The organism is Pseudomonas spelaei (assembly GCF_009724245.1).
Lineage (GTDB): Bacteria > Pseudomonadota > Gammaproteobacteria > Pseudomonadales > Pseudomonadaceae > Aquipseudomonas > Aquipseudomonas spelaei.
Genome location: NZ_WNNK01000011.1, coordinates 1 through 57,671, shown reverse-complemented (window position 1 = coordinate 57,671; position 57,671 = coordinate 1). Strand labels below are relative to the sequence as shown.

Here is a 57,671-nt window from a genome sequence, read left to right as displayed (position 1 = left end):
CTCCCCGCTTACAATCGACCCCTTTGAGGGGAACGTAGTCCCCGTTCAGTCGTTATCGAGGAAGGAAATGGACGCCGCAGACATACTGGTGCTGCAAGCCAGCTACAGCAATCCTGTACACGCCGAGGCCCTTGGCCTGTTGCTCAATCATTACGCACAAGATGCAATGGGTGGTGGTCACGAGCTGCCCGCCGACCGTCTGCTGCAACTGCCTGACGAGTTGGCCAAGCGCCCTCATGCGTTCAGTGTGCTGGCGTTTGTCAACGGAGAACCGGCTGGGCTGATCAACTGTTTCGAAGGCTTCTCGACCTTCGCCTGTCGGCCACTGGTCAATGTCCACGACGTGGTGGTCATGGACAAATTCCGCGGCCTGGGGCTGAGTCAGAAAATGCTGCAAAAGGTCGAGGAAATCGCCCGTCAGCGTGGCTGCTGCAAGATCACCCTGGAAGTGCTTGAAGGCAATGAGGTGGCTCAGGCGTCATACCGCAAGTTCGGTTTCGACGATTCGATCTTCGATCCCGCCTATGGGCGTATGTTGTTCTGGAGCAAGGCGCTATAGGGGGGCAGGGTTGGGAAACACTAACCGGAACAGGGTATAGCTGCCTTGCAGGCTGCTGACTTCAGTCTGGCCCTGATGCAAGTTCATGATCGAGCGCACAATAGCCAGCCCCAGGCCTGTCCCGCCTTCCGCCCGGGTACGGCTGCTGTCGACGCGGTAGAAGCGTTCGAACAAGTGCGGCAAGTGTTGCGCAGCAATCCCTGCACCGGGATTACCCACTGACAGCGACACGTTGTCGGCATGGTTTTCTACCAACAATGAAATGCTCGCTGCCCGAGGGCTATGGCGGATGGCGTTGGACAGCAGGTTGGAGATCGCCCGCTGGATCATCAACCGATCTCCATGCACCGAGCCCTCGCCGGAGAGGCTCAGGGTCAGGTGCTTGTCCTCGGCACTCAAGGCAAACAGATCCATGACCCGTCGTGCCTCCTGCTCCAGGGATACTTGTTCAAAGGCCACTCGCGCCGCCGGGTGACTGACCTGGGCGAGAAACAACATGTCGCTGACGATCCGTGTCAAACGCTCCAGCTCTTCGGTGCTCGACTCCAGTACAGCTTTGTATTCCGCAGGCGGCCGCTCCCGGGACAACGTTACCTGGGCCTTGCCCATCAGGTTGGTGATGGGCGAGCGCAGTTCATGGGCCAGGTCGTCGGAGAACTGCGACAGCTGCTGCACGCCGCCATCCAGGCGATGCAGCATGAAGTTGATGCCCTGGGCCAGTTCGCCGAGCTCCCTGGGCAGGTTGTCCACGGACAAGCGATGAGTCAGGTCCTGGGTGGTGACTTTGGCCGCAATGCGACTGAATTGTTGCAACGGTGCCAGGCCGCGTTGCACTACCCACCAAGCGCCGATGCCGATCAACATCAGCAGCAAGGGCAGGGCAATCACCGTGGAGCGCAGGTAGGCACTAAGCAGGGCCTGATCATCGGAGCGATCCAGGGACAACAGCACTCGCACGTTCTCGCCGTTGCGCAAGCGCATCAGGCTGGAAGCGCTGAGGATCTGATTGCCGGTGCTGTCGGTCCAGTTCAGGTAGCCGAGGCTTTCTCTGTCGGTAAAGTCAGTCAGCAACGGCACTTGCGACCGGGCACCGACACTGAGTAGCGGGGCGGCAGTGGGGTCGGTGCCAGTGATGGTCAGGTAAAAATTGTCATGCCCCATCACCAGGTCCAGCACTGAATGAGGGGCGGCGGCGATGTCGCTGGACTTCAGGTCTTGGGTCAGGCTGTGCTGCAGTTGCTCCATCTTGCTTTCCAGGCCCTTGCGCGCCAGGTTTTCCAGCTCATGGCTGAGCGCCAGGTAGGCGAGGGTTGCCAACAACAACACCAGGCCTGCGCCCATCAGGCTGACCGTCAGCCCAAGGCGCATCGACAGGCTGGAGGACTTCACTGACGGACCTCCAGCACATAACCGACGCCGCGGATGGTGTGGATCAGCTTGACGTCGCTCAGGTCGTCAATCTTGGCCCGCAAGCGGCTGATTGAAACTTCAACCACATTGGTGTCGCAATCAAAGTTCATGTCCCATACGAGTGAAATAATCTGGGTGCGGGTCATTACTTCGCCACTCTGGCGCATCAGTACTTGCAGAAGTGCAAACTCCTTGGTGGTTAAATCAATGCGTCGTGTACCGCGATAAGCTCGGTGCCGGCGCGGATCAAGTTCAAGATCAGCCACTCGGAATACCTCCGGCAAGGGAATATGCTCACTACGGCGCAACAGGGTACGGACGCGTGCCAGCAGTTCGGGGAACTCAAAGGGCTTGACCAAATAGTCATCGGCGCCCATATCCAGGCCCTTGATTTTATCTGCCAGTCGACCACGAGCGGTTAGCATCATCACACGGGTCGTGGTGTTCTGGCGTAGTTCTTCAAGGACTTGCCAGCCATCTTTTGTCGGAAGATTGACGTCAAGAAGTACCAGTTCATAGGGTTGTTGATCCGTCAGATGCAGTGCATCTACGCCGTTGGCGGCACAGTCGACGACATAGCCACTTTCAGTCAGGCCCTGATGTAAATAGTCGGCTGTTTTTGGCTCGTCCTCGACGACAAGAATACGCATGAAAGTTCACCTCTAAAACATGAAGAAATAATAAAATTTACGAAGTATGTAGTCCCGAAAGTAGGAAAATTCTAGACCTTGAAGTAGCTATAGGGTCAAGCGATAAAGGCCTCTAATGCGGGGTTTTTGTGGGGGTGCGACGATCGGTCGCTAAGGTGCGTGGCGTGATTTCACACGGCATTTGGTCCTACAAGGAAAAGGGGATGAAAGGCCGCGATAATTCATTCTGAATGTTTCTTCGCTAATCCCCAAGGTGCCCTGATCATTAACGGGATATTAATACCGAACAGCTATTTAAGGTGATGAATGGCTTATTTGTAATGTTGCCGAAAGCTTATTGAAAAAAGCAGGCATAAAAAAAGCGCCCATTGATGGGCGCCAAGTTAACCTTCGCTATCGGAGCGCAATAGCGCAGGGTGTTGCGGGAAATCAGCTGTTGGGTTGTTGCATGGTGTCATTTTTCTCGACGACGTCCGAATTGACTTTCTTGGCCTGTGCGGAGGCAGTCTGTTCGGTAGTGCCGTGATTTTTTTCCTGCATGAACGTGAAGTTATTGTAGAACTCCTTCGAACGTTCAGAACCACCTTCTGCAAAAGCGGCAGCGGAAGTTAAGGTCATCAGGCCAGCAAGCATCAAAGTCGAGAGTTTCATCGTGTGTGTTCCCATTAAGTGTGATTGGTGTCTGCCTCGTCCGTGATCAGCGTCATGGGCGAAGTGTGGGTCAATTGTATTAAGTGGGAGTTAACGTGACGGTGGCCCGAAGTTAACGATTTCGTTAACTTCGGGCCCGGTGATCGACAAGGTGATTTAGAGCTTCCAGTCCAGGCTCAGGGCCACGGTGCGCGGGTCGCCCCAGTAGACGCCGTTATAGAAGCCGACGTTGTTGTAGTATTTTTTGTCGAACAGGTTGTTGACGTTCAGCGACGCAGAAAGATTTTTGTCGAACTCGTAGCGGGACATGAGGTTGACCAGGCCGTAGGCTTCTTGGTGGATCTCGGTCCTCTGGGTGATGATTTTCCCAGTGGCGTCACGTCCGACCGGACGGTTACCAAAGCCATAGATGTCGCTCTGCCAACTCAGTCCTGCACCGACCGTCAGGGCTTTCCAGGCGCCCGGCAGGCGATAGGTGGTGGACGCTCGGAGCAAGTTCAGCGGCTGCTGGGTGTTGTTGCGCTGCTTTTCCCCATTGACCGAATGGGTGTAGGTGTAGCCTGCCGTCAGGTTCCAGTCGGGCAACACTTCGCCTGCGGCCTCCAACTCAAACCCTTGCACCTTGTTGCCCTTGCCGCCGGACTTGTAGTAAGCCTCGCCCTTGGGGCCAGGTGGTACGGAGTCGTCGACTTCTGCCACGTTGTCCTGGCTTGTCCAGAAGACTGCGCTGGACAGGTTGAGACGGTCATTGAACAGGCTACCCTTAAGGCCCAGTTCGTAGTTCTTGCCGACAATCGGCTCAAGGTACTTGTCGCCTACGTCCTTTTGCGTCTGCGGTTTGAAGATGTCGGTGTAGCTGACGTACGCCGTGAAGTCCTGATTGATGTCGTAAAGCAGCCCGGCGTAGGGCGTCCAGACGTCGTTATGGGTCTGGCGGCTGGTTTGGCTGGAGATCATTCGGCGATTGCCATCGTATTTGTAAGTCGAGCTGCTGGTCTTCCAACTGCCGTAACGGCTACCCAGCACCGCATGCCAGTCGTCGCTCAGGCTCAGGCGTGTCGCCACGTAGCCGGCTTTTTGATAGGTGCTGCTGTTATTGGCATCCAGGTCGGTGGTTTCATCCGCAAACTCGGGAACCTTGATCGGGTGCTTCCAGTCGGCAATCTTGTCGTAGTCACCCGGTACGCCGCCGTCAATGATGTAGGGCTCGTTGTCGCGATGACGGGCCTGGCCATAACCGATCATGGCTTCATGCTCGCGACCCAATAGTGAATAGGGGCCTGCGATATTGAAGTCCACTGCATCCATCTTGTCTTCGCCGGCCCAATGGCTGCGATAGGCAATGATCCCGCTGCGATCGGCATTCGGGTAGCCGCGGCCACCGTAGTAAACCTTGCCGTCGGTTTCACTCTCCCGATGGGTGTAGGCGGCCTTGAGATGCCAATCGTTGGCCAGTCTCTGGTCCAGCGTAGCGAAGGTTGTACGGTCGGTCAGCGGCCAATTGCTCCAGGATTGGGTGATGTTGTTGTGGCGTGGCAGATTGGCCTTGCCCCCCGAAGAGTTCCAATAGGGCAGGCTGCCCCAGGTCGCGCCCTCGGCCTGTTTGTCCTGATAGTCGTAACCCACCGCCAGTACTGTGTCGTCAGTCAGGTCCGCTTCGAGAATGCCGTAGCCGACCTTGCGTTCAACGGCATAGCGATCGCGGAACGATTGGCTGTCGCGGTAGGCCAGCACCGTGCGCCCGCGCAAACGTCCATCGAAGCCCAATGGGCCTCCGACGTCGAGGTAACTGTAGTAATTGTCATAGCTGCCAGCGCTGACGCCGACCTTGCTCGTCCATTCATGGGTAGGGCGTTTGCGCACCATATTGATGGTGCCCGACGGGTCGCCAGCGCCCGTGGTCAGGCCTGTTGCGCCACGTACCACTTCGATACGGTCATAGATGATCGTGTCGGAGTCCGACTTCAAACCGGAGAACGTGTTGAGCATCCCGTCGATCTGGAAGTTCTGGATGCTGTAGCCGCGAGAATAGAAGTTGAAGCGTTCGGAGTCCGTGCGCTGTACCACCACGCCCGTGGTCTGGTTCATCACCTCGGTCAACGTGCCCAGCTTGAAGTCGTCCATTTGCTGGCGGGTGATCACCGAGACGGACTGCGGGGTTTCCTTGATCGACAGGTTGAGCCGCGTCGCGGTGCTCATGGCGCCGGTGGTGTAGGAACCGGTGTCTTCGGTGTTGGAGCCGAGGCTGTCGGCGGTGATGTTGGTACTGGCCAGTTCCAGGGTTGTTGCAGGTTCTTCGGCTTCTTGCCGAACCTCGGTTTCAGCCAGCAAGTCCGGGCTCATGGCCAGGCTCAGCAGGCCTACGGTCAGGGTCATGGAACGAGTGATGGGCGCGAACATCGCAGCGAACTCCTTGTCGTCTTTGAAAAAATGCCATTGGCTCAAAGACGAAGGGAGGCGGGGATCTTTAGCTTTAAACGAGAATTATTATTATCTTCGCGTGTAAAAGACATCGGGTTTCACCGCATTGCGCAGGTGAAACCCGTGAGTGTGGGCTACTTGACGACGACGTTGGCCGGGTCAGGTTTCTTCGGTGCCAACAGGCTGAAATCAATCAAGGGCTTTTGCTGGCGGGCGTAAGGATCACCAATCATCAGCGGCCGGGCCTTGAAGCTGTCGCTGATCAGGCTCTTGCTGTGGTCCAGCTCATCAAACGTGATGCCTGCCATGTCGGCCCAGGTATGAATCAGCTGCGAGCTCTTGTAGGGGCGCTGCAAGTCACCGGCAAAATTCCAGTCATGGCTTTCGCGCCACTTCGGCGAAGCCCAGGCCATGAACGGAATGGTGTACATCGGCGCCGTTGGCTTGCCTTCGTTGCGGCCCAGAGTGTTGTGGCCCGCAGAGTCGTAGACGTCTTCACCGTGGTCGGAGAGGTACAGCAAGAAGCCGTTGGGGTCGGTCTTGGCGTAGTCCTTGATCAGGCTTGCGACCACGAAGTCGTTGTACAGCACCGCATTGTCGTAGCTGTTGTAGGTCGGCAACTGATCGTCGCTGACACCGGCCGGCACGCCCTGGCGATCGGTGAATTTGTCGAAGGTCGGCGGATAGCGATACTGGTAGCTCATGTGAGTGCCCAGCAGGTGCACGACGATGAACTTGCGCTCGGCAGTGTCGGCCATGGCCTTGGCAAACGGCTCCAGCACGTCGCCGTCGTACTGGCGGGCGTTCTGGTTGCGGTTGTTGTTCAGGTACACCTGCTCGTCGGCCTGTTCGGAGAAGGTCGTGAGCATGGTGTTGCGCTTGGTCATGGTCTGCTGGTTGGTGATCCAGAAAGTCTTGTAGCCGGCCTGCTTCATCACACTGACCAGGGACGGTGTCTTGAGGTACAGGTCCGGGCTCTCTTCGTCGGCGAAGGTCAGTACCTGTTGCAGTGCCTCGATGGTGTAGGGGCGCGGGGTGATGACGTTATCGAACACCGCCAGTTGGTCGCGCAACTTGTCCAGCTCCGGCGTGGTGTTGCGCGGGTAACCGTACAGGCTCATACGCTGGCGGTTGGTGGACTCGCCGATGACCAGTACCAGGGTCGACGGTTGGCCGGCCATGCTGTCTTTGAGGTTGGTCAGCGGTGGAATCTTGCTGACGCTGTCCAGCATGCCTTGCATGTTGTCCAGTTGCTCGGTGTAGCGGCGGTAGGCAACGATCATCTGCCATGGCACTGCCGGCTCGATCCGGGTTTCGAAACGGTCGATGGCCAGTTCCATGGAGTCGGTCCTGGCGATCTGCTTGACCAGCGGGTAGCCAATGATGGCAATCACGATGGCTGCGGCGGCCAGCATGGCCTGACCCCGTGGCAGGTAGACCGGGTGCACCCGGGTCCACAGGAAAATCGCCATCGCGGTGTGGGCGAGGAAGGCCAGGACGATCCACCAGGCGAAGTATTGGGTCGCGTATTCGCCCGCTTCAGAGATGTTCGACTCGAACATGATGAAGATGACGCTCTGGGAGAATTCCTGCTGGTAAATGAAGAAGTAACCCAGGCTGGCCATGGAGCAGGCCCACAGCACTACGCCGATCAGTGCTGCAATCAGCCGCGCACGCCGTGGGAACAACAACATGGGTGCCAGCCACAGCGCACTCATGAAGAACGCCTGGCGGAAACCGCTGAAGCCGGAAGTGCCGGTCAGTTGGATCAGTAGTTGGGTAATACCCGAGAAGTACCAGAAAAACAGGAACATCCAGCCAAGACCGGACCAATCGAACCCTTTCGCAGACGTAGTGCTGCGTTTAAACATCGCCATCCAGCGCTCCACCCGTTCATTTTTCACCATTGCCGCACACGAATAGGTGCATGGCAGGAGGGCTTCCGCGCATGGCGGCGCCCCTTTAGCGCGGGATTATCGAGAAAAGCGTGTGAAAACTTTGTGAGTTAAATCTGACACAATTGCGCTGGCTACGATCTGCAGGGGCGTTTAGGGCGCGCTGTGTACCCTTTCGCAGCCTCGTGCCTCAGCGGCGGCTACAGAGGCGCGCAGGCGCAGGACTTCTTGTTGCAGTTGATCGCGCTCATCTTTCAGTTGGCGCAGTTCATCGCGACGAATAGTGACGTAGAGGGTTTGGGGCGGGCGTGTCATCTGTGTTGCGCTCATTGCTTACCTCGCAAATGGCCAGTGCATCGCGGTGCTCGGACACTTACGGGAAGCGTCGAGCAACAGTCGGCGCCAATTCTGATTTCTTTTTTTACTCAATGGAACTTTTTTATTTTTCATGGTCGCTGTGACTTTTGCCGCAGTAGAGGCGAAAGAATGGCCACTATTTGTCATGAAACTATGCCAATCCGCTCTGGACTAACCCTCATTAGCCTCATTGCGCTATAAACTATGTCACACATTTTTTTGTATTTATGAGTAGTAGGAGCATCAGCACATGCAACTGGGGATTATCGGACTAGGCCGCATGGGCGGCAATATTGCGCGGCGCCTGATGCTCAATGGGCATACCACCGTGGTCTACGACCGCAATGAGGCGTTCGTCAAAGGCCTGAGCGAAGAGGGCGCCACTGGCGTTGCCGATTTGCCTGCGCTGGTCGCCGGGCTGCAAAAGCCACGGGCTGTCTGGGTCATGCTGCCGGCAGGCGCACCGACTGAAGACACCATTGAAACCCTGAGCCAACTGCTTGAAGACGGTGATGTGATCATCGATGGTGGCAACACTTTCTATAAGGATGACATCCGTCGGGCCAAAACCCTGTCGGAAAAGGGTCTGCATTACATCGACGTCGGTACCTCCGGCGGCGTCTGGGGCCTGGAACGCGGTTACTGCATGATGATCGGCGGTGATGCCGAGACGGTCAAACGACTGGACCCGATCTTCGAAAGCCTGGCGCCGGGCCTGGGCAACATCCCGCGCACCAAGGACCGGACTTCCACCGACGACCGTGCCGAGCGTGGCTATATCCACGCCGGCCCTGCCGGTTCCGGGCACTTCGTCAAGATGATCCACAATGGTATCGAGTACGGGATGATGCAGGCCTTCGCCGAAGGCTTTGACATCCTCAAGACCAAGTCCTCGGAAAACCTGCCGGTAGACCAGCGTTTTGACCTCAACGTGGCAGACATCGCCGAAGTCTGGCGTCGCGGCAGCGTAGTTTCCTCCTGGTTGCTGGACCTGACCGCCGATGCGTTGGCTGTCGATCCCAAGCTTGACGGTTATTCCGGCTCCGTTGCCGACAGTGGCGAAGGGCGCTGGACCATCGAAGCGGCGATGGAGCAATCGGTGCCGGTCCCGGTACTGTCCAACTCGCTGTTCGCGCGCTTCCGTTCCCGTCAGCAGAGCACCTACGGTGACAAGATGCTGTCCGCCATGCGTTTCGGCTTTGGCGGCCATGTGGAGACTTCCAAAAAATGACCGCCAACGGCAAGAAACCCAAGGCCGAACCCGCTCCACCGACCACACTGTTTCTGTTTGGCGCCCATGGTGACCTGGTCAAGCGCCTGCTGATGCCGGCGCTGTACAACCTCAACCGCGATGGCTTGCTGGGTGATGGTTTGCGTATTGTGGGCGTTGATCACAACGCCATCAGCGACGCCGACTTCGCCAAAAAACTCGAAGACTTCATTCGCACCGAGGCCGCCAGCAAGGTCAAGGGCAATGCCGAAAACGCCTTGGACCCCGAGTTGTGGGCCCAGTTGGCCAAGGGTATCAGCTACGTCCAGGGCGACTTCCTCGACGACAGCACCTACAGCGACCTGGCGGCGAAAATCGCCGCCAGCGGCACCGGCAACGCGGTGTTCTACCTGGCCACTGCACCACGCTTCTTCAGTGAAGTGGTGCAGCGCCTGGGGCGTGCAGGGCTGCTGGAAGAAACCCCCGAGGCTTTCCGCAGGGTGGTGATTGAAAAACCGTTCGGCTCCGACCTGGCCACTGCCGAGGCGTTGAACGCCTGCCTGCTCAAGGTCATGAGCGAAAAGCAGATCTATCGCATCGACCATTACCTGGGCAAGGAAACGGTCCAGAACATCCTGATCAGCCGTTTTTCCAACGTGCTGTTCGAGGCGTTCTGGAACAACCATTACATCGACCATGTGCAAATCACCGCCGCCGAAACCGTTGGCGTGGAAACCCGTGGCAGTTTCTTCGAACATACCGGCACGTTGCGGGACATGGTGCCCAATCACCTGTTCCAGTTACTGGCGATGGTCGCCATGGAACCGCCGGCCGCCTTTGGTGCCGATGCGGTGCGTGGGGAGAAGGCCAAGGTGATTGGTGCGATACGCCCTTGGTCCCTGGAAGACGCTCGGGCGAATTCAGTTCGCGGCCAGTACACCGCTGGCATGGTCGGCGACAAGCCACTGCCCGGTTACCGCGAAGAGGCGAACGTCGCCCCTGATAGCAGCACGGAGACCTTCGTCGCCCTCAAGGTGATGATCGACAATTGGCGTTGGGTGGGTGTGCCGTTCTACCTGCGCACCGGCAAGCGCATGAGCATTCGCGATACCGAGATCGTTATCTGTTTCAAGCCGGCGCCTTATGCACAGTTCCGCGACACTGAGGTTGATGAGCTGAAGGCCACGTACTTGAAGATCCAGATCCAGCCCAACGAAGGCATGTGGTTCGACCTGCTGGCGAAAAAGCCCGGGCCGACCCTGGACATGGCCAACATCGAGCTGGGCTTTGCCTACAAGGACTTCTTCGAGATGCAGCCGTCGACGGGTTACGAGACCCTGATCTACGACTGCATGACCGGAGACCAGACCCTGTTCCAGCGCGCGGACAACATCGAGAACGGCTGGCGAGCGGTGCAGCCATTCCTGGATGCCTGGAAGCTGGATGACGGTATCCAGGCTTACAAAGCGGGTGAGGATGGCCCGGCGGCGGCCGATGAGTTGCTGGCCCGTGATGGCCGCACCTGGCACAGCCTCGGATGAGTGACGCGCCGAGTCATCCCATCCGGTTTGTCCTGAGTGACATGGACGGCACGTTGCTGCACCCGGATCACAGCCTCAGTCAATACACCATTGATACGGTCCGCGCACTGCGCGAGGCCGGGGTGTTTTTCAGCCTGGCCAGCGGGCGTCCGCCCAGGGCCATGTTGCAGCAGGCTGAGGCGTTGGGCGTCGATGTACCGATAGCGGGCTTTAATGGCGGTACGCTGGTCAATCCCGACGGCAGTGTGTTGGTTTCCCATCACCTGCCGGCCGAGGCCGCGCTGATTGCCCTGGCCTTGTTCTCTGAACAGCCTGACGTTGAAGTCTGGCTGTTTGCCGACGGTGACTGGCTGCGCCGGGAACCTGGCGGGCCGATGGCGGTTCGTGAGGAGCACGGTTTGGGTTATGGGCCGATTGTGGTCGAGCGTTTCGAGCCGTATCTGGACCGGGTTAACAAGATCGTCGCCGCCAGTACCAACACTCAACTGCTGATCGAGTTGGAAGCGCAGCTGTTGCCCAAGGTCGAAGGGCTGGCCCAGGTCTCCCGTTCACAGCCGGTGTTCCTGGACGTGACGGCGATGAAAGCCAACAAGGGCGAGGCTCTGAAAACCCTGGCGGCTCACCTGGGTGTCCCGTTGGCGCAGACAGCGGCCATCGGTGATGGCGGCAATGACCCCGCCATGTTTCATGTGGCCGGGTTATCGATAGCCATGGGCCAGGCCGAAGAAGCGGTCAAGCAGCAAGCCACGGTGGTCACCGGCAGTAATGTCGAGGACGGCGCGGCAGAAGCGATCGAGCGGTTTATTCTTTCAGCCCGATGATAACGAGGCTGCTATTGCAGCCTCGTTTTTCTCGCCTTTACAACCAGCCCTTTCAAGGCCTTTGAGCACGCAGCCAAATATGGTTGAAACATCCAGCTCGGGGCAGTGAAGATCAACTGTGGGAGTTGTCGAGCTTTAGCGAGGCTGCGATGACGTCGGCACAGCCAACATTGAGGGTGCCTGACCCGCCGCTATCGCAGCCTCGCTAAAGCTCGACAGCTCCCACAAGGGTTTACATCGCCAGTTAAATCTTCATCCCTGGCCTGATGCGACTGACTGTTCAAAGACCTTGAAAGGCATGCTCTTTACAGCCAGTAACTCACCGCGTACCAGCCCAGTAGTCCCATCACCACCGTATACGGCAGCGCCATCCACACCATTCGCCCATACGACAGGCGAATCAACGGTGCAATCGCCGACGTCAGCAAAAACAGAAATGCCGCCTGGCCATTGGGTGTCGCGACGCTCGGCAGGTTGGTGCCGGTGTTGATGGCAATCGCCAGGGTTTCGAAATGCTCTCGGCTCATGTGCCCGGAAACAAATGCCTGTTTGACCTCGGTGATGTAGATCGTCGCCACGAAGACGTTATCGCTGATGGCTGACAACAACCCGTTGGCAATAAACAGCATCCCCGGTTGCTGATCGGCGGGCAGCGCCAGCACCCACTGGATCAACGGGGTGAACAGCTGTTGATCATGAATCACCGCTACCACCGCGAAAAACACTACCAGCAACGCGGTAAAGGGCAGGGCGTCCTTGAACGCGTTGCCGATGCGATGCTCTTCGGTGATGCCGGTGAAGGCGGTGATCAATACGATGACCAGCAAGCCGATCAGGCCCACCTCGGCGATGTGAAACGCCAGTCCGGCAATCAGAATCAACGCTGCCAGGCCCTGGACGATCAAGGCGGCGCGTTGGCGCGGGGTCCGCTCGGCGTTATCTTCTTGGGCGTAGTTGGCCAGCACTTGGCGCACATTGTCCGGCAGCAGCGTGCCGTAACCGAACCAGCGCAGTTTCTCCAACAACACACAGGTGATCAGGCCGGCAGCCAGCACTGGTAAAGACACGGGGGCGACTCGGCTAAAGAACTGGCTGAAATTCCAGCCCATCTCATGGCCGATCAACAGGTTCTGCGGTTCGCCCACCAGGGTGCACACGCCGCCCAGGGCCGTACCCACCGCGCCGTGCATCAGCAGGCTACGCAGGAAGGCCCGGAACTGTTCCAGGTCAGCGTGGTGCAAGGCTGGCAGGTGTTGGTCATCGCTGAATTCACTGTCCTGGCGCGGGTCATTGCCGGACGCGACACGGTGATACACCGAATAGAAGCCCACGGCCGCACTGATAATCACGGCGGTCACGGTCAATGCATCGAGAAAGGCCGAGAGAAACGCCGACAGAAAGCAAAACATCAGCCCCAGCAGCGCCTTGGACCGTACCCCCAGCAGCAATCGCGAAAACAGAAACAGCAGCAAGTCCTTCATGAAATAGATCCCGGCGACCATGAACATCAGCAGCAGGATCACCGGGAAGTTGTGCAGCAACTCGTCGTATAGCGCTTCGGGTGTTGTCATCCGTAGCAGCAACGCTTCGACCATCAACAGGCCGCCGGGCATCAACGGATAGCACTGCAGCGCCATGGCCAGGGTGAAAATAAATTCAGCCACCAACAACCAGCCGGCAGCCACGGGACCGAATACCCAGAGCACCAATGGGTTGAGGACCAGGAACGCAAGGACGCAGGTCTTGTACCAACGGGGCGAATGGCCGAGGAAGTTATGGGTGAAGGCCTTGGCCATTGATTCGGGCATGAGGTGCTCCTTTGGGCAGAAGCGCGCAACGTGCCGCAGCGAGGAGAGAAGATCAAGTCGTCGTGGGGATTTTTCGACGTTAATCAGCAAGTAGCAGGGAAGGTATTGGTTAACGAGGTACTCATCGTTAGAGCGCCAAGTCGAGTGACGGAACATGTTCCGTCACTCGATAGCATCGGGTGTTACTTGGGCATGACCCAGGATTGCAACGCGTGGCCTTCTTTACTCAGTTCAGAACGCGCTTGGATAAGCAGGTCTTCCAACTGTGCGGGGTCTGAGTAAGTACTGGATGACACCTGTTTACGGCCAATACGAGTATTGGTCCGGTCGATGACGGTCAGGCTGAGTTCGCCGTTGCCGTCGGCCCAAGCCACACACTGAAAGGGTTTGAAGGCGCGGTCTGCAATCAAGAGTGCTTCGTTGATACGGAGCGGGGCGTTCATAGGGTCTTCTCTCTAAATGCCCAATCAAATGATCTGCCGTCGGTTGGGCTTACCGTTCGGCTTGTACTAGTACTGATGCACGATGGCAGGGTGCGGGTCACATGTTAGAACAACAATTTTCAACTTTCCGTGATTAGGGTCATGTAAGGCGTGGTTTTGAAAGTTTGGTGAAAGATTGGACCCACTTCCCGCCTCACCAGAAAATTGGTTTTTTTTGACAGCTTTATAGCCAGCCCTTTCAAGGTCTGAGCTTTATAGCCAAACGATACAAGGCGGCGTCAAGGTCTTGCCATGGCAACTCTGCTGGCTCAGAGAGGGTGAGCGTTTCCAGAATGGACACGTTGAAGCGCATGGGGCTTCGGCGGCTATTGTTGGCAATCAACCCTTGGGCGTATTTTGCGGTATCGAATTGAGCACAGGATTGCCGTCCTGGTTCAGGGTCAAGTAGACCGGCAGGACCTTGGGCAAGGAGGGGACGAGGTTGCTGACTTCGTTGAGGTTGTAGATCCCACCGATACGAATGGCACCCGTGCCGGCGTCGGCCAGCATTACCGGTTTATTCAGGTAGCGGTTGATCAGCGGCAGGGCATCGGCCAGGGCCAGGTTGTCGAGGATCAGTTTGCCATCGCGCCAGGCCAGGGCAGTGTCGTCAGGGCCGATCGGCTTGACCTGGGGGTTGGTATCGCCGCGGTTGTAACTGGCTTGCATGCCGGGTGACAGCCGCGCACCACTATGGGTCTCGTCACTGGCGATTTGCACAGAACCTTCCAGCAACATGACCCGTACTTGATCTTCGTATTTCCAGACGTTGAACTGGGTGCCCGTTACGCGGATACGTCCTTCGCCGGCTCGGACCACGAAGGGATGTCCTGCGTCATGGCTGACCTTGAAAAAGGCTTCGCCCTTGCGCAGGGTCACGCGGCGTTCGTCTTTGTAATGGCTGTAGACCAGTTCGGTGCCCAGGTTCAATTCCACCTGGCTGCCATCGTTCAACGTGACCTGGCGCAGGCCACCCTCGGCTTCAATGTGCTGATAGGAACTGGGCAACCAACCGGCTTCCCAACCGGTAAAGGCGGCCAGAGGTAAGGCAACCAGGCAGACAGCTGCGGCTACCGCATAGGTGCGTAACCGGCTACGCGACTTGAACGGGACCACAACGACCGGAGTCGGCGTGGTTTCAACGCGGGGCAAGTGATCGGCGACATCCCAGATTTCCAGCATCGCCGCATATTCGAAGGCATGCAGCGGATGGGCGTCGTGCCATTGTGCAAAGGCTTGACGTTCGGCAGTCGTGCAATCAAAGGCATGCATACGCATACACCAGTGCGCGGCGGCATCGGTGATAGCGTCATATTCGACTTCTGAAAGGGACTGTTCGGTCATTGATCCATCCTGATTTCCTACATTCTAACCTTCGCGACCCCGTGACGAGAACAGCAGTCATGGCAATTGCCCATCAATTGGGACTATTTCTTAAACACTGCACGCTAAAACACAGGAGCGGCGTTTATCTTCTGTCTGCGCCTTCAGGGCGTGGGCGGGCGACTGGCGGGCCTGGGGTCAAGTTGGCGCCCCAGATGGGTGATGAGGTAAGCCACCGAATCAGCATTATCCAGGATGGTGTCGACACGCTTGGCCAGGTTGGTCATGAAAATGCTCCGGGCGTTTCTCAAGTCGACGCCGCCGGTGGTTCTGAGAATTTGCGCCTTGATATATCGGGTTTCGGGAGTCGTGCCAAAATCGCTCCATAGGGTGCCGGTGATATCCGGGAATTTGAAGAGCTGGTCGATAGGTGTTTGTAGCGAATAGCCTTGGGTCTGGCGGTCTTGTTGAAACTTGCGCAAGTCGCGCCCCTCTTGGGTCACGGTCTCGATCAAATCGGAAAACGGCATGATCGCGTTCACATAGGCTGCGTCGGTGGTCGTATGGGTCAGATGGCTTAGCTCATGAATCAATACGGCCGCCCGAGCATGGGCATCTCGATCAAAATAAGTGATCAGACGGTTTTCATATTCACCTAATGGAGGGGTGAAGAAGTTCTCGCTCAAATAAATTCGACGTTCAGGATCGTTGTCGATGGTGAACGCCCAACTGCGCTCTTCAGCCCGCTGGGCGCCGGTTACGAAGCGCATCGAGTCAAGGGAGTAGAGCGTCGGGTCCAATATTGCTCCCAGCATGCCGTCGACGAGACGGTGCAGTTTCTGCACCAGGGCTGGGTCTAACTCTCGGGGCCCCCGATCAGGGTTGATTTCAATGCCGAAGAATTGCTGAACGAAACGGTGGATGCGTGTGACGGGGGCCACCCCTGGCTCCAGCAAAGCCAGGTTCAGTTTGCAGTTTTGTAGATAAAACGTGGCCAGGTCCAGCGCCTCTACGATCATTCTGGCCCTGTCAGGGTAGAAGCGACGGATTGCACTCATGCCCACGGCTTCAATATTCAGCGCCTGGCGCGCCGAGTGCCTGGCCGCCGATCGGTCTTGCAGGCGCCCAAAAGCCTGGCCGTAACGTGCAATGTGTTTACGGGTGTCGATCACCCACTGCCCTGCAGCATTACGGCAAACGAACGGGCCTGTTTGATTCTCAGAGGTAATACGCCAGAAGTCCCCCACGGATTGGACCGGATACACTTTCCCGGCCAAGGGAATGTAGCTGTGTCCTTTGTGTTGGTACACACCACGGGTTGCACCGAGCGTCATGTCCACCAGCGCCACATCGTTCACCTCACTGGGTTGCAGCAAGGTGCGTTCCGGTGCCGTGATATCCAGTGCGGACCAGGAAACCGATTGCTGCCAATCAGCGACAGGCTGTTCAGCTGTCAAGGACGAAATGAATTTCTCTGTTTCCTGTAGCGCCTCGCCAATCAGCGCCATCTCTGCCACGCCCTCGATGAACGCCCGTAATGCCTCGCGCCAGTGGTGATCCTGCAGCGCCTGGGCTGACTCCATAAACAGCTGAATACTGCGCCAGATGATCCAGGGTAACGCCAGCTTGCCTGGTAAGAAGTCCATGAGACGCACGATGTTATCGCTGAACACCTGCTTGACCGTTTCCCATTCGGTTTCTGCGTCGGGTAGCGATTGGCGACCGAGTAGTTGCAGCAACAGCAGCCTGTTGTCGTTGAACAGTTGCTCGAACACGTTGCCCTGGATCGGATTGAAGCCGAGGGTGATTTCTGACGTTGCGCCCAGGGTGGCGTGCAGAAGATTGCGATAGATGGCGTCTTGCGGTGCGGGCAGACGCTTGAGGACCCACTCTTGCAATGCACCTGGCCTATTCAGTCGCGCCAGTAAGTCAGCCTCACTTGCAAATTCGGTAAAGCTCAGCTCCTGGTGATAGGGGGCATACAGTACCTGCGGCCCCTCACGACCGGAACTGATGAGATACACGCCCAGGGCGTTGACGACAGATGCCCCTGGCGTGGCAACCAGCTCAAGTGGGCGAACTCGCGCGGTGGCTCCTGCGACACTGGCGCGCGCGATCGCATCCGGCATGTCAAAGGCTTGTTGAATCAGGTCGAATCCTTGAGTCGAGAGCCGCTCCTGGAGCTTGAGAGCGTGAGCGTGTTGCAGCAACTGCCAGGGCAGTTGTCTGCTGAAGTCGTGCAGCCGCTGTTCCACCCCTGGCTTGCCTGGGGTGAGTCGCTCATTCACGTACGTGTGATAGTCGTCACCTATCTTCAGCTGGGACAGCATTTGTCGTATTACCGCCTCAGTTAGCGCCGGGGCGTTTGACGCAACATTGAACGAGGTTTCTTGCAGGCTTGCAGGGCTCATGGCGAAATCCAGCAAGCTCAGATGCTGATCTTCCAGGGCGAGCTTGAGGGCAATCTCCACGTCAGTGGCCAACAGTGAATAATCGACCAATTGTTCATTGAGACGATCTCGTACGCGATCTCGCAACGGATAAAACCCGTGGAGATAGTCCCTGCCGCTTTCGGTCGTGAGGCGGTATTGCTCGAGGAACTCGGCTTGGCGGCGCTGTTCCCGGGGTGGTGCTGCGCCGAGCCCGTCGGGCAGGGAGAGCCTGACTTCGTTCAGGCGCGCGAGGTTGATGGCCCGTTGCACGTTGTTTGCCGGACCACTTGTCCGTGCATCCCACAGAGACCGCGCGTTGGTTTTTCTGGCAAGGATGTGGCGTTGCTGGCCGGCATACTGTTCTGCCCAGGACTGCTGGCACTTTTGCAGGACAGGCCCATGGATCAGTTGAAACGGCCCCAGGCGGTAGTCTTGGTGATGTTTGTGTTCGCGGATGTTGAGATTTTCCAGCAGGCTCAGTCGTTGTGCGGGGTGCCTCAGGCGCTTGCCCAATTCGTCGCGTACCAGGCTGATGGACGCAAAGGGCTCCAGGCCGTGGGCCGGCGTCCAAAGCAGGGCGCGTCCGGAGTGGTCGAGGTCGAGGCCGCCGCGCTCGGTCAGCAGGAAACAGTTGGCCAATCGCATCAGTGTTGATTCGCCGGCGGTAATCAGGGACAGCGTGAAGGCATCAGGGGTAAAGCCGTTCAGCGACTCACGGTTGTCGCGATCAGTCTTATCGGGATCCAGAACGGTATTCAGGATCGCCATATCAGATGCCTCCAGGGTTTTGTCGAGGACCCTCAAGCGGCCCTCCTCAAGAATTCCCGACGACATGACATGAGCCAACTTGGGGTTTAGTGTCTCCAGGTGGGCTCTCAGGGTTTGCCCGATCGCCTCGGGTGTGAGGCTGATCAGTGACTGGCCCACCAGGTTATTCAGTTGCGTGATGGAGATCTGAGCATTTCTGGTCGCCAGTCCGCGCGCGCGCGGCCCGTATACGCCGTACTCAACGGATTCGGGTACTGCCTGAGCTTCACCAAGCATGCGTGCCATGCAATGCTCCGACAGCCTTTGGGTACTGATTGGGATGCGTCGTTCTTCGTTGTTGGCTTTACTGGTATAGCGGTTGATATAGAGGGTCTCAGGGTTGAGATGGCCGATGTTGCGGGCGCTTAACCTGGTTTTTAACTGATCGGTGATGAGCGTGTCGAGGCGGGTAGTCGGGGTCAGGTCATGCTGCAGTGCCAGATCGATACTCTGCAGTTGTTTGATCAACAGGCGAGCCTTTTCTACCGGGACCTTGGGAGACTCCACAAGCGTGCTCCAGCGGCCTTTGACGTCCAGAGCCAACAGGCGTTGATCAATCATCGCGCGGATATCCAAGCCATGATCAAACAAGGCATACACATTGAGCGTTCCCTGGCTGCGCCGATAAATATCCAGGGCGTACACCAGGTTTTGCTGCTGCTTATCAATGATGCTCTCGAGCAATGTCTTGAAGATTGGACTGTTGATATCAGCGGGGGTGAATTGTGGATACTTGAAACCGATAAAGCGCGCACGCTCGTCCAGCGCTAGGAAGTTATAAAAATCATCTTCATGGTCGGCAGCCTGGGCCATGGATTTTAGGGTTGCCTGCAGGTCGTCGTAATCCTTGAGCACCTGCAGACCCTTGGACTGGGTATAGAGATAGGTGTCGTGGTTGTTGCCGAGGATCAACGTGCTGGCCAGTTCCACGTAATGGGGGTAGTACTCCCACAGGCGGGCTTTTTCGATGCGTAGGCTGTGTTGCGGCTGGACAGGTAAATAAAGCGCGTTCAGTGGTCGCCATTGCTGCGCCGAGAGCGTGTCCTGCTGGCGTTTGAACAGCAAATCCACTCGGCATTTGTCACTCATTGTCTGAGCAAAGAACACCCGTCTCGACTGTTCTGGACGCATGTCTGTATTCCAGTAAGCCTCCAGCGCGTTGCGGATGAACGTCAGCAACTGGCGGGCGGCGTCTTTGACGCCGGTTTCCCAAAGCGCCTGATGCCGTGTCCTGTTGCTGGAGCCTTGGGCCGCCATCGCCAGGGCTGGATTCAAGAAGTCGCGGCGCAGCCCCACAGGCCAGGACTGTTGGCGATAAAACTGCAACAGGGCATCGCCCAAGGGCCGGGAGTCAGCCAAGTGCTCGCTGTCTGAGGAGGACGGGCCCGGCGCATAAAAAAACGCACGGGTCTTGCGTTGATCCAGGCCGGGGAAAGAGGTGCGAAAGGTGGCGGCCAGCAGTTGATCCAGCAAGGTTTTCATCGACGGCAACTTGCACAACTCATCGCGCATGGCCTGCACGTTAAGTCCCTGGTAGCGTTCAATGGCTGCCTGTTGTTCGTCGAAGACATTCCCCTCGATCAGTTCCCGACGCAGGCTTGCATGCTGATCAAAGTCAAAGTTGGCGCGTTGATCAATCGACAGGTAATTCAGCAAGGCCGTTCTTTTCTCTGGGTCGCGCAGTCGGCCAGCTATTTCGCTCAGTAGCTGGTCGGATGAATCGAACTTCTCAAGTCCGGTGTCGGGGCCGTAAAAGAAGGCGGGAGTGTAACTGCCCTCCGAACTCATCATGAAGGCGCCCGCCAGTTCCATGGGGTTTTCAGTGTCGGCACTCAACAGCAAACGCTCGGCGATCATCACGGGGGACTGGGCTTTGCGCCCGCTGGCGTCGGCAAAGAAAAGGTTGCGCAAGAAGTCCCGGTCGCGCTCGGTTATGCCACGTTGGCGCTCGCGCTCACTGAGGCGCTTGGCGACTCTCATGGCTTCGGGGAAAAAGTAGGGGAGTGGCAGGTCGTCCATCAGAAGGTACCTCGGTGGCGGATTCCAGAAGCACCGAGCCTAGGGTGGACACCCGCCCCAACGGTGTTAAATAAATGGTGGCGCCCCACGCCAGTGGTTGACAGGGCACTCGCTGCGCGTTGTTTAATCAGGGTGCTGAACCCAGCAAGCTGTAGCCCCTTCCAATAATGACTCCGGAGCTTCAGATGTCAGCCACGCCCGTTACTGCGGTGAATGCATCGCAGACGCTTGCCTTTACTGAATTGGTCGCCTTGCTCAAGCACATCTTCATCCGCCACGGCACTTCAGCAGAGGTGGCTGGCGTGCTGGCCGACAACTGCGCCCGCGCCGAACGCGACGGCGCCCATAGCCACGGGGTGTTTCGCATTCCGGGCTACGTGTCGACGCTGAACAGTGGTTGGGTCAACGGCACGGCGGTGCCGGTGGTCGAGGATGTCGCCTCGGGTTTTGTCCGGGTCGACGCCGGCAATGGTTTTGCCCAGCCGGCATTGGCTGCGGCGCGCCCGCTGTTGGTTGAAAAAGCCCGCAGCGCCGGGATCGCCGTGTTGGCGATCCGTAACTCCCATCACTTTGCTGCACTGTGGCCCGATGTCGAACCGTTCGCCGAGGAAGGGCTGGTAGCCCTCAGCGTGGTCAACAGCATGACCTGCGTGGTGCCCCATGGCGCCGACCGACCTCTGTTCGGAACCAACCCTATCGCCTTTGCGGCGCCGCGGGCCGATGGGCCGCCGATTGTCTTTGACCTGGCCACCAGTGCCATTGCCCATGGCGACGTGCAGATTGCTGCGCGCAAGGGTGAACGTGTACCGCCGGGAACCGGTGTCGACAGCCTGGGGCAATCCACCCAGGACCCCAAGGCGATCCTCGAAGGCGGTGCGTTGTTGCCGTTTGGCGGGCACAAGGGCTCGGCATTGTCGATGATGGTCGAGCTGCTGGCGGCGGCGTTGACCGGAGGCAACTTTTCTTTCGAGTTCGACTGGTCCAACCATCCCGGTGCCAAGACGCCCTGGACAGGCCAGTTGCTGATCGTGATCGACCCGAGCAAAAGCGCCGGGCAGAACTTTGCCGAGCGCAGCCAGGAACTGGTGCGGCAGATGCACGCGGCAGGGCTTAAGCGTTTACCTGGGGACCGTCGCCATCGTTCACGGGCGAAGGCTGCCGTGGAGGGAATTGCTATCGACAGTGAGGCGTTGAGTCAGTTGCGAGTATTGGCGCAAAGTTGATGAGGGAGAGGGGCAAGCCCCTCTCCAGCGTTTCAGTGACGACGACCCAGCAACAGGCCAACCACCAGGCCGAAACCTGCAGAGATGGCCACGGTCTGCCAGGGGTGGCCACCGATGTAAGTCTCGGTGGCATCCACCACCGGCTTGCTGCGCTCGCGCACACTGGACACAGAGTCCAGGGCTTGCTTGAGTTTGATCGCTACCTGCTCGCGTAGGGTTTCGCCTTCCTCACCTACGAGACTGGCGCTGCTTTTGAGCAGTTTGTCCGATTCCTCGATCAGCGCCTGGAGTTCACTGAACGCTTGATCCTTGATTTGATCTTCGACAGCTTGCGCAGCTTGAGTGGCGGTTTTACGGGCCATTGGATAACTCCTTCGATGTGTATTTGGCGATGAACAATGGAGTCGAGGAGCGCGGCAAAAGTTGCAGTTTTTTTCGTGCCACAGCCTATCGGATGATAAATCCTAACTCAGACATTTCCACCTACAGTGTAAGATGTCACCTATTTGCGCAGCAGGTAACTCCACATGAGCTTCAATCTGGCCAACAAGCCCCTAGCCGAGCGCGCCGCGCTTGAAGATGAAAAGTCCCGTCTGTATGACCTGTGGCAAAGCAACCTGGGCAAGGCCAAGGGCGAAGGCGCACGCTTGTTTGGCGAGCGCGCCAAGCGCAAGGGCAAGTGGGCCGAGTGGGTGCGTTCGGAGCTGGACAGTATGTCGCCGCCGGAATTTGCCAACATGGTGCGCAGTGAAGTCAATCGATTGATGGCGGCCAAGTAAAGCAGGCAACCACAGCCTCCCGTACTTTGAGCAGCAGCGGGTCCAACTGGGCTTGGGTGCGCCAGCCCAACTCCACCGGATAACGGGGTAACGCCAGCGGGCATGGCAGTACCCTCAAACCGGTCATGCGGGCGATGGCTTGGGCCGCATGTCCGGGAATCGTCGCCACCGCGTGGCTGCCCTTGAGCAGGAACGGCAGGGCCGCAAAGTGGGTGGTTGAGGCGCAGACCTGGCGACTCAAACCCAACGCGGCCAACCCTTCATCGGTGATCCCGATAAACCCGCCAGACGACACCAGCACATGCTCACGCTCGACGAACTCGTCAAGGCCGATGACCTGCTGGCCCGGTTCCAAACTGCCAGGGTCCACCAGGCACTGATAATCACCTTCCCCCAGTACCTGGCGGCTCAGTCGCCGCTCGGCAAAGCCTCCCGCAGTGATCGCCAGGTCCAGGGTGCGGTCAAGCAGGGCGTTGGCGACGATCTGGCTGTGGGTCTGGCGGAAGATCACCCGCAGCTTCGGCGCACGCCGGGCGATTTCTTCGATCAGGCGCCGGCCATAGGCAACCTCAAAATCGTCGGATAAACCCAGGGCTACCGAGCGCCCCTGATACTCACTGCCGTGAGGATCGACCATCGCCAGGCTTTGCCGGCAACGATCCAGCGCCTCGCTGATCACCGGCTTCAATTGGTTGGCCCGCAAGGTGGGTGCCAGGCCTCGACCCGTGCGCACAAACAACGGGTCGCCATACAGTTCGCGCAAACGCCGCAAGGCTGCGCTGACGGCTGATTGCGTGACGCCCAGACGCAGTGCCGCACGGCTGGCGCTGGATTCATCATGCAGGGCTTCGAAGGCTTTGAGCAGGTTGAGATCGACCTGGGCGATATTCATTTGGCTCATATCATTTAGCAGTGAAGTGGGCTTTATTCATGATCGACGCTGGCCGGAGAATGGGCAACCCCCATTGATTCGGAGTGATCGCGATGCCCCTCTCTACCGTGGCAGCCCTGCAAATCGGTTCCTTGCCCGGCGGCAAGGGTGAAACCCTGGAACAGATCCTTTCCTATGAAGACGCCATCACGCGCAGCGGTGCGCAATTGGTGGTGATGCCCGAGGCCTTGCTCGGTGGCTATCCCAAGGGTGAAGCCTTTGGCACGCAGTTGGGTTACCGCTTGCCGGAAGGCCGCGAGGCGTTTGCCCGCTACTTTGCCAATGCTATCGACGTGCCGGGCAGCGAAACGGATGCCTTGGCCGGCCTGTCGGCGCGCACCGGTGCCAGCCTGGTACTGGGTGTGATTGAACGCAGTGGCAGTACCTTGTACTGCACCGTGCTGTATTTCGAACCCCAGGGCGGCCTGGTGGCGAAGCATCGCAAACTGATGCCCACCGGCACTGAACGGCTGATCTGGGGCAAGGGCGATGGCTCCACTTTACCGGTGCTCGACACGGCAGTGGGGCGTATTGGTGGGGCGGTTTGCTGGGAAAACATGATGCCGCTGTTGCGCACGGCGATGTACGCCAAGGGCGTGGAGATCTGGTGTGCGCCAACGGTGGATGAGCGCGAAATGTGGCAGGTCAGCATGCGGCATATCGCCCATGAAGGGCGCTGCTTCGTGGTCAGTGCCTGCCAGGTTCAGGCGTCACCCGAGGCGTTGGGCGTCAAGGTTGACAACTGGCCGGCCGAGCGCCCGCTGATTGCCGGTGGCAGTGTGATTGTAGGGCCGATGGGCGACATGCTTGCCGGGCCTTTGCTGGGTGGGGCGGGGCTGCTCACGGCGCAGATCGATACCGATGACCTGGTGCGGGCACGGTATGACTACGACGTGGTCGGCCACTACGCCCGACCGGATGTGTTTGAGCTGACCGTGGATGAACGGGCCAAGCCGGGCGTACGCTTTATCAGCGACTGAGCCGCCATTCCTCGCGGGTGATTTCCCAGATGTCACGTGGGAAGTTGCCTTCGACAAACCGGCCTTCGTCACGCCTGATCAAACGCATCCCCGTACGCTCGGAAATCCGGCGGGACGCCTTGTTCGGTGCTGCCTTGGGCACCCGCATCACCGGCCGTTCAAGGACCTCGAACCAATACTCGGTCACTGCCGCGCTGGCCTCGGTCATCAACCCCTGGCCTTGCCACTGCGGCCCCAGCCAGAACCCACGGTTATTGTCGACTTCGTCCATCAGGCTGACGTTGCCGATCAACTGCTCCGGCGCACTTTTCAGGCGGATCGACCAGTGCCATTCCTCACCTCGGGCGATGGCCGGCAAGGCGACTTTTTCCAGGTAGGTGCGGGCGCCATCGGCCGGGTAGGGCCAAGGCACAAGGGCATTGAGGTAGCGTACGACTTCCCAGTGAGGAAATTGCTGCTGGATACCCTCGGCATCGTCGAGGTTCAGTGGCCGCAGAATCAGGCGTTCGGTGTACAGCGTCGGTCGCGCGTCCATGGTGCAGTGTTCTCCATGCTGACAAGGGGATGACTACCAGGTGGCGGCGGTGTTTGGCAGGTCGAGGGTGCCGCGGTCCACAAAACGCATGGTCCCGAACAATCCGCCCGCCAGTTTGCCGCGCAAGACGTAGGGCAAGTTGTTCAAACCCTGGGTCTGGCTCAGGCCCAGGGTCTGGCGCAACACAGAGAACGCAGAAACACTCACCGGCACCATCACAACGGCTTCGGAAAACCGTGGGATGGTTCCCCGCTGATCGCTGACGCCCGACGCCAGTGGCCGGCCATTGACCTCCAGGTCCAGCGCGATACCGTTGTAGTCGATCGCTGTTTCATTAGGGTTCTGCACCCGCAGTTTCACGGCGAAGCGTACTTCCAGGTCCTGGCTCTGCAGCGGCTCGATGCCCACCACGTTGATGTTCACCGGGTCGCGGTTGGGAAACAAGGCGCAGGCGCTCAGGGTGAGCAACAGCAGTGAAAGGGTCAGGCCAGCGAGTCTGCGCATAAGGGTTCCTATTTCGTGACGTCCGGGTCTTGCATCACCTTGAGGGTGGCGGCTTCCGGATCAAATTCATCTTCTTCCAGTTCTATGAACTCTTCCGGCAGGAAAATGTTCAGCACGATAGCGCAGAACGCACCGACGGTGATCGGTGACTCGAAGATGTTGTGCAGTGCCTTGGGCAGGTCACGCAGGACTTCCGGCACGGCCGCCACACCCAGGCCCATGCCTAAGGAAATCGCCACGATCAGCACGTTGCGACGATGCAGGCCGGCTTCGGCGAGGATCTTGATCCCGGCCACCGCCACCGTGCCGAACATGATCAGCGTGGCGCCACCCAGCACAGGCTTGGGCATCAACTGCAGCACCGCGCCGATCACCGGGAACAACCCAAGTAGCACCAGCAGCCCGGCAATGAAGTACGCCACATAACGGCTGGCCACGCCGGTCAGCTGGATCACCCCGTTGTTCTGGGCAAATGTCACCATCGGCAAGCTGTTGAAGGTGGCGGCCATCACCGAGTTGAGGCCGTCGGCCAGCAGCCCGGACTTGATGCGCTTGATGTACAGCGGGCCCTTGACCGGCTGCTGGGAAATCATCGAGTTGGCGGTCAGGTCACCGGCGGCTTCCAGCGGGGAAATCAGGAAGATCACGGCCACCGGGATAAACGCCACCCAGTCAAAGGAAAACCCGTACTTGAATGGCACCGGCACGCTGATCAACGGCACCTGAGGCAGCGCCGCAAGATCCACACGGCCCAGCCACCAGGCCACCACGAAGCCCAGGGTCAGGCCAATCACGATCGAGCCCAGGCGCAGGAACGGGTTATTGAAGCGGTTGAGCACCACGATGGTCAGCAGTACGAGTGCCGCCAGTCCCATATTACTGGCCGCGCCCAGGTCACCGGCACCATAGCCGCCAGCCATGTCGGTGACGGCCACCTTGATCAGCGACAGGCCCATCAGGGTAATGATGGTGCCGGTGACCACGGGGGTGATCAGCATGCGCAACTTGCCAATGAACTGGCTGAGCACCACTTCGATAAACGCTGCGAAGAAGCAGATGCCGAAGAGGGTCGAGAGAATTTCATCGGTGCCGCCGCCCCGGGCCTTGACCATAAAACCGGCACTGAGGATCACGCTGATAAACGAAAAACTGGTGCCTTGCAGGCACAACAACCCCGAACCTACCGGACCAAAGCGGCGCGCCTGAACAAAAGTGCCCAGCCCGGAAACGAACAGCGCCATGCTCACCAGGTACGGCACTTCGCTTTCCAGGCCGAGTACGCCGCCGACAATCAAGGTCGGGGTGATGATGCCGACAAAACTGGCCAGTACATGCTGCAGTGCGGCAAAAATCGCCGCCGTGAAGTGTGGACGGTCTTCCAGGCCGTAGATCAGGTCGGATTTATAGCGGGGGCGAGGGGCTTGAGCGTCAGACAAAATACGGGCTCGGGTAGGAAAAAGGAGGCGCAGGATGCCAGAAAGTGGCAGTTGCCATAAGTGTGAAAAAATATTTCCAGGGCCCCTGCATAAAGTCCCGCGCCCTGCCGATACCTTTTATAGGCCCACAAACCAACGATAACAGTGGGGCCGAGCGACCGGTCACGGGCATTGACGTGTACTGGTCGTGTCGCGGCAAGGATGCGCGCAACCACTACCCTCAGAGAGTTTTCCTATGTCCCTCCGTCACTTGAATATCGCACCTCGGGCTTTTCTCGGTTTTGCGTTCATTGCGTTGCTGGTGATTTTCCTGGGGGTATTTGCGGCCAACCGTATGGCCGTCATCCATCAGGCCACGACCGAGATGGAAACCAACCAGTTGCCCAGTGTCGGCTTCCTGGGGGTCATGACCGAAAACGTGCTGCGCTTGCGGATCCTTTCGTTTCGGGTTTTGGTCAACCGTGAGCCGGCGGCCCTGCAAGAGGCCAAGACACGTATCGATGTGTTGGTGGACAAGGTGCGCAAGGCCCAGGCCAGCTACGCGGCATTGCCTGCCGGAGGTGAGGAGGCGGCGCTGTACAAGAGTTTCGCCGGCACCCTTGATAGCTACCTGGCTGCCCAGGCGGAGATGATCGAGCTGTCGCGCCAGAACAAAGTCGATGAAATGCTCAAGCTGATCAACTCACGGATCAAGGACGGCACCGATTTGATGGGCGAGCAGTTGAACAAGTTGATCGCCATCAATGGTGCCGATGCCAAACAAGCCGCCATCGAAGCGAGCGACAGCTATCAGGGGGCTATTTCCGGAATCATTGCGGTTGCGGTAATAGCAGCAGTCATGACGGTGTTGCTGGCCTGGCTCTTGACCCGCAGCATCGTCACGCCGTTGCGCAAAGCGGTGGAGGTCGCTGAAACCATCGCCATGGGCAACCTGACCCAGGTCATCGCAGACGAGGGCAAGGATGAACCCGCCCGTTTGCTGGGCGCATTGGCGGCCATGCAGGCCAACCTGCGCCAGACTATTGAGCGCATTGCCGGCTCCGCCACGCAACTGGCTTCTGCTGCCGAAGAACTCAGCGCCGTCACCGAAGAATCCTCACGGGGCTTGCAACAACAGAACAACGAAATCGAACAAGCGGCCACCGCCGTCAATGAAATGACCGCGGCGGTGGAGGAAGTGGCGCGCAATGCGGTGTCGACTTCAGAGGCCTCGGCGCAGTCGAACCAGGCCGCGCGGGAAGGGCGCGATCGGGTCGTGGAAACGGTTGACGCCATCCAGACCATGACCCGGGATGTGCAAAGTACCTCGGTGTTGATCGAAGGCTTGGCGACCCAAGGGCGTGATATTGGCAAGGTGTTGGACGTGATTCGCGCGATTGCCGAACAGACCAACCTGCTAGCGCTCAACGCAGCCATTGAAGCGGCCCGAGCGGGTGAAGCCGGGCGTGGTTTTGCCGTGGTAGCTGATGAGGTGCGGGCCTTGGCCCATCGCACCCAGCAGTCGACCCAGGAAATCGAAAAAATGGTCGCCGGTATCCAGAACGGGACGGGTGAAGCGGTGCACTCGATGCAGCAAAGCAACCAGCGTACCCAAAGCACCCTGGAAATGGCCCGTGCCGCCGGGGTGGCGCTGGAGCAGATCACCGAGTCCATCAGCCTGATCAACGAGCGCAACCTGGTGATTGCCAGCGCGTCAGAGGAACAGGCGCAGGTCTCCCGCGAGGTGGACCGCAACCTGGTGAACATTCGTGACCTGGCGACGCAGTCCGCTACCGGGGCGAATCAGACCAGCGTGGCCAGTCATGAGCTATCCAGACTGGCGGTGGACTTGAATGGGATGGTGGCGCGGTTTGTGATTTGAAGCGCTCGCCACCCGAATCTGCCTGGGTGCTGATACCCGCTATGCGCCATTGCCCAGCTTCAATCGCAGGAACGCGCCTTTGGATTTCATCTCTTGATAAGTGGTAACGGTGTAAAAGAGTAAATGGATGCCATTGGCGAGTGCGCGAAGTTCTGCTCCGGGCACATATACTGTTGTATCCGACGCAGCGTCAGGGACAGTGTAGAAGACGATCGGTTTTGCATTCGGGCCGCCTACACTCAGGCTTATCAGTTGGCCAACGGCCTGATCTTGGTAGCGTGCAATGATGACGGGCAGCCGGTCGTTGTTCTCCTGTAGAAACGTGTCTGTAACGCCGTTGCTCACTTCCTGAGGCAAACGGGGGCTTGCCAGGTCCGCAGTGCCCCCGCTTGTAGACGATGATGTAGACATATCAATTCACTCCTTGATGAGTACACACCGCCATAGCCTGGATTTGCGAGTGCGCGGTAAGTATCAAGGCTCTTCCCAGGTCATTCGCCTTGATGCTGGAGCTTATTCAAGCGTGGTTTCCCTCAGTGTGATACTCGTAGTTTTCACAGCTAGACAGACTTTGCATAAAGGTATAGCGCGTCGAGCGTCAGAGGTCTCAGCGCGCCCAGGCTGCATGATTGACCAAGTCTTTCGGCCGTTCCCCCGCCAGCGCCTCCAGCAGGTTGTCCACCGCACACCGTGCCATCGCTTCGCGGGTTTCATGGGTGGCGGAACCGATATGCGGGGTGGCGACCACGTTGGTCAAGCTCAGCAACGGCGAATCGTGGTTCAACGGCTCGCGCTCGAACACATCCAAGCCAGCCGCGCGAATGGTGCGTTGTTGCAAGGCGTCGATCAGTGCCGCTTCGTCCACCACCTTGCCCCGGGAAATATTGATGAAGATGGTTTCCGGGCCCATTTGTGCGAATTCTTTGGCGCCGATCAGGCCTTGAGTTTCGATGGTCAATGGCAAGGTCAGGCACACGAAATCAGCTTGTTTGAGCAAGTCCGGCAAGCTGCGGTATTCGGCGCTGAAACGCTGTTCCACCGCAGGCTTTGGCGAGTGGCTGTGGTAGATCACCGGCATGCCAAACCCAAAGTGTCCGCGTTGGGCCAGGGCTTCACCGATACGGCCCATGCCGATGATGCCCAGGGTCTTGCCATGCACATCGCTGCCAAAGTGCAGCGGGCCGATGTTCTGGTTCCAGTTGCCGGCACGCACCATGTTCGCCAGCTCTACCACTCGGCGAGCGGTGGCCAGGATCAGCGCGAAACCGGTGTCGGCGGTGGTTTCGGTCAGTACATCCGGGGTATTGCTGAGCAGGATCCCGCGCTGGGTCAGGTAGTCGATATCGTAGTTATCGACACCCACCGAGACACTGGCCACGGCTTCCAGCTGCGGTGCCAGGTCCAGCAACTTGGCATCCAGGCGCAGGCTGGCGCCCAACAGTCCCTGCGCCGTGGGCAGCGCATCGCGCAACTGCGCCAGGCCGCCGGCGTCGAGGCTTTCAATCAGCGTGACGTCAGCGGCTGCCTGCAAGCGGGCCATCAGCGGCGCAGAGAGTTTCTTGTACAGCACGACATGCTTTTTCATCAGGTTCTTACCTTCAATTCAAGGGGGCGCAAAGAGGCCGACTGCGGCTGTGCCCGGTCACTGGCGCCGGGCTTGAGGAAAATCGTCAACACCACCGACACCAGTAATGCGCCGCTCATGAGCAGGTATGACGCACCGGGGGAGCCCGTGGTGCTGTTGAGGTAACCCACCAGGTACGAGCCGCCGAAGGAACCCAGCGCACCCATGCTGTTGATCAGCGCCATGGCGCCGCCGGCGACATTGGCCGGGAGAATTTCCGGGACAATCGCGAAAAAAGGTCCATAGGGCGCATACATGCAGGCGCCGGCGATCACCAACAACGAGTATGACCACCAGAAATGCTCGGCGCCCAAGGCATAGGAGCCGTAGAAGGCCACCGAGGCAATCAGTAGCGGCGGCCAGACGAAACGTTTGCGTTTTTGCAGCTTGTCCGAGCCCCAGGACACCGCCAGCATGCCGATCACTGCCGCCAGGTAAGGCAGCGCCGACAGCCAGCCGGCCTCGACCATGTCCATTTGCAAACCGGCCTTGAGGATCGACGGCAGCCACAGCACAAAGCCATAGACACCAATGCTCCAACAGAAGAATTGCAAGGCCAGGATGATCACCTTGGGCGAACGGAAGGCCTCGGCGTAGTTTTTCACCGCCTTGATGCCCACCTGTTCGGCGGCCAAGGCGCTTTCCAGGTCTTGCTTGTGTTGTGCGCTCAACCACTTGGCATCGGCCGGGCGTTCATCGGCCAGGCGCCACCAGATAAAAGCCCAGATCACTGCCGGCAGACCTTCGACGATAAACATCCAGCGCCAGCTGAAATGTTGCACCAGGTAACCCGAGACCACTGACATCCAGAGCATGGTCACCGGGTTGCCAAGGATCAGGAACGTATTGGCGCGGGAGCGTTCGGCACGGGTGAACCAGTGGCACAGGTACACCAGCATCGCCGGCATCACGGCGGCTTCCACTACACCGAGCATGAAGCGGATGCCGATCAACATGTAGGCGTTGGAGACGATACCGGTCAAGGTGGCCAGACCGCCCCAGAGGATCAGGCTGACAAAAATCAGCTTCTTCACGCTGCGTTTCTGCGCGTAGATCGCCCCCGGCACCTGGAAGAAAAAGTAACCGAGGAAGAACAGCGCGCCGAGCAGTGATGACATGCCCGGCGTGATCATCAGGTCTTCGGCCATGCCTGAGGCGGCGGCGAAGCCATAATTGGCCCGGTCCAGGTATGCCAGGCTGTAAGTGATAAACACGATCGGCATGATGTACCACCAACGACGGGTGGCGAGTTTCAGCGTTTCCATGAGTGTGCTCCTGAGCTTGTTGTAATTGTGGCAACAGGTAACGGGTTAGTGCAGGTCGGCTCTCGTCGGCAGGCCTTCCATGTCGCCACGGCTCTGCACCGCACGGCTGCCAATCCAGTTGCCGCGTTGTACGGCTTGGGCAAAGCTTAAGTTTTCCAGCAGGGCGCTGATCATGCCGACCGCAAAGCCGTCGCCGGCGCCGACGGTGTCCACCACCGTGGTCACGGGCACTGCGGCGACAAACCCCTGATCCAGATGCGTGCGGTAGTACGCACCATGGGATCCGAGCTTGATCGCAACAGCCTCCACACCCTGGTCCAGGTAGAACGCGGCAATGTCGGCCGGGTCTTCGAAGCCGGTCAGCAGGCGGCCTTCACTGAGGCCCGGCAACACCCAATCCGCCAGGCAGGCGAGGGCGTTGATTTCGCTGATCATGCGCTGCTCATTGGCCCACAAGGCTGGGCGCAGGTTGGGATCGAATGACACGCTGCGGCCGGCTTCGCGCATTTGCAGCATCAATTGCCGGGACAGGTCGCGGGTAGCGTCGGACAGTGCCGGGGGAATGCCGGTGGCGTGCAGATGGCGCGCTTGCAGCAACTCAGGGTTGATCGCCGAAACAGCCAAATGACTGGCTGCCGAGCCGCGACGGAAATATTCCACCTGCGGGTCGGCGCCGGCATCTTCCCGGGACTTGAGTTGAAAACCAGTAGGGTGTTGGGCATCGATCGCCACGTGACGACAATCAAGGCCTTCATTTTTCAGCGTATCCAGCACAAAGCGGCCCAGGGAGTCATCACCTACTCGGCTGAGCCACGCCACGTTAAAGCCCAGGCGCGACAGACCGATGGCCACGTTGCTGTCAGCCCCAGCGATGCGCTTGTGAAACTGGCCGACGCGGGCCAGGTCACCGGTCTGTTCGGCGACAAACATCGCCATGGTCTCGCCAAACGACAGGATATCGATCTCAGACATGGGCATTCTCCAAACGAGGCTGGCCAAGGAGGGCGAGAGCGGCAACCTGCCGGGCGGTAACCTGGACGAGGTCTTCGCCTTGCAGCGGAAATTCCACGGCTCGTGTAATACCTTGAGTCATGTGCCGCAGCAGTTGTTCCCACAGATGTAAATCAGCAGCGCCCGGCGGCAGTGCCACCAGCTTGCCGTCGGCGCGACGGGCTACCGCCTTGCAGTGCAGGTAATCCACATGCCGGCCCAGCAAGCGCGCGGCGGTGTTGGCGGACTGATCCTGCCATTGCCAATTGCCGATATCGAAGGTCATTTTTACCGGCACCTGCAGCCGTTCGGCCTCATTGAAGAAGCGCTGCATCGGTTCGATACGCCCGCCGTGCAAGGTCTGGTCGTTCTCCACCAGCAGGCGTACCGGGTGACGGTTGAGCAGGGCGTTCAGGCTGTGCAGGTCGTTGGTGTCAGTGAAATAACCGAGGGAGACTTTCAGCCAACGGGCGCCAAAGGTCAGGGCGCGGTCGAGGGTAGCGGCCAGCTCGGCATTGGGTTGTGCGCGGCCAGCGACCCACAGTTCCAGTGATGAGGAAAACACGCATTCCAGGCCATGATTCGCCGCCGCCTGTGCCAGCTCGCCGGGCGTTTCGGTGGTCAGTAACTCTTCACGCCATTCGATACGTTGGGCGCCGGCAGCAGCCAGCACCTCGATAAAACTCAGTTGGCCGCGTTGCCGGACAAGGTCGGCGCCGTAGCTGGAAAGGCTGATGGAGACGGGGTATTTGTTCATTATTATTTATCTCTGAAACCGGTTTCATTTTTTAGCGAAGATCAAATGTGGGAGCCGGGCTTGCCCGCGATGGCGACCTGTCAGTCAATATTTCTGTTGGCTGACACACCGTCATCGCGGGCAAGCCCGGCTCCCACAAGGGATTGTGTTGATCCACGGATAATCAGTTCGGGCAGGAAATCCAGGGTCCGTGCGGGCTCGGTATCACCACGCAAACGCTTGAGCAAACACTCGAAAGCCTGAGTGCCAATGGCCTCGGTGGGCTGGGCGAGGGCGGTGATACCGCTGCCAACCAACGGGTACCAATCCAGGTCATCCACGGCGATCAAGCCGACGTCCTCGAACAGCGCGCAGCCCAAATCTCGCAGCGCTTTGGTACACGCCAGCGCAGCGATACCGTTAGCGCAGAACAGGGCTTTCGGGCCGTTGTGAGTGGTGTTCAGGAAGGTACGCAGGTGCGCGTTCAATGCGTCGTCGATTTCCAGCACTGCACCGGTCAAGCTTGAACGCCGGGCGATCTCGGCGTTGAAACTGTCCATTCGCTCGACCCGCGAGCTGGTGCCATCGGGTGGTTCGCTGACCAGCAGCACATCGCGGTAGCCCTGTTGTTCAAGGTGGTCGATGGCCATGTGGACCGCAGCCGGGTTATCCAGGCCGACCAGGTCGCTGTGCAATGGCTCGACCTTGCGGTCTACCAGCACCAGGGGCATTTCCCGTTGCAGTTCCAGCAACTGGTCGAGGTGATGGCCAAGGGTATTCACGATCAACCCTTCGATGTTGTACGCACGCAAGGCCGCCAGGTGCAGGCGTTCCTGCTCGTCATCGCGGTCAGTGTTGCACACCACCAGGCTGTAGCCGTGCTTGCGGCAAGCGGTTTCCACGCCGTGCATCACGGCAATCGAATAAGGGTTGCGGATATCGGCCACCAGCATGCCGATCAGGCGAGTGCGCCCGCGTTTCAGGCCGCGGGCCATCTGGTTGGGGCGGTAGCCGAGTTCATCGATGGCTTGCTCGATGCGCAGGGCAATAGCGTCGGAAAGCAGTGCGCGGTCTTCGCCGATAAAGCGCGACACGCTGGCTTTGGAAACCCCGGCGCGCTCGGCCACGTCAAACATGGTCACACGGCTGCGCTGGGCGGCGGAAAAAGAAGTCACGGTGGCGGGCCTTTCTTATTGGATTATCCTGTTGCACCCATCAAACAGGTACTGAAACCGGTTTCAGAAAACACCAAACGGGGCGTTTCGTCAAGAAAGTTTCGGGGAGTACACCCGTGGGCCGGTCGTCATTAACCGACAAACGGATAGGGTTACCTGTTAGTTCTGACAGTATCCGCAGCAGAAAATTGAGCGCTTAATTCTTTCCAGGCTCGCCTAAGGAAAGAACTCAAATGTCCAGTCCAGATACGATTACGCCGTCGACTTCTATACCGTCCCGTGCTGGGGGCAAGATCATCATGCTGCCCGGGTTTGACGAGATTGTGGGCGTTGACCCCGATGACGCTGAGGGATTGATCCCTCTCTCCGTGTCATTGCAACCTTTGGAGTGTCGTATCCCCCAATGGGTGCCAGGCCCGACACCGGGCAGGACCCATACCCTCAAACTGTGGTGGAGGATACAGGGCGTAAATGTCGAGGCTGATTCGCATTCCTTTACAGGTCCGTTGAATCCGGACGATTTTCCCTATCCTCTCTACGTGCCCATGGACTACATGAGGGAACTCGATGCTGTCGTAGAAGTGTTTTATACGGTGGAGGATGAGGCGGGGGATGAAACACCGTCAGATCGCAGGACATTGACTGTCGATAACAACCCACCGAGGTTTCAGCATCCGGATGACAAGGCCCGCTTTGTCGACCCCGCGATCGAAGCGTCGGGCATCACGGAAGCGGTGTTGGCGGCCAATCCAGTGATTGAAGTACAGTTCCCGGCGTATATCGGTCGTGCCGGCCGTGATCGAGCGGGTTATTACCTGAGCAACAGCACGCCACCGTTTCCCCCTGCGCAGACAGATATCCAGGAGTTTGTCCGCACCGATGAACCCTTGATTCTGCGGATTCCCGCTGATTATTTTCGTGCCCTTTCAAATGGCACTGCCTACTTGCAGTACCGTTTGTATGATCGTGCGGGGAACTTCACGCTGGCATTCAGTGCGCCAATGGATTTCAACGTAAACCTGATCCCTTCTCCGGGTATGTTGCCTGCCCCTCAGATCCGTCCTCCTGCCTATATCGACTTTTTGATCAAGCGTGACGATGCGCGGGCAGTTGTTGCGGCGGTGATTCCGTTCCTGTACGACGGCTACGCTCCGGGAGATGAGGTGGTGATGATATGGGACGGCCGTGCGGTACTGCCGCCGCAGCCCATTACCCACTTTCCGTTCCCGGTAGAAATCCCCTGGAATATTTTGCGTGGTACCGGTCCGTTGGCGCGTATGGAAGTGCCTGTGCGGTATGAAATTCATCGTGCAGGGCGCCCACCGTTTCCCTCTCTGGTCAATTTTTCCTGGGTCGACTTCACCATCGCCGGACAGGATCATGTCAATGCCCCGGCACTGTTAAACCTGACTCTGGCCGTGGTGGACGTTTTCGGCAACGGGTCCGGCTTGCACAATGAACTCGACTTCCGGGACCGGGATGTCGGGGCTGAAGTGTGGGGGCGTCTGTATGTGAACCCTCAGCCTGGAGAGCGGCTTGAACTCTATTGGAATGGTGTCGGGCCGGTGGCTCATTATGTTGTTCAGCCCGGTGATGCCTTTAATCAGCCGTTCCAGTTCACCGATGTGCCAGGTAGCGTTATTGTCGAGGGTGAGAACTCACCGAATCTGCCGGTTTTTTATATCACCAGCAACGGCATAAATGAGCAGTACTCACCGGACACTCCGGTTAATGTTCATGTTGCACCATTGATCAAGTTTGATGCGCCATTGATACAACATACACTGACGGGGCCATCCCGATACCTTACTTGTGAGTCCCAACCTTCCATATGTCATGGCGTGTATTGGTTTATACGTGACGACGCGAGTTTTCTGCCGGGTGATGAAGTTGAATTTTTTTGGCAAGGCTACTTGAGTAATGCTTGGGAGAACCCGATCGACGGAACAGACTTCAGCACGACCGTTGAGTATGCAGCGGGTGGCTTGGCTGTACGTGTTTGGCCATGGAACACAAAAATCGAACCCATGCGAAATTTTGCTTCAGCAACGGCTGGGTTCTTTGTCCGACGTAACGGCGGGCTGATCGGGGAGTCAGGTGTGGGCCGAGTCAGAATCGATCGTGTGTCTCCGGGCACCGGAAAAATTTGTCAACCTGGAGATGTCGGATTCTGTGACGATTTACAGGAAGATTGTAAGCGCGAAATTTAAATTTGAGTCTTGTTGTTATAAGTGGCAATAAAAAGTTACTGCATTTGTTTTGTGCTCTGCATAACTGCGCTCTAGTGAGTATTCGGGTTTGTGCTCTTTGTTGTGAGCATGAAGGGCTTCGTATGGATAAGTAAGTGTGAGGGGGGCTGGAGAGGGGATAGTTGCTTTTTTGGTTGAATTGTAAAGGGCTACTCGTCATATCAATTTCGCTTAACGAAAGAGGGTAAAGAGATGAGAAAAATTAATGCCAAGACAACGAAAAAAACCGTGGGAACCCTCGCAGTTCCTATCGTCCTGCCGGCCCCCTCTGTCACCGGGCTTGTGGATGCAACAGAGTATCCAGGGTTGGTGTTTCGGGAGGCTGCGGACAAGGAGTTTCTGGAAGTGGACATTCCCGTCTGGTCGCCTGCTTCTACCATTCCCGCGAGGCCGGACGTGCTGAACTTTCACCTGGATGATGTCGGTGATTTTCAGTCTGGGCTTATCAACAGTGAACCGGTGTTTTTTACCCCACCTATCCCGACCACATATACAGTAAGAATCCTGAGGCGATTTTTGACCGAGGGGGATCATCACGTCAGTTACAGAGTTATTCAGTTCTCGGGGAATGATTCTGGCTCATCTCAGGCTCCGCTGGTCATTGACCGGACCGCGCCCTACGACAGCATTCCCGATGGCCCTCGACGCCTGACGCTTCCAGCAGGCTGGCCGGGCAGCCTCACACGGGCCTTCCTGGATGCGAACCCAGGCGGCGTTCCGTTTGGAATCCCGGCTTATGCAGCCGAAGGTGCTCACCCAGGAGACCAGTGGCGTTTATATAATGGCGACTCCAACGAGCATATTGCGCAGGGGCCGGTGTTTCCCAGTATGACGGTGCTTTACACCGCAGCGTTGGCCGAGGTCTCGGACGGCCCGAGAAAACTCGTATATCGCTTGGTGGACGTCGCCGGCAACATCAGTGGCCCTTCGTTCGAATTACCGATTTCGGTTGCGCTCAATCCCGCGCCGGTCCTGAATCCGGCAGGCGCCAGGGATGCAATATCGCTGATTGGTGTTGGCGATCGCCTGATCGATCGTGCCGACACTGCGGCTTCTTCCGGAATGTTTGTGATCATTCCTTCCTACGAGGCAGACCGTACCAGCGACAAGCTTCATGTGCGCCTGACGACTACCCATGGTGTGCGGGAGATAGGCCCCTACGATCTGGGTGGAAGTCCACTGCCCTATAACTTTCATGTGCCCTTTCAAAGGCTGATTGAGCTGTATGCCAGCAGCACCGGCAGGATCAACTTGCGGGTGGAGTATGCAGTGGGGCGCCACGGCGTACTGTTTTGGGTACCCACCGCCACCAATATCGAGCTTGAACTGGAAGTGGGCGGCCCGGTAAATCCCTGGGAACCGGACTTGGTCAACCCCAACCTGCCGTTGCCTGTGTTGACCGGGCGTGGTTCAGGCTTGGAAAACGAACTGGATGAACGCGATGCGAATATGGATGCCGATGTAGTCGTTCGCTTGTGGAGTGCCAGCCCTTTACCGTCGGCGCAGCCATTCGACATTGTCCTGTTTTACCAAAACGAGCAGGTCGATAGAAAGTCTGTGGACCCCAGCACAGCCATGCCCGGCGATGAAATTGCGATGGTCCTTGCTTGGCCCTATATCCGCAAACACTCCAATAACCTTAATTCGTTGCGTTATGAAATTGCGATTACCTCTACCCACAACCGGGTTTCCTCACCGACTCAGGACATCAATGTCAATGCCAACGTGATTGCGTTCCTGGCGCCTGACGTGGTGGGCGCCTTGCCTGAAATACCCGGCATAGCGCGAGGTGAAATCGTGTGTAACACGCTGCAAGGAGCAGACAGAGAAGTGCATGTTTTCGTGCCGCCCCATGAGCTTTTGGAAGTCGGCATGATTATTCGGGTGAACTGGACAGGCTGCAGCGACAACGATGGTGCGGTTCCGATTACTACGGCGACAGGCACTTTCAATTTCGGCCCCCTGACCTTCCTGCACACACAGGTCGGTTTTAACGTTCCCGTGAAGCCCTACGGTACCTATGTGAAGCCTATCAATACGACTGACTTCAATATGGGCTCGGTGCACATCACGTATACGGTCAGTCTGACAGGCGTCCCGACCCCAATCGACTCAGCCGAGGCCATTTTGTTGGTCCGCGGCGTCCGGCCGGGCCTGATTTACTGTGACGGCTCACCTTGGCCAAGTTGAAAAAACAAGGCGTGCCTTGTGTCGAGAAAGAGGAGCCTGGCTCCTCTTTTTTTTGAGCTGCCCTACGTTAGCTATCGAACAGTTCAAGCATCCATCAAAGATAAATCCTACATATCTATTCGCTCATCATCCCTAATCTGCCGCACGTGATGACTTGGTGCTATCTCGCTTGGTGCCGGTCAATTCGTTCCCTTTCGGGAAGGTTCTTTACGGGTATGCATGCAATGAATTTCAATACACTCTTTAAACGACACCCTTTGGCCGTGGCGCTTCAAATGCCAGCTGCTGGTTTCTTGATATTAGGTGCTTCGTTGGCGCAAGCCACCACTGAGCTTCATCCAGGCATGGAGCGCACTATTGGTGCCGGTGTCAGAGTCGATGACTGGGTCATCGGCAAAGATGCCCACTTGACGTCCAATGGTGCCGAGTTAAAACAGTCCCGTATTTCTTCAGGCAAGCTGACACTCAATGCAGGGACCAAGGCGCAGGACATTTACGCCACCCAAGGCTCGCAAGTCAGCCTTGAGGGCACCACGCTGGAAGCCAGAACCTCGGCCGCCTATGCCATCAACCTGCAGGGCAGCTACGCCAAAATCAGGGGCAGCAGCGTCATTAATAATAATGGTGTGGGTATCCTCGCGGCACGTAACTTCCTCACCCAGGATGGTTCGACTGTTGATGTGTTCAATAGCCTCGTCCAAGGCTCGACGGAAGGGGCGCGTGCCACGTCATTCAGCCAACTTAACTTCATTGGCTCGGATGTGGTTGCTACCGATGAAAATGGCATCGGAGTACTGCTGTACGGCGGCTCGGCCAGTGCGTTCGATAGCCGGATCATCGGCGGCGAGAATGGCGTACGCCTGAGCTATGAAGATGCAGACATGAACGCCAGCAGCCTGGTATTGAGCGGCTCTCATGTTGAAGGCCGCAACGGGGCGGCCTTGCTGGTAGAGGGTGATGAATACGGCACGACTGACGCTGACATTCAAGTGCTCAACGGATCGACCTTGACCGGCGGAAACGGCAATATTCTGGAGGTCATCGGTGGTTCCCTCGCGAACATGAATGTCGATCGCAGTTTCCTGGTGGGCGACGTGGTTGTCGAGGAAGGCAGCACTGCCAAATTGCAACTCAACAACGGCTCGTGGCTGACCGGTCAGTTGAAAAACGTGGCCGAGTTGAGCGTCAACGAAGCTTCCCATTGGGTACTGGTAGGCAACAGTGCTGTTGGTGACCTGAAAATGGGCGGTGGTTCGGTACACTTCGGTGGCACGGATGAGTTCTATCAACTGGACCTCAAGAGTTTGTCCGGTGAGGGCACGTTCATCATGTACACCGACTTCTCCACCGGCCAGACCGATTTCCTGAACATCGAAGGCAAGGCCGAGGGTAATCACAGCCTGTTGCTGTCGGCCTCCGGCTCGGAGCTGTCGAATGCCGAGCCCGTACACGTGGTGCACACCGAGGGCGGCGATGCGCATTTCTCCCTGGTCGGTGATCGTGTTGACGTGGGTGCCTATTCCTACGGTCTGAAACAGGAAGGTGTCGACTGGTTCCTCGACCCCAACCGCCGCGAGACCAGCACCAGCGCCCATTCGGTGCTGGCCTTGTTCAACAGCGCGCCGACCGTATGGTACGGCGAGATGACCAACCTGCGTACGCGCATGGGGGAGTTGCGCTTCAGCGATGGCAAGGAAAACGGTCTGTGGATGCGTACGTACGGCAACAAGTTCAACGTGTCTTCCAACAAGAACGGCGCCGGTTATTCGCAAACCCAGCGCGGCTTCACGCTGGGGGCTGATGCGCCTTTGTCTGGCGGTGACGGTCAGTGGTTGGCGGGCGTGATGGCCGGTCACAGTACATCCGACTTGAGCTTGACCCGTGGCAGCAGCGGCACGGTCAACAGCTACTACCTGGGCGGTTACGCCACCTGGCTGGATGACGAAAGCGGCATGTACTTCGATGGTGTGGTCAAGCTCAACCGCCTGCACAACGACGTCGATGTCACCATGAGCGATGGCAAGCGCACCAAGGGTAACTACACACAAAACGCGGTCGGCGCCTCGGCGGAAGTGGGTCGGCACATCAAGCTGGATGACGATTACTTTGTCGAGCCGTACTCGCAGTTGACCGCAGTGATCACTCAGGCGCAGAGCTATGAGCTGGACAATGGCCTGCAGGCCAAGGGCGATCGCTCCGCGTCGGTAGTCGGCAAGGTGGGTGTAACGGCGGGTAAAAATATCCAGCTGGACAGCGGCAGCGTGCTGCAGCCGTATTTGCGCACGGCCTTGGCCCATGAGTTCAACCACAACAACAAGGTCAAGATCAACGATCAGAGCTTCAACAATGATGTGTTTGGTTCGCGGGTTGAAGTGGCTGCCGGCATGGCCGTATCAATGTCGAAAAACCTCAAGTTGCATGCTGATTTTGAGCACAGCAAAGGTAAAACAGTCGACCAGCCATGGGGTGTCAACGTCGGTTTGCGTTACGACTTCTAAGCTGCCGGGTTAACAAAAAAGGAAGCTTCGGCTTCCTTTTTTGGTGTGCGCTCAACCGAACAACCCCGCCGCAATGTTGATCGAAAACCCCAGAATCGCGGTATTGAACAGAAAGCCAATCAACGACTGCGCCAGCACTATCTTGCGCAGGCTGCGAGTCGCAACACCCACGTCGGACGTTTGCACCGCCACGCCAATGGTGAAGGAGAAGTACAGGAAGTCCCAGTAGTTGGGGGTCAGCAAGCCCTCGGCAAAGCGCAACGCGGGCTCCTTACCCTCCCAGGTGTAATAGAGCCGTGCGTAGTGCACGCTGAAGATCATCCCGATCAGCAACCACGAACCGATCACGGTCAGCCCGGTAAAACCGTAGTGCAGCAAGCGCTCGGAAGTATCAAGGCCCTTGGTGCCCACCAATTCAAACGTGATGGTGGCCAGGCTGGCAATCGCTGCAATGCATACCATGAACAACACCAGGCCGGCGTTCTCATCCTCAACCTCGGCGATGCGTTTCACATCGTCTGCCTTGGCCCGGATCGTCAACCATAGCATCAGCACCAGATAGGTCCAGACACCGGCGTTCCAGCCGAAGAGGATTTTGCTGATGATCGTATCGGCCGGAGCCAGGATGCCTACCGCCAGGCCCAGGACGGCGGCGGTAGAGAGGCGAGGGTGGGTGCGGGCAAGAAAGTACATGGGAACTCGATGGGCCAGGGTTTGCACTACCTTAGCCCACCTCGATCCTTTGTTCAGCCCTCTTTGTGGCGCTTGCGTACCAGCTTCATCACCACCACAAAGAACACTGGCACAAATACGACGGCCAGGGTCGCGGTGATCATCCCGCCGATCACCCCGGTACCGATGGCTTGCTGGCTCGCCGAGCTGGCGCCCGTGGCGATGGCCAACGGCACCACGCCGAGGATGAACGCCAGGGAGGTCATGATGATCGGTCGCAGACGCAGGCGTGCGGCCTTCAGGGTGGCTTCGAACAGGTCTTCACCCTGGTCGTACAGGTCCTTGGCGAACTCGATGATCAGAATCGCGTTCTTCGCCGACAGGCCGATGATGGTAATCAGGCCGACCTTGAAGAACACGTCGTTGGGCATCCCCCGCAGAGTCACGGCCAGTACTGCACCGAGTACCCCCAGCGGCACGACCAGCAACACCGAGGTCGGAATCGACCAGCTCTCATACAGCGCCGCCAAACACAGAAACACGATCAGCAGCGACAGTACCAACAGCAGTGGTGCCTGAGAGCCGGACAAGCGCTCCTGCAAGGACAAGCCTGTCCATTCCTGGCCCAGGCCGGCCGGCAATTGTGTGACCAGGCGCTGGATTTCCTCCATGGCCTCACCGGTGCTATGGCCAGGCGCGGCTTCACCGGAAATAGCGATGGCCGGGTAGCCGTTGTAGCGGGTCAACTGCGCCGGGCCCTGGACCCAGCGTGCTTTGACGAAGGCGGACAGCGGTACCATCTTGCCGGCGTCGTTGCGCACATGGATCTTCATCAGGTCCGCCACCTGGCTACGCTGGTCACCTTCGGCCTGCACCACCACCCGCTGCATGCGGCCCTGGTTGGGGAAGTCGTTGATGTAGGCCGAACCAATCGCCGAAGACAGCACATTGCCGATATCAGCAAAGGAAATGCCCAGGGCATTGGCTTGCTTGCGGTCGACCTCAAGCTGCACCTGAGGCGCCTCGGCCAGGGCGCTTTCACGCACGTTGGCGAGGATCGGGCTCTTCTCGGCAGCGCTCAGCAGTTCGGTACGGGCCGTCATCAACGCGGCATGACCGACACCACCACGGTCTTGCAAGCGGAACTCGAAACCACTGGACGTACCCAGGCCATCCACCGGCGGCGGCAGGATCGCATAGGCAATCGCGTCCTTGAGCTCGGTAAAGGCTTCGGTTGCCCGGTCGGCGATGGCGGCAGCCGAGTCTTCACTGCTGCGCTGTGACCAATCCTTGAGCGTGGTAAACGCCAGTGCCGCGTTCTGTCCGGAGCCGGAGAAACTGAAGCCCATGATCATCGTGGTGTCGCCCACGCCCGGCTCAGTGGCGTTATGCGCCTCGATCTGCTCGGCTACCTGCACCGTGCGGTTCTTGCTGGCACCCGGCGGTAACTGGATGTCAGTGATGGTGTAGCCCTGGTCTTCCACCGGCAGGAACGAGGAGGGCAGTCGGCTGAACAACACCCCCAGGCCTACCAGCAGGACCAGGTAAATCAGCAAATAACGCCCGCTGCGCTTGATGGCGTAGGCCACCCAGCCTTCGTAGCGGTTGGTCAGTTGCTCAAAGCGCCGGTTGAACCAACCGAAGAACCCGGTCTTTTCATGGTGTTCGCCCTTGGCAATCGGCTTGAGCAAGGTCGCGCACAACGCCGGAGTCAAGGTCAGGGCCAGGAAGGCCGAGAACAGGATTGAAGTGGCCATCGACAGCGAGAACTGCTGATAAATCACACCCACCGAGCCGGGCATGAACGCCATCGGCAGGAACACCGCCACCAGCACCAGGGTAATCCCGACGATTGCACCGGTAATCTGGCCCATGGCCTTGCGCGTTGCGTCCTTGGGTGACAAACCCTCGGTGGCCATGATCCGCTCGACGTTCTCCACCACCACGATGGCGTCGTCCACCAGAATCCCGATGGCCAGCACCATGCCGAACATGGTCAACACGTTGATCGAGAAGCCCAGCAACAGCATGGTGGCAAAGGTACCCATCAAGGCCACCGGCACCACCAGCGTCGGGATCAGGGTGTAGCGGATGTTCTGCAGGAACAGGAACATCACCGCAAACACCAGCAACATCGCCTCACCCAGGGTGTACACCACCTTGGTGATCGAGACTTTGACGAACGGCGAGGTGTCGTACGGGATCTTGTATTCGACATTGGCCGGGAAGTAGCGGGCCAGCTCGTCCATCTTCGCCCGTACCAGGGTCGCGGTGTTCAGGGCGTTGGCCCCCGGCGACAGCTGCACGCTGACGGCGGTGGACGGCTTGCCGTTCAGCCGGGTGGAGAACTGGTATTCCTGGCTGCCGATTTCCACCCGCGCCACATCACCGATGCGCACAGTAGAACCGTCCGGGTTGGCCTTGAGCACAATGTCGGCAAATTCCGCAGGCGTCGATAGCTGGCCTTTGACCAGGATCGAAGCCGTAATCTCCTGAGTCGAAGTGCTCGGCAAGTCACCAATGCTACCGGCGGAAACCTGAGCGTTCTGCGCGGCAATCGCGGCATTCACATCGGCAGGTGTCAGGTTGAAACCGATCAACTTCTGCGGGTCGATCCAGATCCGCATTGCCCGCTCGGCACCATACAGCTGCGCCTTGCCGACGCCGTCCAGGCGCTTGATCTCGTTCATCACGTTGCGCGCCAGGTAATCGCTGAGCGCTACGTCGTCGAGCTTGCCGTCGCTGGAAGTCAGGGTGATCAGCAGCAGGAAGCCGGCGGAGACTTTTTCCACCTGCAAGCCTTGCTGGGTCACCGCTTGTGGCAGGCGCGGCTCAACGGCCTTGAGGCGGTTCTGCACATCGACCTGGGCCATTTCCGGGTTGGTGCCCGGCTGGAACGTGGCAGTGATGGTGGCTGAGCCAAGGCTGCTCTGGGATTCGAAATACAGCAGGTGGTTGGCACCGTTGAGCTCTTGCTCGATCAGGCTGACCACGCTTTCGTCCAGGGTCTGGGCCGAGGCGCCCGGGTACACCGCGTAGATTTCCACTTTCGGCGGCGCCACGTTGGGGTACTGCGCCACCGGCAGTTGCGGGATGGCGAGGGCGCCAGCCAGCAGGATAAACAAGGCGACCACCCAGGCAAAGATCGGGCGATCAATAAAGAACTGCGGCATTGTTTGCTATCCCTTTCTCTTACTGGCCAGGCGCTTGGGCGACTGGCTCGGGGCTGTCATCGACCTGGACCTGTTCGCCAGGACGCGCGTGTTGCAGGCCTTCCACGACAATGCGGTCACCGGGCTTGAGGCCGCTGGTGACGATCCAGCGATCATTGATCACCGATCCCAGCTCAACAGGGTGCAGGCTGACCATTTGCTTGGCGTCCAGCAGCAACACCATGGGAATGCCGGCGCTGTCGCGGGTGATGGCGCGTTGCGGCACGCTGATGCCTTGTTGGTCGACGGCTTGTTCCAGGCGCACGCGGATGAAGCTGCCGGGCAACAGGTCGAGGTCCGGGTTGGGGAACTCGCTGCGCAGGATGATCTGGCCGGTGCCCGGGTCAACGCTGATCTCGGCGAACAGCAACTTGCCGGGCAATGGGTAGAGGCTGCCGTCATCCTGGATCAGTGTGGCCTTGGCCTGGTCCTGGCCGACCTGTTTCAAGTTTCCGGCGCGAAAGGCCCGGCGCAAGTCATTGAGCTCGCGGGTGGACTGGGTCAGGTCAGCGTGGATCGGGTCCAATTGCTGGATGACGGCCAGCGGCGTGGCTTCGTTCTGGCCTACCAGGGCGCCTTCGGTGACCAGGGCCCGGCCGATGCGCCCGGAGATCGGTGCGGTGACGGTGGCGTAGCCCAGGTTCAGCTTGGCTCGCTGTACGGCGGCCTGATTGGCGGCGACTTCAGCGGCGGTTTGCAGGGCGGCGGCGCGGGCGTTGTCATACTCCTGGGCGCTGATGGCGTTGCCGTCTACCAACTGGCTGTAACGTTGTTCCTGCAAGCGGGCCTGAAATGCGTTGGCTTGGGCCTTGCGCAGGCTGGCCTGGGCGCTGTCCAGGTCGGCCTTGAACGGTGCCGGGTCGATACGGAACAGCACGTCACCCTGTTTGACGTCATGGCCTTCCTTGAACACCCGTTGCAGCACTACACCCGCGACCCGGGCACGCACTTCGGCGATGCGTGGCGCCGCGATCCGCCCGCTCAGCTCGTTGCTGATGGACAGGGGCTTGGCTTCGAGGGTTTCGATGCGTACTTTGGCCAGCGGCATTTCGGGGGCGCCACTGGAAGAGTTGTCACAAGCGCTCAATGTCAGTGCCAGGGCTAACAGGCAAAACGGCGCAAACAGATTCTTCGACATGCTTATATCCCAATATTGACTGGCGCATCCTACGGGCGCCTCCGTCACAGTGCTGTGAAGCTGTGTAGGGGGTGTGTGAAGAAATGTAAGGTGCGAGCGCGCTTCGGCACGCGGGCGTATATCCTTGCACAATCCTGCAAACACTGAAGATCAAATGTGGGAGCGGGCTTGTGTGGGAGCAAGCCCGCTCCCACATTGGATCTCTGTATGACCAACAACTGTATTATTTGGAAACACCATGCCCAACATCCTCCTGGTGGAAGACGACGCCGCACTCTCCGAGCTGATTGCCAGCTACCTGGAACGCAATGGCTATCACGTCAATGTGCTTAGCCGTGGCGACCACGTGCGCGAGCGGGCCCGGCTCAACCCGCCGGACCTGGTCATTCTTGACCTGATGCTGCCGGGCCTCGACGGTCTGCAAGTCTGTCGATTGTTGCGTGCCGACTCGGCGAGCTTGCCGATCCTGATGCTCACCGCCCGCGATGACAGCCACGACCAGGTACTGGGCCTGGAAATGGGCGCCGACGACTATGTGACCAAACCCTGCGAGCCCCGGGTATTGCTGGCCCGCGTGAGAACCCTGTTGCGTCGCAGCAGCCTCACCGAACCTCAAGTGGCCAACGACCAGATTCTCATCGGCAACCTGTGCATCGACTTGTCGGAGCGTTCTGTGAGCTGGCGCGACCAACCGGTGGAGTTGTCCAGCGGTGAATATAATTTGCTGGTGGTCCTGGCCCGGCATGCCGGTGAAGTGCTCAGTCGTGACCAGATCCTGCAGCGTTTGCGGGGTATCGAGTTCAACGGCACCGACCGCTCGGTAGACGTGGCGATTTCCAAGCTGCGGCGCAAGTTCGACGATCACGCTGGTGAAGCGCGCAAGATCAAGACGGTGTGGGGCAAGGGCTACCTGTTCAGCCGTTCCGAGTGGGAATGCTGATTCATGTTCAGAGTTCTGATTCGCCTCTACCTGATTACTATCGTCACCTACAGTGCGGCGATTTACCTGATTCCGAAGGTGGTGATCCAGGTCTTCGAACACCGTTACATGAACTACAACGTCGAACAATCCCGGGGTACGCAGAGCCTGATCGTCAACGAATACCGGCGGGTACCGGTGGAGCAGTGGGCGAATGTCACGGTGCGGCTCGCAGCGGATTTCGCGCCGTTGAAAATCCAGTTGCTGCGTATCCAGGACGCCAGCTACACCCCGGAGGAGCATCGTCTGCTGGAGCAGGACCAGCCGGTGATTCGACTCGGGGAATGGGGTTGGATGGATGACATCAGTTCTCCCCTGGACGATCAACTGGTGGTTAAGCTATCGGTACCGCCGGACCCGCTGGACATGAACCTGCTGTTCTGGAGCATGAACGTACTGATCGGTGCGGCGCTGTTGGCGGGCCTGTTGTACTGGCTGCGGCGCCACTGGCGCGACCTGGATCGCCTCAAGAGTACGGCGACCCAACTGGGGCAGGGCAATCTGGAGGCGCGCACGCATATTCGCTCCAGTTCCAACATCGGCAGCCTGGCGGTGGTGTTCGACACCATGGCCAACGACATCGAACACCTGCTCAACCAGCAACGCGACCTGCTCAATGCGGTCTCCCACGAGCTGCGCACGCCGCTGACCCGGCTGGACTTCGGCCTGGCGCTGGCGCTCTCCGATGACCTGCCGGCGCCGAGCCGCGAACGCCTGCAAGGCCTGGTAGCACACATTCGTGAGCTGGATGAACTGGTGCTTGAGCTGCTCTCCTACAGCCGCCTGCAAAACCCGGCGCAATTGCCGGAGCGGGTGGGGGTGGTGCTGGACGAGTTTGTCGACAGTATCCTGGGCAGTGTCGACGACGAACTGGAAAACCCCGAGATCGTGATCGATGTGGTGCTGGATTGCTCCGTGGAGCGCTTTACCCTCGACCCGCGGCTTACCGCCCGCGCCCTGCAAAACCTGCTGCGCAATGCCATGCGTTATTGCGAACGGCGGATTCAGGTGGGGGTCAAGGTATGCCCCAAGGGCTGTGAGATCTGGGTCGATGACGACGGGATCGGTATTCCGGCGGATCAGCGTGAGCGTATTTTTGAACCGTTCTACCGCCTGGATCGCAGCCGCGATAGAGCCACGGGTGGTTTTGGCCTGGGGCTGGCAATCAGTCGGCGGGCGCTGGAAGCGCAGGGCGGGACGTTGACGGCCCAGGCCTCGCCATTGGGTGGAGCGCGATTCCGGCTGTGGCTGCCGAGCCAGAAAACACCGCAATGCTAAAGTGGGAGCGGGCTTGCTCGCGAATGCAGAGTGTCAGTCAGTACATGAGCAAACTGACCCACCGCATTCGCGAGCAAGCCCGCTCCCACATTTAGCCCCAGCGTCCTTCAGTCCTGTTTTTGGCGCATGCACAGCCTTACCCCGCATCCCGCAGCCTTGTTATAGTTCGGCCCTTATCAGCCGCCAGTCAAGGATCACTGCCATGTCCGAATACCAAGCCTTTGTCGTCGAACTCACAGGCAACGTCGCCCATGTGCAGATCAACCGCCCGGAAAAGATCAACGCCATGAACGCCGCGTTCTGGACTGAGATCATCGACATCTTCCAATGGATCGAAGACACCGACGCCGTGCGTGCGGTGGTGATTAGCGGTGCCGGCAAGCACTTTTCCTCGGGCATCGACCTCATGATGCTGGCCTCGGTAGCCAATGAATTCGGTAAGGATGTCGGCCGTAACGCCCGCCTGCTGCGGCGCAAAATCCTGCAACTGCAAGCCTCGCTCAACGCTGTCGACAACTGCCGCAAGCCAGTATTGGCGGCCATCCAGGGTTATTGCATCGGCGGGGCGATCGACCTGATCAGTGCCTGCGACATGCGTTACGCTGCCGGTGATGCGAAGTTCTCTATCAAGGAAATCGACATCGGCATGGCCGCCGACGTGGGCACCTTGCAACGACTGCCACGGATTATCGGCGACGGTATGTTGCGCGAGTTGGCCTACACGGGTCGCCAATTCGACGCCGAAGAAGCACGCAGTATCGGTTTGGTCAATCGCGTGTACAGCGATCAGGAAAGCCTGCTGGCCGGTGTGATGGACATCGCCCGCGAAATTGCCGCTAAATCACCGATTGCCGTGACCGGCACCAAAGCCATGATCAGCTACATGCGTGACCACACGATCAATGACGGTCTGGAATACGTTGCCACCTGGAACGCAGCTATGCTGCAATCCAATGACCTGCGCGTGGCCATCGCGGCCCACATGAGCAAGCAGAAACCCGAATTTGTGGATTGACTGAACATGACTCCAGGCTGGATAACCACGACGTTGCTGGACAATGAAACCCCTGGCGGCTGGGCCGTGGCCCGTAGCCGCGACGGCTTTTTGCGGGACGACAACGGGCCGCTGTTCCCTCGGGAGTGGCTCAAGCGCCAGGATATTTCGGTGTTCGCCGAACATGGCATTGGTCATCTGGACGGGGAACCGGTGTACCTGCTGGAGCTCAACTCCGCCGGTGACCTGCCGGGCTGCAGTTGGCAGGGGCTGCGTGGCTTCATGCTGCAGGGCGATCACACGCTGTACAAAGTGCTGGGGTATGCCGCGCAAATCGGTACCTGGGCCCGTGAGCACCGTTTTTGTGGCAGTTGCGGCCAAGCCATGGTCCAGGTGCCACGGGAACGGGCGATGTTCTGCCAGGCGTGTGACCTGCGCAGTTACCCGCGAATTTCACCGAGCATGATCGTGCTGGTGACCCGGGGCGATGAGATTCTGCTGGCCCGTTCGCCGCGCTTCGTCACTGGGGTCTACAGCACCCTGGCCGGGTTTGCCGAGCCGGGAGAGTCCGCCGAAGACTGCCTGATTCGCGAGGTGCGTGAGGAAGTGCAGGTTGAGGTGAAGAACATCCAGTACATGGGCAGCCAGTGCTGGCCGTTCCCGCACTCGATGATGCTGGGGTTTCACGCCGAATACGCCGGCGGCGATATCGTGCCTCAAGCCGACGAGATCGAAGATGCGCAGTGGTTCAACATCCATGAGTTGCCGCCATTGCCGGCGTCACGCTCGATTGCCCGCTACCTGATCGATCTCTACCTGGCCCCTCGCTTAGGTCACGTTGAACCAGTGCTGCCAGGCTAGGCGCACCGTCAGGCCCAGGACCACGGTGATAAACACCGGGCGAATGAATTTGGCGCCGCCGCTGATTGCGCTGCGTGCGCCAAAGAACGCGCCCACCATCACCGAAAAGCCCATGCACAGGCCGACGATCCAATCCACCGAGCCGTTGAAGATGAACACCGACAGCGCGGCTGCGTTGCTGACGAAGTTCATGCTGCGCGCCACGCCGCTGGCCTTTACCAGGTCGATGGGGTGCAGCAGCATCGTGCTGACGGTCCAGAACGCGCCGGTACCGGGCCCGGCGACGCCATCGTAGAAGCCCAGGCCGAAGCCTTGGGTCGACTGCCATTTCTTCTTGATCGGCGCATCGTTATCCAGCGCAGCCTTGGGCGTACCGCCGAACAGCAGGTACAGGCCGCAGCCGAAGACAATCACCGGCAGCATCTTGTTCAGGGTTTCGGCGGGCAGGTAGTGGGCGACGATGGCCCCGGTAAGTGCACCGATCAAGGTGCCGACGATGGCATGCACCCACTGCCTTGGATGGAACAGCTTGCGCCGGTAGAAGGTAAAGCTGGCGGTGGCCGAACCGAACGTCGAGCTGAGTTTATTGGTGCCCAGTACCAGATGAGGCGGCATACCGGCGGTCAGCAGTGCCGGGGTGGTCAGCAAGCCACCGCCGCCGGCAATGGCATCGATGAAACCGGCGATAAACGCGACGAAGGCCAGTATGGCCAGGGTGGTGAGGTCAACGCTGAGTTCGAAGGGCATGGGATCGACTTAATTCGGCGGGCGCAGAAAGGGGCTGCGCGAAAGGTCGATATCTTACCCATAACCTGATCCTGCGGCGACCCCATCGCGGGCAAGCCCGGCTCCCACATTTGGAATGCATTCACCTGTGGGAGCCGGGCTTGCCCGCGATGAGGGCCTTGAATTCACTGCAAATGCTTAACTCTTCGCTGGCCCATTGCCAATCTGCCAGACAAAGGGTGGCTCGACCCCATTGATCACCCAATCCCCGACAATTCGTGCCTTGTAGATCACCGGATTATGCGATGACACCGTCCGCGCGTTGCGCCAGTGCCGGTCGAGGGATTTGCCCTCGCGAACATCCGAGGCGCCCAACGCGTTGAACAACTCACTCGTGGCCCGCTGGATCAGTTCAGACACGACCACCTGGGCTTTGGCCGACTCGATTTCGGCCGCCACGTTTGCTTCGTGCTCGACGGCATCGTCCCCGCCAAACCGCGCCAGGTAGGCCCGCTGTGCAGGGTATGCGGCTTTTATCGCACCGGCCTCGGCGGCATACACCAGTGCTGCCACTTCCCCGACCACCTGCTGAATCTGCGCATCCTGGCTCACATGTGCGGCATTGCCGTGGCTGTAGATACGTTTACGCACACGGACCTGATGGGCCACATCATTGAGCGCCGCACGACCGATACCCGCCAAGGTCGCCAGCAACACCAGTTGGTAAAACGCTGTCTGGTATTTGAACCGTGTTGCAAAGTCGATCAGGTTGTCGGCTTCCACCACGGCGTCGTTGAACCGTGACGTGCCGCTGCCGGTGGTGCGCTGGCCAAAACCGTCCCAGTCATCGCTTTGCACAACACCTGGCTGGCGGGTGCGGGTAGCGGCAATCACGTCGGCGCCGGTGTCGCTGCGTTGAGCGTAGACATCGATCCAATCGGAAAAAATGCTGCCGGTGCTGTAGAACTTTTCACCGTTGAGTTTCCACTTGTCACCGTCGGGGCTGACCTTGGTGACGACGTCGCCGATGGCCACGTTGCCGATTTCGGTCCAGGCGCAGCCAACGATGTCGCCGTCGACAAAACGCTTGAACCACAGGTCCCGCGCGGCCCCTGGTGTGGCATTCAAACGGTCCTCGGCGAACGCGAAGTGCCCGCGCAAGGCCTGGGGCACATTGGAGTCGGCTTCAGCCAACTCGATCAGCAGCTCAAACAGTTGGGGCAGGGAGGCGCCGCCGCCGCCGTATTCCACCGGCACTCGTACGGCGCCGAAACCGGCTTCCTTGAGCCACTGGATCGGTTCGAAGGGCAGGGCGCGGGTTTGTTCGCGCGCCACGGCGCCAGAGGCGATGCGTTGAAAGAGGGGGCGGAAGCGCTCGGCCAGGGTCTGGTAGTCGACGCCGGTGGACAGCGGGTTGATGACATGATGCTCGGTCATGGTTACGGCTCCTTGGAAGGGGGGGCATTGCCAAGACCATTGCAGAGTCCGTGCCGAGGGATAACCCCTGTGTTTCCTGGGCGGGGCTTGTGGCGAGTGTTGCTCCACCAACAGTGATCCAACAAACCTTCAGGATCCGCAACAGCCAACAGCCAGGCATTTTTACCCGCGAACTCCTCCCGGAGCCCTTTGGTACGGGGCTTTGGGATTCACTGGCACGCTTGCTGCTCCATCAGCGGTACATCCCCTGTCCAGAGGTATCGCTCAATGAGCCAGCAAGCCGTCAAATTTGCCTATTGGGTACCCAACGTCAGCGGTGGGCTGGTGGTGAGCAAGATCGAACAGCGCACCAGCTGGGGTATCGACTACAACCGCAAACTGGCACAACTGGCCGAAGCGGCCGGTTTTGAATATGCCCTGACTCAGATCCGTTTCACTGCCGGTTATGGCGCCGAATACCAGCATGAGTCCGTCGCGTTCAGCCATGCGCTATTGGCGTCCACCACCAAACTGAAAGTCATCGCCGCGATCCTGCCAGGGCCGTGGCAACCTGCGCTGGCGGCCAAGCAATTGGCGACCATCGACCAACTGACCAATGGCCGTATTGCCGTGAATATCGTCAGCGGCTGGTTCAAGGGTGAGTTCCATGCCATCGGTGAGCACTGGCTGGAGCATGACGAGCGCTATCGCCGTTCCGAAGAGTTTATTCGCGTCCTCAAAGGCATCTGGACCCAGGACAACTTTACCTTCAAGGGCGACTTCTACCGCTTCAACAACTACAGCCTCAAGCCCAAGCCCTTGGGCGAGCCCCATCCGGAGATCTTCCAGGGCGGCAGTTCCAGAGCCGCGCGGGATATGGCTGCACGGGTCTCGGACTGGTACTTCACCAATGGCAACACCCCGGAAGGCATCAAGGCTCAGGTCGATGACATCCGTGCCAAGGCGGCGGCGAACAACCACTCGGTGAAGGTTGGAGTGAACGCTTTTATCATCGCCCGCGACACCGAGGAAGAAGCCCGCGCCGTGCTGGCGGAAATCATCGACAAGGCCGATCCGGAAGCGGTCAATGCCTTTGGTGACGCAGCCAGGCAGGCCGGCAAAGCCTCACCGGAAGGCGAGGGCAACTGGGCCAAGTCCAGCTTTGAAGACCTGGTGCAGTACAACGACGGTTTCAAGACCAACTTGATCGGCACTCCGCAACAGATTGCCGAACGTATCGTCGCCCTGAAAGCCGTGGGTGTGGACCTGGTGCTGGCGGGGTTCCTGCATTTCCAGGAGGAGGTGGAATACTTCGGCAAGCGCGTGCTCCCACTGGTGCGGGAGTTGGAGGCCAAGGCCGTTGTAGCCGCTGCCGAGCCTGCGAGGCTGCGATCGGCGGCGCAGCCGTCGTAGGGGGCATTGCCTTACCCGTACACCACCACCGCCGCCCGCAGCTTGTTATTGCCAAACCGGCACATTCGCTCGAACTCCCCATGGCTGACCGGCAGATGCTGGCAGTCCATGGGTTGGCGATGCTGGCTGTGGTCCACGTCCGGATCATGCAGGTAGACAAACTCCTCATCGCAATCCGTCACGATTACCCAATGCGGTGACTTGGAGCGCGTCAACCGATAGCTGCTGATCAGCACCAGTGGCTGGCCTCCATCGTTCAATAGCTGCACCAGGTCCAGCGGCCCACCGAGAACCTGCTCAACGTCGCTGCCGGCCAGTTCTTCTTCAAAAGCCTCATGCACCAGGCGCATGACGTCTTTTTTATGCTGATCACGCACGCCATCGAGAAACAGCGGCCCACGGACATTCACTTGCATGCGCACCCGAAAACCCCGGCGCCATGCGGCCAGCGCCAGGCCCTGAGGGCTGCAACCCCCATGGCCGGCGGTCATGAATACGGTGGTCGCTTCGCGCCAGATCTGCAGCTCTTCACGGCGCCGGGTCACACGGTCCGGCTCCAGGGCCCCCATGGCCATCAACAGGCAAGCCGCGCCGCAGGTGAAGTCGGTGGTCTGCTGGTAATAGGGCACACTCAAGGCCCGCGCGTCATGGTGCTGCAGAATGCGTTTTTCCAGGCGCAGGGCGTCGGTGTGGTCTTCGTAATAGTCGTTGATCAGGGCAAAACGCCGGTAGCCATTGCGTTCGTACAGCGCGATGGCGCCAGGATTGTCGGTACGCACTTCAAGGCGCAGGTAGGCGCAGTCGTGTTCCAGGGCGCAGGCTTCGATGCGGGTCAGTAGCTGTTTGCCCAAGCCCATACCTCGGGCAGGCTCGGCGATGGCAATGGAGTACAGGCGCGCCAGCGACGTGCCACGGTGGAACAACACCAAGGCATAACCGAGCAATTGCCCATCGTTTTCGGCCACCAGCAACTGTGCGTGGGCACGGCTGATCATCCACTGGAAACTGCGGGGGGAGAGCCGGTCAGTGGTGAAACAGTGCTGTTCCAATGCCACCAGTCCTGGCAAATCATCGAGTGTTGCAACGCGAAAGGAAAGAGCCATATAACCGCCGTAAAAGTTGCGTAACGAAACGGGACTTCTCTGAAAGATCGTGCTTAATAGAAAAGGTCAAGTTCTCTAGCGGATCAATCAATATGTCAGCGGTACAAAGTCATTGGCGAGAAGTATCCGAGCAAACAGTGGCGGCGACAATAACTTCCGGCGGTTATTTTTCCACACCTCCCAGGAGTGCAAGTCAAGTCGTGATTATTGTCGAGCGCAAGGAAGACTGGGCGTCCTACTTTCCCAGTGAAGACATTGTCACCGCCCAGGAATACCTCGAACACCCCCGGGAGAACGAGGCAGGCAAACGGGTACAGGTGATCAACCTGTGCCGCAGCTACAAGTACCTGGGGCACGGCTACTACTGCTCGCTGCTGGCCGAGGCGCGGGGGCACAAAGTGATTCCGTCGGTTCGGACCATCAGTGAGTTGACGAAAAAATCCCTGTATGGCCTGGCCCTGGATGACCTGGATAAAACCCTCGATAAAGCCTTGAGTCATCACCTTTACAGTAATACCGAAGGTTTTACCCTGACACTTTATTTTGGCCGAACCAATATTGATCCATTGCAGGATTTGGCCCGGCAGTTATTTGAAGCGTTTCCGTGCCCGATTCTGTTAGTTGAATTTCGCAAGAACAATGGTTGGCACATTGAAGGTATAAAGTCCGGCGTTCTGCATAAGTTGCGTGACGATCAGGAAGATCAATTCGCCAATGCCCTGGACAACTTCAGTCGCAAGATCTGGCGGCAGCCACGTTCCCGGCGACTGGCCCGTTATGACCTGGCAATCCTTCATGATCCCCAGGAGCAGTTGCCGCCTTCCAATGCCAAGGCGCTGGAAAATTTCGTGCGGGTCGGCAAAGGCTTGGGCATCGATGTCGAGCTGATCGAGCGCAAGGACTACGCTCGATTGGCCGAATACGACGCCTTGCTGATCCGCGAGACGACCAGTGTCGACAACCACACTTACCGCTTTGCGAAAAAAGCCGAGAGCGAAGGGCTGGTGGTGATGGATGATCCTGCATCGATTCTGCGCTGTACCAACAAGGTCTACCTGACGGACCTGCTGAAAAGCCATCAACTGGGCATGCCCGCCACCGAGATTCTCTACAAGGAACGACCGGAAGATTTCGAACGGGTCGGCGAGCGCCTGGGCTTCCCCCTGGTGCTGAAAATCCCTGACGGTTGTTTCTCTCGTGGGGTGATCAAGGTGGAAAGCCAGCAAGCACTGCTGACGGCCACCGCCGAACTGTTCGAACACTCGGTGCTGTTGCTGGCCCAGGAGTTCTTCTACACCGAGTACGACTGGCGCATCGGCGTGCTCAACCGCAAGCCGATTTTTGCCTGCCAGTACTTCATGTCCAAGGGCCATTGGCAGATCTACAACCACAAGGCCATCGGCCAGGACATCAACGGAGAATGCCGCACCCTGGCGGTTCACGAGGCTCCGAAGGCGGTGGTGGAGCTGGCGGTGAAAACTGCGAACCTGATCGGTGACGGGCTGTACGGTGTGGACTTGAAGCAGTCCGGCGACAAAGTGGTGGTGATTGAAGTCAACGACAACCCGAATATGGATGCCGGGATTGAAGATGCCTACCTGCAAGACGACTTGTATTCCCTGGTACTGGAAGAGTTCGTCCGACGCCTGGAGTTGAAACGTCAAGGCCAGGTCTGGTGATCGACCATGATCCAGCGCTTTGAGTTGAGCGAGGGCGCATTGCATCACACCGAACATGACCGCGCCGAAATCCTGCTGTTCAGTAACCCTGATCGTGTTGAACGCGAACTGCTGCGCGAACGCTACAAGCTCGATGAGCACGCCCTGGCCTCGGCGCTGGACCCGGACGAGGTGTCGCGCATCGAGTTCCATCCCGACAACCTGTTCCTGATCTGGAAACGTCCGGAAAACTACTCTGGCGGCAGCAATCTGGTATTTGAAGTCTCGTCTTGCGGATTGCTGTTCTCGCAAAACCGCCTGCTGGTGATCGCCACCGGCGATAGCCAGCTTTCCGGGCTGGGCGCACGCAGACCACTGCATACGCCGCTGGACGTGCTGCTGGATCTGTTGCTCAACAACGTCCATCACTATTTGGGCCACCTGAAGGTGATCAAGCTGGTCGCCCGGGAGTTACAGCAGCAGTTCAATGCCTCGATGAGCAACCGCCACCTGATGCAGATGTTCAGCCTCAGCGAAAGCCTGATCTATTACATCAACGCCCTGCACAGCAATGGCGCGGTGCTGACACGACTGCGCAACCATGGCGAAAAGGAGCATTTCAGCACCGAGACCCTGGGATTGATCGATGACCTGATCATCGAGAACAACCAGTGCTACAAACAGGCGGAAATCTACTCCAACGTGTTCTCCGGCTTGATCGATGCCCGGGGTAACTTGATGAACAACAGCATGAACAACCTGCTGCGCAAGCTGACGTTGATCAACGTGGTGTTTCTGCCGTTGAACCTGATCGCCAGCATTGGCGGGATGTCCGAATTCAGCATGATGACGGCGGGTA

45 protein-coding genes are annotated in these 57,671 nt (G+C 58.7%); 18 read left to right on the top strand and 27 right to left on the bottom strand.

Annotated elements, in window-relative coordinates; genetic code table 11:
* Positions 1 to 67 precede the first annotated feature (67 nt).
* On the top strand, positions 68 to 559 hold the full coding sequence (locus tag GNF76_RS14550; RefSeq protein WP_155583847.1) for a GNAT family N-acetyltransferase: 492 nt from the start codon (positions 68 to 70) through the stop codon (positions 557 to 559).
* Here the strand turns inward: GNF76_RS14550 and GNF76_RS14545 are convergent.
* From GNF76_RS14545 to GNF76_RS29320, 6 genes are all read right to left on the bottom strand, one after another.
* Entirely contained in the window at positions 554 to 1,948 is a 1,395-nt protein-coding gene (locus tag GNF76_RS14545; RefSeq protein WP_178123341.1) for a heavy metal sensor histidine kinase, read from the bottom strand. The two genes, GNF76_RS14550 and GNF76_RS14545, sit on opposite strands and share 6 nt — an antisense overlap.
* Positions 1,945 to 2,619 carry a heavy metal response regulator transcription factor gene (locus tag GNF76_RS14540; protein ID WP_155583846.1) on the bottom strand — a complete coding sequence of 225 codons (675 nt, stop codon included), beginning with the start codon at positions 2,617 to 2,619 and terminating at the stop codon, positions 1,945 to 1,947. The genes GNF76_RS14545 and GNF76_RS14540 overlap by 4 nt, the downstream gene beginning before the upstream one ends.
* A 429-nt stretch (positions 2,620 to 3,048) precedes the next feature.
* Complete coding sequence (locus GNF76_RS14535) at positions 3,049 to 3,270, bottom strand: hypothetical protein (RefSeq protein WP_155583845.1); 222 nt, start codon at positions 3,268 to 3,270, stop codon at positions 3,049 to 3,051.
* Between the two features lie 156 nt (positions 3,271 to 3,426).
* Complete coding sequence (locus GNF76_RS14530) at positions 3,427 to 5,670, bottom strand: TonB-dependent siderophore receptor (RefSeq protein WP_155583844.1); 2,244 nt, start codon at positions 5,668 to 5,670, stop codon at positions 3,427 to 3,429.
* A gap of 155 nt (positions 5,671 to 5,825) precedes the next feature.
* Positions 5,826 to 7,568: a phosphoethanolamine transferase CptA gene (locus tag GNF76_RS14525; RefSeq protein WP_155583843.1), complete on the bottom strand. Its 1,743-nt coding sequence runs from the start codon at positions 7,566 to 7,568 to the stop codon at positions 5,826 to 5,828.
* 171 nt (positions 7,569 to 7,739) lie between these two features.
* Positions 7,740 to 7,901, bottom strand: a complete 162-nt coding sequence (locus tag GNF76_RS29320; protein WP_178123340.1) for a DUF6026 family protein — start codon at positions 7,899 to 7,901, stop codon at positions 7,740 to 7,742.
* 292 nt (positions 7,902 to 8,193) lie between these two features.
* On the opposite strand from GNF76_RS29320, the gene gnd reads away from it, so the two are divergent.
* From gnd to GNF76_RS14510, 3 genes are read left to right on the top strand one after another with little or no spacing between them, the layout of a single operon-like run.
* Positions 8,194 to 9,174, top strand: coding sequence for a phosphogluconate dehydrogenase (NAD(+)-dependent, decarboxylating) (gene gnd, locus GNF76_RS14520; RefSeq protein ID WP_155583842.1), 981 nt, complete (start codon positions 8,194 to 8,196; stop codon positions 9,172 to 9,174).
* Complete coding sequence (gene zwf, locus GNF76_RS14515; RefSeq protein ID WP_155583841.1) at positions 9,171 to 10,694, top strand: glucose-6-phosphate dehydrogenase; 1,524 nt, start codon at positions 9,171 to 9,173, stop codon at positions 10,692 to 10,694. Before gnd ends, zwf begins: the two co-directional genes overlap by 4 nt.
* A complete protein-coding gene (locus GNF76_RS14510) occupies positions 10,691 to 11,515 on the top strand; it encodes an HAD family hydrolase (RefSeq protein WP_155583840.1) in 825 nt (274 codons plus the stop codon). The genes zwf and GNF76_RS14510 overlap by 4 nt, the downstream gene beginning before the upstream one ends.
* 305 nt (positions 11,516 to 11,820) lie before the next feature.
* Here the strand turns inward: GNF76_RS14510 and nhaB are convergent, their stop codons facing one another.
* From nhaB to GNF76_RS14490, 4 genes are all read right to left on the bottom strand, one after another.
* Complete coding sequence (nhaB, locus tag GNF76_RS14505; RefSeq protein ID WP_155583839.1) at positions 11,821 to 13,323, bottom strand: sodium/proton antiporter NhaB; 1,503 nt, start codon at positions 13,321 to 13,323, stop codon at positions 11,821 to 11,823.
* A gap of 182 nt (positions 13,324 to 13,505) precedes the next feature.
* Entirely contained in the window at positions 13,506 to 13,766 is a 261-nt protein-coding gene (locus GNF76_RS14500; RefSeq protein WP_155583838.1) for a hypothetical protein, read from the bottom strand.
* Between the two features lie 378 nt (positions 13,767 to 14,144).
* Positions 14,145 to 15,149, bottom strand: a complete 1,005-nt coding sequence (locus tag GNF76_RS14495; protein WP_155583837.1) for a FecR family protein — start codon at positions 15,147 to 15,149, stop codon at positions 14,145 to 14,147.
* Between the two features lie 143 nt (positions 15,150 to 15,292).
* A complete protein-coding gene (locus GNF76_RS14490; RefSeq protein WP_155583836.1) occupies positions 15,293 to 20,224 on the bottom strand; it encodes a dermonecrotic toxin domain-containing protein in 4,932 nt (1,643 codons plus the stop codon).
* Between the two features lie 347 nt (positions 20,225 to 20,571).
* Between GNF76_RS14490 and GNF76_RS14485 the strand changes: the two genes are divergently transcribed.
* Complete coding sequence (locus GNF76_RS14485) at positions 20,572 to 21,609, top strand: Ldh family oxidoreductase (RefSeq protein WP_155583835.1); 1,038 nt, start codon at positions 20,572 to 20,574, stop codon at positions 21,607 to 21,609.
* A gap of 32 nt (positions 21,610 to 21,641) precedes the next feature.
* On the opposite strand, the gene GNF76_RS14480 is transcribed toward GNF76_RS14485, so the two are convergent.
* Entirely contained in the window at positions 21,642 to 21,971 is a 330-nt protein-coding gene (locus GNF76_RS14480) for an ElaB/YgaM/YqjD family protein (RefSeq protein WP_155583834.1), read from the bottom strand.
* Positions 21,972 to 22,136: 165 nt separating this feature from the next.
* On the opposite strand from GNF76_RS14480, the gene GNF76_RS14475 reads away from it, so the two are divergent.
* A complete protein-coding gene (locus GNF76_RS14475; RefSeq protein WP_155583833.1) occupies positions 22,137 to 22,388 on the top strand; it encodes a hypothetical protein in 252 nt (83 codons plus the stop codon).
* On the opposite strand, the gene GNF76_RS14470 is transcribed toward GNF76_RS14475, so the two are convergent.
* Entirely contained in the window at positions 22,363 to 23,289 is a 927-nt protein-coding gene (locus GNF76_RS14470) for a LysR family transcriptional regulator (RefSeq protein ID WP_155583832.1), read from the bottom strand. The genes GNF76_RS14475 and GNF76_RS14470 overlap by 26 nt on opposite strands.
* Before the next feature lie 83 nt (positions 23,290 to 23,372).
* Between GNF76_RS14470 and GNF76_RS14465 the strand changes: the two genes are divergently transcribed.
* On the top strand, positions 23,373 to 24,299 hold the full coding sequence (locus tag GNF76_RS14465) for a carbon-nitrogen hydrolase family protein (protein WP_155583831.1): 927 nt from the start codon (positions 23,373 to 23,375) through the stop codon (positions 24,297 to 24,299).
* On the opposite strand, the gene GNF76_RS14460 is transcribed toward GNF76_RS14465, so the two are convergent.
* From GNF76_RS14460 to GNF76_RS14450, 3 genes are read right to left on the bottom strand one after another with little or no spacing between them, the layout of a single operon-like run.
* Positions 24,289 to 24,834, bottom strand: a complete 546-nt coding sequence (locus GNF76_RS14460) for a GNAT family N-acetyltransferase (protein ID WP_155583830.1) — start codon at positions 24,832 to 24,834, stop codon at positions 24,289 to 24,291. The two genes, GNF76_RS14465 and GNF76_RS14460, sit on opposite strands and share 11 nt — an antisense overlap.
* A 33-nt stretch (positions 24,835 to 24,867) precedes the next feature.
* Entirely contained in the window at positions 24,868 to 25,338 is a 471-nt protein-coding gene (locus GNF76_RS14455) for an LEA/WHy family protein (protein WP_155583829.1), read from the bottom strand.
* Positions 25,339 to 25,346: 8 nt separating this feature from the next.
* Positions 25,347 to 26,774 carry a nucleobase:cation symporter-2 family protein gene (locus GNF76_RS14450; protein ID WP_155583828.1) on the bottom strand — a complete coding sequence of 476 codons (1,428 nt, stop codon included), beginning with the start codon at positions 26,772 to 26,774 and terminating at the stop codon, positions 25,347 to 25,349.
* A 235-nt stretch (positions 26,775 to 27,009) separates the two neighbouring features.
* Between GNF76_RS14450 and GNF76_RS14445 the strand changes: the two genes are divergently transcribed.
* Positions 27,010 to 28,635, top strand: coding sequence for a methyl-accepting chemotaxis protein (locus tag GNF76_RS14445; RefSeq protein WP_155583827.1), 1,626 nt, complete (start codon positions 27,010 to 27,012; stop codon positions 28,633 to 28,635).
* Between the two features lie 39 nt (positions 28,636 to 28,674).
* On the opposite strand, the gene GNF76_RS14440 is transcribed toward GNF76_RS14445, so the two are convergent.
* The 6 genes from GNF76_RS14440 to GNF76_RS14415 all read right to left on the bottom strand — a co-directional run bounded on the left by GNF76_RS14440 (position 28,675) and on the right by GNF76_RS14415 (position 34,425).
* Complete coding sequence (locus GNF76_RS14440) at positions 28,675 to 29,046, bottom strand: hypothetical protein (RefSeq protein ID WP_155583826.1); 372 nt, start codon at positions 29,044 to 29,046, stop codon at positions 28,675 to 28,677.
* 196 nt (positions 29,047 to 29,242) lie between these two features.
* The gene (locus GNF76_RS14435; RefSeq protein ID WP_155583825.1) at positions 29,243 to 30,220 is read right to left on the bottom strand and encodes a 2-hydroxyacid dehydrogenase; all 978 of its coding nucleotides are present in this window, start codon (positions 30,218 to 30,220) and stop codon (positions 29,243 to 29,245) included.
* Positions 30,220 to 31,524, bottom strand: coding sequence for an MFS transporter (locus GNF76_RS14430; protein ID WP_155583824.1), 1,305 nt, complete (start codon positions 31,522 to 31,524; stop codon positions 30,220 to 30,222). Before GNF76_RS14430 ends, GNF76_RS14435 begins: the two co-directional genes overlap by 1 nt.
* Before the next feature lie 45 nt (positions 31,525 to 31,569).
* Positions 31,570 to 32,496 carry a sugar kinase gene (locus tag GNF76_RS14425; protein ID WP_155583823.1) on the bottom strand — a complete coding sequence of 309 codons (927 nt, stop codon included), beginning with the start codon at positions 32,494 to 32,496 and terminating at the stop codon, positions 31,570 to 31,572.
* Positions 32,489 to 33,271, bottom strand: a complete 783-nt coding sequence (locus GNF76_RS14420; protein WP_155583822.1) for a sugar phosphate isomerase/epimerase family protein — start codon at positions 33,269 to 33,271, stop codon at positions 32,489 to 32,491. Before GNF76_RS14420 ends, GNF76_RS14425 begins: the two co-directional genes overlap by 8 nt.
* Positions 33,272 to 33,351: 80 nt before the next feature.
* A complete protein-coding gene (locus GNF76_RS14415; RefSeq protein WP_178123339.1) occupies positions 33,352 to 34,425 on the bottom strand; it encodes a substrate-binding domain-containing protein in 1,074 nt (357 codons plus the stop codon).
* Positions 34,426 to 34,658: 233 nt separating this feature from the next.
* On the opposite strand from GNF76_RS14415, the gene GNF76_RS14410 reads away from it, so the two are divergent.
* The 3 genes from GNF76_RS14410 (at position 34,659) to GNF76_RS14400 (ending at position 41,362) form a co-directional block, all read left to right on the top strand.
* A complete protein-coding gene (locus tag GNF76_RS14410) occupies positions 34,659 to 36,635 on the top strand; it encodes a hypothetical protein (RefSeq protein ID WP_155583821.1) in 1,977 nt (658 codons plus the stop codon).
* A gap of 231 nt (positions 36,636 to 36,866) precedes the next feature.
* Positions 36,867 to 38,864: a hypothetical protein gene (locus tag GNF76_RS14405; RefSeq protein ID WP_155583820.1), complete on the top strand. Its 1,998-nt coding sequence runs from the start codon at positions 36,867 to 36,869 to the stop codon at positions 38,862 to 38,864.
* 275 nt (positions 38,865 to 39,139) lie between these two features.
* On the top strand, positions 39,140 to 41,362 hold the full coding sequence (locus GNF76_RS14400) for an autotransporter outer membrane beta-barrel domain-containing protein (RefSeq protein ID WP_379652549.1): 2,223 nt from the start codon (positions 39,140 to 39,142) through the stop codon (positions 41,360 to 41,362).
* A 51-nt stretch (positions 41,363 to 41,413) separates the two neighbouring features.
* Here the strand turns inward: GNF76_RS14400 and GNF76_RS14395 are convergent, their stop codons facing one another.
* Genes GNF76_RS14395 through GNF76_RS14385 form a run of 3 tightly spaced genes read right to left on the bottom strand, consistent with a single transcriptional unit; the run spans position 41,414 to position 46,384 of the window.
* Positions 41,414 to 42,055, bottom strand: coding sequence for a DUF1345 domain-containing protein (locus GNF76_RS14395; protein ID WP_155583818.1), 642 nt, complete (start codon positions 42,053 to 42,055; stop codon positions 41,414 to 41,416).
* Positions 42,056 to 42,108: 53 nt separating this feature from the next.
* Entirely contained in the window at positions 42,109 to 45,207 is a 3,099-nt protein-coding gene (locus tag GNF76_RS14390) for an efflux RND transporter permease subunit (RefSeq protein ID WP_155583817.1), read from the bottom strand.
* Positions 45,208 to 45,226: 19 nt separating this feature from the next.
* Complete coding sequence (locus tag GNF76_RS14385; RefSeq protein ID WP_155583816.1) at positions 45,227 to 46,384, bottom strand: efflux RND transporter periplasmic adaptor subunit; 1,158 nt, start codon at positions 46,382 to 46,384, stop codon at positions 45,227 to 45,229.
* A gap of 238 nt (positions 46,385 to 46,622) precedes the next feature.
* Here GNF76_RS14385 and GNF76_RS14380 point away from each other — a divergent pair, with 238 nt between their 5' ends.
* The 4 genes from GNF76_RS14380 (at position 46,623) to nudC (ending at position 50,496) form a co-directional block, all read left to right on the top strand.
* Positions 46,623 to 47,324 carry a response regulator gene (locus GNF76_RS14380; protein ID WP_155583815.1) on the top strand — a complete coding sequence of 234 codons (702 nt, stop codon included), beginning with the start codon at positions 46,623 to 46,625 and terminating at the stop codon, positions 47,322 to 47,324.
* A gap of 3 nt (positions 47,325 to 47,327) precedes the next feature.
* Positions 47,328 to 48,641, top strand: coding sequence for an ATP-binding protein (locus tag GNF76_RS14375; protein ID WP_155583814.1), 1,314 nt, complete (start codon positions 47,328 to 47,330; stop codon positions 48,639 to 48,641).
* A gap of 202 nt (positions 48,642 to 48,843) precedes the next feature.
* Positions 48,844 to 49,656: a crotonase/enoyl-CoA hydratase family protein gene (locus GNF76_RS14370; RefSeq protein ID WP_155583813.1), complete on the top strand. Its 813-nt coding sequence runs from the start codon at positions 48,844 to 48,846 to the stop codon at positions 49,654 to 49,656.
* 6 nt (positions 49,657 to 49,662) lie between these two features.
* Positions 49,663 to 50,496 (top strand): NAD(+) diphosphatase, encoded by an 834-nt coding sequence (nudC, locus tag GNF76_RS14365; RefSeq protein WP_155583812.1) that lies wholly within the window; start codon positions 49,663 to 49,665, stop codon positions 50,494 to 50,496.
* On the opposite strand, the gene GNF76_RS14360 is transcribed toward nudC, so the two are convergent.
* Together GNF76_RS14360 and GNF76_RS14355 are read right to left on the bottom strand one after the other, a co-directional pair.
* On the bottom strand, positions 50,464 to 51,243 hold the full coding sequence (locus GNF76_RS14360) for a TSUP family transporter (RefSeq protein ID WP_155583811.1): 780 nt from the start codon (positions 51,241 to 51,243) through the stop codon (positions 50,464 to 50,466). The two genes, nudC and GNF76_RS14360, sit on opposite strands and share 33 nt — an antisense overlap.
* A 177-nt stretch (positions 51,244 to 51,420) precedes the next feature.
* Positions 51,421 to 52,659 carry an acyl-CoA dehydrogenase family protein gene (locus tag GNF76_RS14355; RefSeq protein ID WP_155583810.1) on the bottom strand — a complete coding sequence of 413 codons (1,239 nt, stop codon included), beginning with the start codon at positions 52,657 to 52,659 and terminating at the stop codon, positions 51,421 to 51,423.
* A gap of 267 nt (positions 52,660 to 52,926) precedes the next feature.
* Between GNF76_RS14355 and sfnG the strand changes: the two genes are divergently transcribed.
* A complete protein-coding gene (sfnG, locus tag GNF76_RS14350) occupies positions 52,927 to 54,051 on the top strand; it encodes a dimethylsulfone monooxygenase SfnG (protein ID WP_155583809.1) in 1,125 nt (374 codons plus the stop codon).
* An 11-nt stretch (positions 54,052 to 54,062) separates the two neighbouring features.
* Here sfnG and GNF76_RS14345 read toward each other — a convergent pair whose 3' ends face one another.
* Positions 54,063 to 55,154: a GNAT family N-acetyltransferase/peptidase C39 family protein gene (locus tag GNF76_RS14345; RefSeq protein ID WP_155583808.1), complete on the bottom strand. Its 1,092-nt coding sequence runs from the start codon at positions 55,152 to 55,154 to the stop codon at positions 54,063 to 54,065.
* 92 nt (positions 55,155 to 55,246) lie between these two features.
* On the opposite strand from GNF76_RS14345, the gene GNF76_RS14340 reads away from it, so the two are divergent.
* Together GNF76_RS14340 and GNF76_RS14335 are read left to right on the top strand one after the other, a co-directional pair.
* Complete coding sequence (locus GNF76_RS14340; protein WP_155583807.1) at positions 55,247 to 56,833, top strand: RimK family protein; 1,587 nt, start codon at positions 55,247 to 55,249, stop codon at positions 56,831 to 56,833.
* A gap of 6 nt (positions 56,834 to 56,839) precedes the next feature.
* Positions 56,840 to 57,671: magnesium transporter CorA family protein (locus tag GNF76_RS14335; protein WP_155583806.1), on the top strand; the 832-nt coding region annotated here is incomplete at its 3' end.

Coding starts and splice junctions, on each gene's coding strand:
- GNF76_RS14550 (WP_155583847.1), top strand. CDS start 68: ATGGACGCCGCAGACATACTGGTGCTGCAAGCCAGCTACAGCAATCCT.
- GNF76_RS14540 (WP_155583846.1), bottom strand. CDS start 2,619: ATGCGTATTCTTGTCGTCGAGGACGAGCCAAAAACAGCCGACTATTTA.
- GNF76_RS14535 (WP_155583845.1), bottom strand. CDS start 3,270: ATGAAACTCTCGACTTTGATGCTTGCTGGCCTGATGACCTTAACTTCC.
- GNF76_RS14530 (WP_155583844.1), bottom strand. CDS start 5,670: ATGTTCGCGCCCATCACTCGTTCCATGACCCTGACCGTAGGCCTGCTG.
- GNF76_RS14525 (WP_155583843.1), bottom strand. CDS start 7,568: ATGGCGATGTTTAAACGCAGCACTACGTCTGCGAAAGGGTTCGATTGG.
- GNF76_RS29320 (WP_178123340.1), bottom strand. CDS start 7,901: ATGACACGCCCGCCCCAAACCCTCTACGTCACTATTCGTCGCGATGAA.
- gnd (WP_155583842.1), top strand. CDS start 8,194: ATGCAACTGGGGATTATCGGACTAGGCCGCATGGGCGGCAATATTGCG.
- zwf (WP_155583841.1), top strand. CDS start 9,171: ATGACCGCCAACGGCAAGAAACCCAAGGCCGAACCCGCTCCACCGACC.
- GNF76_RS14510 (WP_155583840.1), top strand. CDS start 10,691: ATGAGTGACGCGCCGAGTCATCCCATCCGGTTTGTCCTGAGTGACATG.
- nhaB (WP_155583839.1), bottom strand. CDS start 13,323: ATGCCCGAATCAATGGCCAAGGCCTTCACCCATAACTTCCTCGGCCAT.
- GNF76_RS14500 (WP_155583838.1), bottom strand. CDS start 13,766: ATGAACGCCCCGCTCCGTATCAACGAAGCACTCTTGATTGCAGACCGC.
- GNF76_RS14495 (WP_155583837.1), bottom strand. CDS start 15,149: ATGACCGAACAGTCCCTTTCAGAAGTCGAATATGACGCTATCACCGAT.
- GNF76_RS14490 (WP_155583836.1), bottom strand. CDS start 20,224: ATGATCGCCGAGCGTTTGCTGTTGAGTGCCGACACTGAAAACCCCATG.
- GNF76_RS14485 (WP_155583835.1), top strand. CDS start 20,572: ATGTCAGCCACGCCCGTTACTGCGGTGAATGCATCGCAGACGCTTGCC.
- GNF76_RS14480 (WP_155583834.1), bottom strand. CDS start 21,971: ATGGCCCGTAAAACCGCCACTCAAGCTGCGCAAGCTGTCGAAGATCAA.
- GNF76_RS14475 (WP_155583833.1), top strand. CDS start 22,137: ATGAGCTTCAATCTGGCCAACAAGCCCCTAGCCGAGCGCGCCGCGCTT.
- GNF76_RS14470 (WP_155583832.1), bottom strand. CDS start 23,289: ATGAGCCAAATGAATATCGCCCAGGTCGATCTCAACCTGCTCAAAGCC.
- GNF76_RS14465 (WP_155583831.1), top strand. CDS start 23,373: ATGCCCCTCTCTACCGTGGCAGCCCTGCAAATCGGTTCCTTGCCCGGC.
- GNF76_RS14460 (WP_155583830.1), bottom strand. CDS start 24,834: ATGGACGCGCGACCGACGCTGTACACCGAACGCCTGATTCTGCGGCCA.
- GNF76_RS14455 (WP_155583829.1), bottom strand. CDS start 25,338: ATGCGCAGACTCGCTGGCCTGACCCTTTCACTGCTGTTGCTCACCCTG.
- GNF76_RS14445 (WP_155583827.1), top strand. CDS start 27,010: ATGTCCCTCCGTCACTTGAATATCGCACCTCGGGCTTTTCTCGGTTTT.
- GNF76_RS14440 (WP_155583826.1), bottom strand. CDS start 29,046: ATGTCTACATCATCGTCTACAAGCGGGGGCACTGCGGACCTGGCAAGC.
- GNF76_RS14435 (WP_155583825.1), bottom strand. CDS start 30,220: ATGAAAAAGCATGTCGTGCTGTACAAGAAACTCTCTGCGCCGCTGATG.
- GNF76_RS14430 (WP_155583824.1), bottom strand. CDS start 31,524: ATGGAAACGCTGAAACTCGCCACCCGTCGTTGGTGGTACATCATGCCG.
- GNF76_RS14425 (WP_155583823.1), bottom strand. CDS start 32,496: ATGTCTGAGATCGATATCCTGTCGTTTGGCGAGACCATGGCGATGTTT.
- GNF76_RS14420 (WP_155583822.1), bottom strand. CDS start 33,271: ATGAACAAATACCCCGTCTCCATCAGCCTTTCCAGCTACGGCGCCGAC.
- GNF76_RS14410 (WP_155583821.1), top strand. CDS start 34,659: ATGTCCAGTCCAGATACGATTACGCCGTCGACTTCTATACCGTCCCGT.
- GNF76_RS14405 (WP_155583820.1), top strand. CDS start 36,867: ATGAGAAAAATTAATGCCAAGACAACGAAAAAAACCGTGGGAACCCTC.
- GNF76_RS14400 (WP_379652549.1), top strand. CDS start 39,140: ATGCCAGCTGCTGGTTTCTTGATATTAGGTGCTTCGTTGGCGCAAGCC.
- GNF76_RS14395 (WP_155583818.1), bottom strand. CDS start 42,055: ATGTACTTTCTTGCCCGCACCCACCCTCGCCTCTCTACCGCCGCCGTC.
- GNF76_RS14390 (WP_155583817.1), bottom strand. CDS start 45,207: ATGCCGCAGTTCTTTATTGATCGCCCGATCTTTGCCTGGGTGGTCGCC.
- GNF76_RS14385 (WP_155583816.1), bottom strand. CDS start 46,384: ATGTCGAAGAATCTGTTTGCGCCGTTTTGCCTGTTAGCCCTGGCACTG.
- GNF76_RS14380 (WP_155583815.1), top strand. CDS start 46,623: ATGCCCAACATCCTCCTGGTGGAAGACGACGCCGCACTCTCCGAGCTG.
- GNF76_RS14375 (WP_155583814.1), top strand. CDS start 47,328: ATGTTCAGAGTTCTGATTCGCCTCTACCTGATTACTATCGTCACCTAC.
- GNF76_RS14370 (WP_155583813.1), top strand. CDS start 48,844: ATGTCCGAATACCAAGCCTTTGTCGTCGAACTCACAGGCAACGTCGCC.
- nudC (WP_155583812.1), top strand. CDS start 49,663: ATGACTCCAGGCTGGATAACCACGACGTTGCTGGACAATGAAACCCCT.
- GNF76_RS14360 (WP_155583811.1), bottom strand. CDS start 51,243: ATGCCCTTCGAACTCAGCGTTGACCTCACCACCCTGGCCATACTGGCC.
- GNF76_RS14355 (WP_155583810.1), bottom strand. CDS start 52,659: ATGACCGAGCATCATGTCATCAACCCGCTGTCCACCGGCGTCGACTAC.
- sfnG (WP_155583809.1), top strand. CDS start 52,927: ATGAGCCAGCAAGCCGTCAAATTTGCCTATTGGGTACCCAACGTCAGC.
- GNF76_RS14345 (WP_155583808.1), bottom strand. CDS start 55,154: ATGGCTCTTTCCTTTCGCGTTGCAACACTCGATGATTTGCCAGGACTG.
- GNF76_RS14340 (WP_155583807.1), top strand. CDS start 55,247: ATGTCAGCGGTACAAAGTCATTGGCGAGAAGTATCCGAGCAAACAGTG.